The sequence below is a fragment of the Pseudomonas sp. ANT_J28 genome, assembly GCF_008370005.1.
Classification (GTDB): Bacteria; Pseudomonadota; Gammaproteobacteria; order Pseudomonadales; family Pseudomonadaceae; genus Aquipseudomonas; species Aquipseudomonas frigoris.
The window spans coordinates 57,672-113,905 of the sequence record NZ_VOBM01000010.1 but is presented as its reverse complement, the minus strand read 5'-3'; the positions used below and the strand labels follow the sequence as shown (position 1 = coordinate 113,905).

Below are 56,234 nucleotides of genomic sequence, written 5' to 3'. Positions count from 1 at the left end.
CCCGAAATGCGTTAAAACACCTGAACTTATCAGAGGTTTCCTGCTCTCATGCCGGTAGCCATTGGTCGTGGCCGCCTGATAAGCTCGCGGCTTTATTCGATTGCCCTTTAGGCGCATGAACAAGGAAATAGCATGAAACAGCATCGGTTGGCGGCGGCGGTGGCCCTGGTTAGCCTGGTACTTGCGGGTTGTGATTCGCAGACCAGCGTAGAGCTGAAAACCCCGGCGCAAAAAGCTTCCTACGGGATTGGCCTGAACATGGGCAAGAGCCTGGCTCAGGAAGGCATGGATGATCTGGACTCCAAAGCCGTAGCCCAAGGCATCGAAGATGCCGTCGGCAAGAAAGAACAGAAGCTGAAGGATGACGAACTGGTCGAAGCCTTCGCAGCACTGCAAAAGCGTGCTGAAGAGCGTATGGCCAAAATGAGCGAAGAGTCGGCAACCGCCGGCAAAAAATTCCTCGAAGACAACGCCAAGAAAGCCGGTGTAACCACCACCGCTTCGGGCCTGCAGTATGAAGTGGTCAAGAAAGCCGATGGCGCACAGCCTAAGCCGACCGACGTAGTGACCGTTCACTACACCGGCACCCTGACCAACGGCACCGTTTTCGACAGTTCCGTCGAGCGTGGTAGCCCGATCGATCTGCCGGTCAGCGGTGTGATTCCGGGTTGGGTCGAAGGTCTGCAACTGATGCACGTTGGCGAGAAGTACAAACTGTACATCCCTAGCGAACTGGCTTACGGGGCCCAAAGCCCGAGCCCGGCGATTCCAGCCAACTCGGTGCTGGTATTCGACCTGGAACTGCTGGCAATCAAGGATCCAGCAAAACAAGACGCCGCTACCAAGTAATCAGCGTCTGCTCTAAAAACAACGCCCCGCTTGTGCGGGGCGTTGTTGCATCTGGCGTTCAGCGAAGGTAAACAAAGCGAACGGATGCTGTAGGCTGGAGTCATAGCCATTGAGGGCGCCCGCACTAGCCGCGCCAGAGCGCCAAGTCAATGAAATCTTGGGTTTTTTTATGTGAGTAAAAAACGCCCGATCTGAGTTAAGCCCTTATGAAACGGGGCTTTCAGCCGTGAAAAGCAGCTCTGTTCACAAGGTTATCCACAATTTGTGTGGATAACATTTCAGTGGGAGGAAATGATGAAAACACCCTGGAGTTTCGCTCGTTTCCTGCCTCTGGCCGGACGCCTGCTGGCGCGTGGACGTTTGCCGACCTTACTCTTCGCGGTGGCCAGCAAAGGAGCCAGCCAGGGTAACCGGCTGGGCAAGCTCAAGGATGATCTGCGTCTGTTGCAGGCACTCTGTCTGGCGTATTGGCGCGGTGAGTATCGGGCCATCAGCCCCAAAGCGCTGATATCGGTGGTGGCAGGCCTGATGTACTTCCTCAGTCCGGTGGATGCCATTCCTGACTTCATTCCAGTGTTCGGCATGCTCGATGACATCGCGGTGCTGGCCTGGCTGATGAAAGTCCTCGACGATGAACTCAACGCCTTCCGCGCCTGGCGCAAGCGTCAGTTGCCAGAAAAGCTTGCAGTGGTCGAACGCCTGCCCGATACCCCGGAACTACTTCAACTTCAGGGTCCGAAAAAAAACTGAACTGATTCAGTCTCATCCATAGATTGATACCCCCGCGACCTTGGCCGCTGTTAGGATTACACTTCTAGGGAAAAGTGCCGACTCGCTAAGTGTTGTTGTCCTACGGGGTAGTCATGGATATTCAGATAATTACACGCGAAGGAGAGCCCGAGTATGCAGTTCTGCCATGGGCTCAGTATCAGGCTCTACTAAAAGCAGCAGGCATCAATGAACAACCGCCGCGGGTCGCCCCAGAGCGTCACGCAGCAACACCAGACCAGATTCTTCCGGGTCTGGATCAACTACGCAGTTTGCGCGAAGGGAAGGGCATCGCCATTGAGGCGTTGGCCCGCACGGTAGGCATCAGCCCGTCTTATCTGGCCTTGATCGAAAGTGGCGAGCGTCAACCCGACGCTGCGATTCGCCGCAGCCTGGCCTGGGAATTGACGGTGCCTGGGTGGAGGGATGAATCGTGAGCGTACGCATCAGTCGTCAACATTGGGACGGGTTGCTGGGTGAACTGGATCAGGCGCGCCGTCAGCGACATCTTTTGACATACCGGGCGTTGCTCGAACGTTTGCAACTTCCCACACCGGCCATGCTAACCCTGACGGCGGCCCTGGAGCATCTGGCCGCGCTGGACGCCAAGGCCGAGCAGCCGCTGCGCAGCTCACTGGTGATCAGCCAGGGCGCCAGTCGCCTGCCGCGTACTGGGTTCTTTGAATGTGTCGAGCGTCTGGGACGTTTCTCCGGGCCGTCCGATGGTGTTGCCGCAGCGTCCTGGCATGCCTCGGAAGTGGTACGGGTGTTCGAATACGAGTACCCGGAATCGGCGGAGGCCTGAGTGTTTTTAAGAATCAATGCACGGGCCAGCTACTGGCTGGCTCGCCGCTTGTTTCACTGGTCATGGTTTGTGCGCCAACCGCGTGGCTGGAGCTGGCTCGAAGGCCAGTTCGCACGCATGGCTAACCTGGGTGATGTTGGCGCCCAGAGCTTCTACGGCCACATCCTGACCTTTCGCGGCGTCGGCCTTGGAGCTCGCGAAGAGGGAGTGCGGTTGCTGCGTCTGGCGGCGTTGGCGGGGGATGGCAAGGCGGCGTATCAAGTTGGCGTGATCAGTATCGCCGGAACACCGAGCAAGGCGCCGGATGCGGTTGAAGCTGCGCGGTTTTGGGAGATTGCTGCGAAGGCTGGGCATCCGCTGGCCGAGCTTAAACTGAAAGAGTTGGCGTCTCGCGGTTCCGAGGCACCGCCCTCAATCTGAGTTGGCAGAACCGGCGTCATCGCGAGCAGGCTCGCTCACACACTGGATCTGTTGCGGGCACACAATTGGCGTGACTCAACGTAACCCCCTGTGGGAGCGAGCCTGCTCGCGATAGCGTCAGTTCTATCAACGATGCCCTATGAACAACTCCTCGTGCTGCCCCGGCACCGCCAGACTATCGATCACATGCACGCTATACCCCGGCACATTCTTCGCGTGATGCTTGGCCTGCGATGCCATCTCCGCCAACTGGCTTGCATCGAGTTGTCCACAGGCCTGTGGATGTAAATGCACCACGCCGATCGACAGTGACAGCAATGCAAACTCCTGGCGCACACCCTGGCGGTTTGGGGCGATGAAGCAGCCGGCTTCCAGGTGTTCGCTGCGATAAAAGCGTCGGCATTGGCTCTGGAAGTCATCCAGCAGCTGGTTCAAGCGTTTGCGCCAGTCTTCCGGGCTGAGTACCAGCAGGAAGTCATCGCCGCCGATATGGCCGACAAAGTCGCGGGAAGGGTCGACGCGATCATTCAGGCATTGCGCCAGGCACAGCAGGACTTCGTCCCCACGGCCGTAGCCGTAGATGTCGTTGAAGGGTTTGAAACTGTCAATGTCGACGTAGCAGATCACCGACTCCCGTTGCTGTTGCAGTAGCCGCGTTAGGCATTGCTGGATCGGCACGTTGCCCGGCAGCAGGGTCAGCGGGTTGGCGTAACGGGCTTGCTGGATCTTCAGTTCGGTAATCAGTTTGAGTACGTCGATCACTCGGCCCAGTCCCAGGTAACCGCTGTTGAGGGTGATGATGAAGTCTTCTTCGATGCGCTGCCGCGCGCGGCTGGTGATCAGGCGACTCACTTGTTGCAACGACTGGCTCATCTCAACGGCGAGGAAGTCATCACTCATTAAACGGCTGATCGGCTTGCGGGCGAACAGGTCGGTGGCAAAAGGCTTGAGCAGTGCATCGGAGAGCGAATGCCGGTGGACGATGCCGCAGGGCTGACCTTGCCCGTCGAGCACCGCCAGGGAGTTCAGGTTGGCCTGGCGGCGAAAGGCTTCCAGGACGGTGGCGGTCGGGGTATCGCGACCCACTGCCGGTTGTTCGTTGAGCAAAGCGCTAAGGTCGCTGACTTCATCATTTAACGCCACCGCTGTGCTTTCCCGTTTGGGCATCAGGGCTCGGGCATCACGAGGTGGATGTTCCTGGGGGCGGCAGAGCAGATAACCCTGAACCAGATCCACGCCCATCTCGGTCAGCACCGCGAGTTCTTCCGGCAGCTCGATACCTTCAGCGATCACTTGCGCCCGTGAGGCTTTGGCAATTTGCAGGATCGAGCCGACGAATTCGCGCTTGAGGGCGTCCTGGTGAATGCCGTCGATGAAGTGCCGATCAATCTTCACGTAGTCCGGACGCAATTCAGACCATAGCCGCAAACTCGAATAGCCTGCGCCCAGATCATCCAGAGCAATGGAAAATCCCATCGCTCGATAGTGATGCAGCGCGGCTTGCAGCAGCTCGAAATCGTCGGTCGGGGTCTGTTCAGTCAGTTCGATCACCACCTGACTCGGCGGTATGCCGAAATCCTGCAGCAGTTGCAGGGTGCGCCCGGGTTGGTGGGCGGCTTCGAGCAGGGATTCAGGGGAAACGTTGAGGAACAGCTTGCCGGGGAGTTGCTGATCATTGAAGCGTCGGCAGGCGCTTTGACGGCAAGCGATTTCCAGCTCGCTCAGGCGGCCGGCCTGACGGGCGACGGCGAACAGTGCGAGGGGGGAGTGCAGCGGACTGTTGGAGGGGCCCCGACTGAGGGCTTCGTAACCGAGAATGCGTCGCTCAGAGAGGGAAATGATCGGCTGGAACAAACTGTGCAAACCGCTTTGAGCCAGTATGGAACTCAAGGCACTCAGCTGTTCTATGGTGGTCATGGCTTTCTCTGGCGATAAAAAAGGACTGGGAGCACTCTCTTGGATAAAGAGGGCTCCCAGTCCTTTATTTCACGACAGAATGATGACTGTTTGATGACGCCCCGGAGAGCGTCAGCATTAAATTGCCATCATCTTGCCTGTAACAACTTAGTGCTTGGCTACCGCGGTATTGAGTTTCAGGTAATCCAACAGAATCCGCCCGGTCTCGCTCAGGTAGGCATCGTCTTCTGGTTTGGTCTTGTCTGGCTCGGCCGCGATCGCGTCTTCGTCTTCTTTCTTCAGCTCTTTGAGCGGCTCTTCGCCCTTGGCCTTGCGACGGATGTTTTCCATGGCAAGTTGCTTGGCTTCGATGTCGGTATGTTGCTTGCGACGATCGGCTTCGTTGAGGCTGACGGTTTTTTCTTCCATGAGCTTCTGGGCCAGGGCTAACTTGTCGCGGATAAACACGAACTCGGCGTCTTTGGCCGAGCGCACGTCATGCTCGGACTTGAGCTGCGCGATGTACGGTTTGAACGGGTCGACCGCAGGCTTGATGGCCGCACGGATGGTGTCCCACGGCATGGCTTCCGGCAAGGCGCTTTCGCCGATTTCCTTGGTGTCGATGATCGACGGGTAATCAATGTCCGGCAGTACGCCCTGATGCTGGGTGCTCTGGCCGGAAACCCGGTAGAACTTGGCCAGGGTCAGTTTCAGTTCGCCATGGTTCAGCGGCTGAATGGTCTGCACGGTGCCTTTACCGAAGGTCTGTCCGCCGATGATCAACGCGCGGTGATAGTCCTGCATGGCGCCGGCAAAAATCTCCGAAGCCGAGGCAGACAAGCGGTTGACCAGCAACGCCATCGGCCCTTTGTAGAAGGCCCCCGGGTTCTCATCTTCCAGCACATCGACCCGGCCATCGGCATTACGCACGAGAACGGTCGGACCTTTGTCGATGAACAGACTGGTCAGCTCGGTGGCTTCCTGCAGGGAACCGCCGCCGTTGTTGCGCAGGTCGATGACCACGCCGTCGACCTTGTCTTTCTGCAACTCGGTCAGCAGTTTCTTGACGTCGCGAGTGGTGCTCTTGTAGTTCGGATCGCCAGCACGGAAAGCCTTGAAGTCCAGGTAGAAGGCCGGGATCTCGATGACGCCGAGCTTGTAGTCCTTGCCGTCCTGTTTCAGGTTGAGGACCGACTTCTTCACCGCCTGGTCTTCAAGCTTCACCGCTTCGCGGGTGATCGGGACGATCTTGCTGGTCTGGTCATTCGGCGCATTGCTGGCCGGGATCACTTCCAGGCGCACCACGGTGCCTTTCGGCCCACGGATCAACTTGACCACTTCGTCCAGGCGCCAGCCGACCACGTCGACCATTTCTTTATTGCCCTGGGCAACGCCGATGATCTTGTCGGCCGGTGCGACTTGTTTGGTCTTGTCGGCCGGGCCGGCAGGCACCAGACGCACGACTTTCACCTGGTCGTTGTCGCTCTGCAACACGGCGCCAATGCCCTCGAGGGACAGGCTCATGTTGATGTCGAAGTTTTCCGCGTTATCCGGCGACAGATAGTTGGTGTGCGGGTCGTAGGACATGGCGAAGGTATTGATGTACGCCTGGAAGATGTCTTCCGGGCGGGTCTGGTCCAGGCGCGCCATTTGATTCTTGTAACGCTTGGTCAGGGTTTCCTGAATCTGCTTGGAGTCCTTGCCCGCGATCTTCTGACGCAGCACTTCGTCCTTGACGCGTTTGCGCCACAAGTCGTCGAGTTCTGCGGTGGACTTGAGCCAAGGGGCGTCCTTGCGATCGATCAGCAAGGTTTCCTTGGCGGTGAAGTCGATCTTGTCGACGCCTTTGTTCAACTCGGCAAGGGCGAAGTCCAGACGCGCTTTGACGCGGTCCAGGTAGCGCTTGTAGATGGTAAACCCGGCATTCAGGTCGCCGCTTTTGAGGAAGTCGTCAAACTGGGTTTTCCACTTGTCGAATTCGGCAATGTCGCTGGCCATGAAGTAGCTGCGCGACGGGTCCAGCAGCTTGAGATAGCTGTCATAGATGATCACGGAGCGCGCGTCATCGAGCGGCGGCTTGCTGTAGTGATGGCGCTTGAGCAACTCGACGACGTTCAGGCTGGCGATCACTTCGTCACGATCAGGCTGAAGCTTGTCCCAGCTATTGGCTGCAAACGAATTGGTCGACATCGGCAACAGGCCGATACCAATGAATAGGGCTAGGGCGGTGCTGGGGAAAAAATGCTTCATGCTGATTCGACGCGGGGACAATTGATCACGCATATTAGGCCGTCTTTGAAGTCGCCGGTTCCACAAAGGGCCGGTCAAAAAATGCAAGAAAGCCCGGCGCTACAGCAACGGGCTCAGTCCAGACTCACTATGGAGGCACTGTGAAAGCATTGCAAGGCGTTGAAGGTCAAGTGGAGTGGGTGGAAGAGCCCAGTCCTACATGTGATGTAGGACAAGTTCGGATTCGAGTGGCGGCTGCGGGTCTCAATCGCGCCGATTTGTTACAGAAGGCGGGTCTTTATCCGCCACCGCCGGGAGCCAGTCAGGTACTGGGTCTTGAGTGTTCGGGGGTGATCAGCGAGGTGGGGCCGGGCTCGTCCTGGCAAGTCGGGGATCGAGTCTGCGCCTTGCTGGCCGGGGGCGGGATGGCCGAGGAGGTAGTTGTCGACGGACGGCATGTGTTGCCGGTTCCCGAAGGTTTGTCCCTGGCAGAGGCGGCAGCGCTGCCAGAAGTGTATGCGACCGTTTGGCTGAATTTGTTTCAACTGGCTGCGCTCAAGCCGGGTGAGAAAGTTCTTCTGCACGCCGGAGCAAGTGGAATCGGTTCAGCTGCCATTCAGCTGTGCAAGGCGTTTGGTAACCCGTGTTGGGTCAGCGTCGGCTCCGCCGAGCGTCTGGCTTACTGCGAAGCGCTGGGGGCGCAAGGCGGGGTCGTGCGCAACGGGGATCTGGACAGCTTGAGCGACCTGGGGCCGTTCGATGTGATTCTCGACCCGGTGGGTGGCAACTACGCCGCGTTGAATCTGAAACTGCTGGCGCGCGATGGTCGTTGGGTGCTGATCGGCCTGATGGGCGGTCGTGAGGCGCAGCTGGATCTGGCGCAGGTACTGGCCAAGCGCGTGCAACTGCTGGGTTCAACCTTGCGCAGTCGCGACGAACAGTTCAAGGCGGATCTGTTCAGCGATCTCAGCCAACATGTCTGGCCGCTGTTTGCCGAAGGGCGTTTGAGCCCGCAATTGGCCAAGACCTTCCCGATCAAGGATGCCGAAGCGGCGTTTGCGGAGTTGGCGACTAATAAGGTGTCGGGGAAGTTGGTGTTGCTGATCAACGAAAGCCTGATGTAAATCACTGTGGGAGCGAGCAAGCTCGCTCCCACAGGGGGATGGGCTACTTCCAGATATGGATCGGCCAGCCGGCTTTTTCTGCGTGCTCAAGCAGCACCGGATCCGGGTTTACCACGTGTGGGAAATCTACTTTCAGCAGCAACGGCAAATCATTACGTGAGTCGGAGTAGAAACTCGCGCCTTCCAGGTTTTCCTCTTCCGCATCCAGCCACTCCAGCAAACGAGTGATCTTGCCTTCGCGGTAGGTCAGCGTGCCAACAGTGTTGCCGCTATACACCCCATGTGCCACTTCCAGCTCGATGCCGAGAATCTCGTCAATGCCCAAACGATCGGCAATCGGTCTGACCAGGTGCGTGCCCGATGCCGAAATCACCAAAATCCGGTCGCCGGCCTTGCGATGGCCGGCAATCGCTTTGGTGGCGTCACTGAAAATGATCGGCTCGATGAAGTCTTCCACCCAAGGCCCTACCAAATCATCGACCTCTTCCGGTGTGCGCCCGATCATCGGCTCCAGACTGAAGGCCATGTACTCCTCCATGCGCAGTTTGCCGTGGCTGTAGGCGTCCATCAGTTCGTTGTTCTGACGCATGAACGACTCGGGATCGACCCAACCCAGGCGGCCCATTTGCTCGCTCCAGAGGGTGGCGCAGTCGCCGTGGATCAAGGTTTCGTCCAGATCAAAAATTGCCAGGGCCATCAGTGCGATTCTCTCTTCAACATCAGCAAAGTCATCAGGCTACCTCACACAGGGCCGTCGGATCGATGGAAAGCGCCAGACGCTGACCATCGGGATGCAGATCGGCCGCCGAGCGGTTCAGCACATCCACCACCAACTCCACGCCCCGGGCTTCGACCCGGTAGCGAATCACGTTGCCCAACAGGCTGTGGCTGCGGATTTGCGCGTCGAGTTCGCCGTTGAGGCTCAGCTCGATGGCTTCCGGGCGAATCGCGACCCGGTGGGTAATCGGTCGCTGCAGCAGTTTTGTGGCGCTGTCGGCGTCCAGCAAGTTGTAGTTGCCGATGAAACCTGCGGCAAAGAAGTCGATAGGGGCAGTGTAAAGGGTCTGGGCGTCACCGCTTTGTACGATCTTTCCCTGATTCATCAAGAAAATCCGGTCGGACATGGTCAGGGCTTCTTCCTGATCGTGAGTGACGAAGATCGTGGTCAAGCCGAGTTCACGCTGGATCTGACGGATCTGTTCGCGCAAGTGCTTGCGAATCCGCGCATCGAGGGCCGACAGCGGTTCATCCAGCAACAACAGGCGTGGCCGTGTCACCAACGAGCGGGCGAGGGCGACTCGCTGGCATTGGCCGCCGGACAGTTGATGCGGATAACGCGCGGCGAAGTCGGTGAGTTCCACCAGTTTCAGTACTTCGGCAACACGCTTATGGCTGTCGTCGGCGTTGACCTTTTGCATGCGCAAACCAAAGGCGACGTTCTGCTCCACGGTCATGTTGGGGAACAGCGCGTAACTCTGGAACACCATGCCGATCCCGCGCTTTTGCGGGCTCAACGGCACGAGGTCCTGGCCATCAAGCAGGATTTTGCCGCCATCCACCGAGGTCAGCCCGGCGATGCAGCGTAGCAGTGTGGACTTGCCGCAACCGGACGGGCCGAGGAGGGTGACGAACTCACCCTTCTGGATTTCACAGTTGATGTCGCTGAACACTGCCGTGCCCGCGTAGCTTTTCTGTAGGTGTTGGACGCTGACGAAGCTCATTGGCTTTTGTCCTTGTTCAAAATATTGGCAGCCCAGGTCAGAACCAGCACAAAGAAGAAATAGGAAATCACCAGCGCACTGGTGAAGTGGCCGCTGCTGTTGCGCATGTTGTTGAGGTAGACCTGCAGGGTTTCGTAGCGGGTCCCGACGAGGATGTTGGCGAACACGAACTCACCGAACAGGAACGAAAACGACAGCAGCAACGCCACCATCAAACCTTTGCGCAGGTTTGGCAGCACCACCAGGAACGCCGCTTGCCAGGTGCTGGCACCGAGCAGTTGGGCGGAGTCCATCAGGTCGCGCAGGTTGATCGCTTGCAGGTTGTTGGTGATCGCCCGGTACATGAACGGCAGCGCCACGGTGAAGTAGCAACCGACGAGAATCCACGGCGTCCCGACCATCGCGAACGGCCCGGAGCCGTAAAGCTGCAACAGCCCCACCGACGACACCACCGGCGGCACCGCGAAGGGCAGCAGGATCAGGATGTTCATCAGCGCATCGAGTTTCGGGAAGTGGTAATGCACCACAAACAGCAACGGCAGAATCAGCACCACCGACAGAATCAGCGAGCCGACGCAGACCAGCAGCGATTGGCCGAACGAATGGAGAAACCGCGGATCGCTCCACAGCTCCACGTACCATTTAACGGTGAAGCCGCTGGGCAGAATGGTCGCCGACCAACTGCTGGCGATCGAGTAGATCAGCGTCCCGAGCAACGGCAGCAACAGTATGGCGAACAGTAAATACACCACCACCCGGTGGTAGATGCCGACGGGGCCCAGTTCAGCGCGAGACATGGTAGCTCCTCTTCAACAGCAACTGATGCACGATGGTCACCAGGGTCATCAACGCCACCAGCACTACAGCCAAGGCACTGGCCAGGTTCGGGTCCAGGGAAATGTCGCCGGAAACCATCGCCGCGATGCGGATTGTCAGCACGTTGAAGTTGCCGGTGGTCAGGGCGTACACCGTGGCGTAGGCGCCCAGGGCGTTGGCCAGCAGGATCACGAAGGTGCCGAGCAGCGCCGGGGTCAGCACTGGCAAACCGATGTACCGCCAGAACTGCCAGCCATTGGCGCCGAGCAGCGCGGCGGATTCACGCCAGTCTTCGCGCAGGGCATCAAAGGCCGGGTAGAGCAGCAGTACGCCCAGCGGAATCTGAAAGTAGGTGTAGAGAATGATCAGCCCGGTTTTCGAATACAGGTTGAAGTCCTGAATGATCCCGGCCTGCTTGAGCATGATGGTGAAGCTGCCGTTGAAGCCCAGCAGGATGATGAACGCGAAGGCCAAAGGCACGCCGGCAAAGTTGCTGGTCATGTTGGCGAAGGCGTTGACGAAGTTGCGCAGTTTCGAGTCGACCCGGCGCAGGGAGTAGGCGCCGAGCACCGCGATGATGATCCCGAACACGCTGGACCAGAAACTGATCTCGAGGCTGAACTGGATCGCCTGCAGATAGAATTTCGAATTGAAGATCCTGGTGAAGTTGGCGATGCCCCAGCCGAACTCTTCCGATTGCAGGCTGTTGATCATCACCCAGGACAGCGGGGCGATCTGGAACACGATAAAGAACAATGCGAAAGGCACCAGGCACAAGGCTGCCAGCCATTTGCTGCGCGTCATGGTGTTCACTTGAGCAGCTCCCGGCACACAGGTTTGTCGTGGGCCACACCCAGCAGTTCGCAGACGGTGCCGCAGATTTCAGTCTGTTTCGGTGCGGCGTTGGCATTGAAGCTGAAGGCATCGCCGAGGACAAACAGCGGCACCTCGCGTTCTTCCGGCAGCAGGCCGTTGTGGGAGCGGTCGTTGTTCATGCCATGGTCGGCGGTCACCAGCACCTGATACCCGGCGTCGAGCCAGGTTTGCAGATAGTCGGCCAGAATAATGTCGGCTGAGCGGGCGCTGTTGCGGTATTGCGGGGTGTCGAGACCGTGCTTGTGTCCGGCGTCGTCAATGTTCATGGGGTGGACCAGTAAAAAGTTCGGCGCATGACGCAGGCGCAGGTTTTCGGCGTCGGCGAACAGGTGCGAGTCCGGGTAGTGATCGCTCCAGTAGAAATGACCGTGCTGGATTGGCAGGTCCGGGTCGTCGGTGTGACGATCCCGCGCGGCAATAAACGGCGAACGGTTATACAGCTCGCTGACCCAGTGATAGGCCGCGGCGGCGGTTACAAGGCCGGCATCGCGGGCGTAGTGATAGATGCTGCGCTGGTTGGACAGGCGCGAGACGTTGTTGTGGACGATGCCACTGTCGATCGGCGTGACGCCGGTCAGGATGCACTCGTAAAGCGGTCGGGACAGCGCCGGCAGTTCGCACTCCAGTTTGTAGAGCGCCGCGCGTCCTGCGCCAACGTAAGCCTGCAGGTGCCCCATGGCGTGACGGGCGACCTCGTAATTGAGGCCGTCGAGCACGACAAGGATGACGTTGTGCTTCATAAGGGCTGGAACTCCGAAAAGCGAAACTGGATCTGATCGTCGTAGGAGCTGGCGGAGCCTGCGATCTTTTTGCTTTCACTTGAGTGTTGAGTGAAAGATCAAAAGATCGCAGCCTGCGGCAGCTCCTACGGATACATCATTGCTTCATATTGACGATGACTTCTTCCTGCCACTTCTGCGGAAGGGCTTTGGAGGTCTTTTCCCATGCGTCTGCGTCTTTGATCGGCGTGACCTTTTTGTACTGCTCGTTAGGCAGCAACTGGGCCTGAACCTCGGGCGGCAGAGTCAGATGCTCGGCGCGGATCGGACGGGCGTTACCGCGTGCCAGATTGGTTTGGCCGGCGTCGCTGAAGATGTATTCGCGGGCCAGTTTGGCGGCATTCGGGTGCTTGGCGTATTTGTTGATGATGGTGGTGTAACCGGAGATCACCGAGCCATCGGATGGAATCAGCACGGTGTAATCATCCGGGTTGACCATTTTGGCCTTGTAGCTCAGGCCGTTGAAATCCCAGACCACGCCGACTTCGATTTCACCCTTTTCCATGGTGGCAATTGTCGGGTTGGCCATCGACAGGCGGCCTTGCTTGGCGATCTCGGAAAACAGATCCAGCGCCGGCTGGAGGTTTTTCTCATTGCCGCCGTTGGCAAGCGCGGCAGCCAGAACGCCGTTGGCCGCTTGGGCCGCGGTGCTCACATCACCGATGGAAACTTTGTATTTGCCGTCCTTGAGGTCAGCCCATTTGGTCGGAGCGTCGGAGCCGTGCAGCAACTTTTTGTTGACGATGAACGCGATGGTGCCGGTGTAGGCGAGCGCCCAGTTGCCGTCCTTATCCTTTGCCCAGCTCGGGATCTGATCCCAGGTGCTTGGCTTGTAAGGTTGTACAACGCCTTGCTTCACCGAGATCGGACCGAACGCTGCACCGACATCACCGATATCGGCAGTGGCGTTGTCTTTTTCAGCGGCGAACTTGGCGATTTCCTGGGCCGAGCTCATGTCGGTGTCGATGTGTTTCAGGCCATAGTTCTTGGCCAGGTCATCCCAGGTGCCTTTCCAGTTGGCCCAGTTGTCGGGCATGCCGACACTATTGACCTCACCTTCCGCTTTCGCCGCGGCTTCCAGGGTTTTCAAATCGCTATCAGCCGCCATCGCGGCGGTGCACATGGCAATGGTCGAGCCTAACAGTGATGCCAGGAAAAGCTGTTTCATCCGAAGCTCCTTTGGGCGTTTTCAACGCTGCGATTGCGGTTGTGTTGGTCTAGGTCAGCAATACCTGAGCCAATTTAGGCGCCTTTGATGACATTTTCATGTCGACGACTGGTCGGCCTATATTTTTTGGGCTGCAATGCTCAGGCTTCGGAGTAAGCGTAGACCATGGCTAATAGGCTGATATAAAAGGACTTGGCCGTGAAATTGCAGGTGTCTGGATCAACCGTTCGGCGGCTTTGTCATCTGTCAGTCATGTGCAGTGCCTAGGCTTGTCGGGAGTTGAGGGAGCCGATTTGAATCGCGGTTCCGCCCCGAAACAGTGCTGGTCTAGTCCAGATAGGTAACGTTGATGCGCATCGAGACAACCAAAGCGGTGACAGCCATCGGACAGGTTCTGCAGGAACAGCTCGACCATGGCCTGTTGGCGCCCGGGAGCAAACTGCCGGCCGAGCGCAAGCTTAGTGAGTTGTTCGGGACCACGCGGATCACCGTGCGTGAAGCGTTGTTGCAACTGGAAGCCCAGGGGCAGATTTATCGGGAGGAGCGCCGTGGCTGGTTCGTGTCGCCACCGCGCCTGGCCTACAACCTGATGCAGCGCAGTCACTTTCACGCGATGGTCATTGCACAGGGGCGGGTGCCGTCCACCGAGGTGATTTCGGCGCGGTTGCAGCCGGCGTCGGTGGCGGTCTGTGCCTGGTTGCAGTTGCCGGCGTTGTCGAGCGTGATTCAGATTTGCCGGGCACGGCGGATTGATGAACGGCTGGTGTTATATGTGGAGCACTATTTGAATCCGCAGTTTTTTCCGGGGATTCTGGATTTCGATTTGAATCAGTCGATTACCGAGTTGTACGCGCGGCATTACGATTTGCACTACGGGCGGGTGCGTTTCGAGATTGTGCCGACGGCGTTGTCGGTGGATGCGGCGGCGGCTTTACGGGTGTCGGTGGGGAGCCCGGGGTTGCGCATCGCTCGGGTCAATTACGATCAGCATGAGCGGTTGATCGATTGTGATCTGGAGTTTTGGCGGCACGATGCGATTCATGTCGGGGTTGATGTGGTCTGAGCCTGGCCGCCACAAACTGTGAGCTCTTTGCGTTATCCGAAGCGATAAATGTCCATGCCCAAGGCCCCCATGGTGAAGCCCTTGTGCGTCACGCTGAAGTTGCCTCCGGCACCGCGGGCAAAATACAAAGGCAACAAATGTTCATCACTTGGATGGTTGCGCACGGCATTCGGTGCTTGATGACGGTAATCGTGCAACGCGGTTTCGTCGTTGGCAGCGAGTTTTTCGATCATCCAGTCACGAAATGCCTGGGCCCAAGGTTCGACGCTTTCTGTGCCGGCGTGCCAGTCCAGTTCGCGCAGGTTGTGGGTGATACTCCCGGAACCGATCAGCAGCACGCCGTGTTCGCGCAGACTGGACAGGGCATGACCGACGCGGGTCTGCAGGGCCGGGCCGCCGCGGGTGGGCAGCGAGACTTGCACCACCGGGATATCGGCTTGTGGGTACATCAATGACAAGGGCACCCACACACCATGGTCGAACGGCCGTTCGGCGTCGATGCGTGCGGGCAGGCCATCGCTCTTCAGCAGATCGACAACCTCTGCGGCCAATTGTGGATTGCCGGGCGCCGGGTATTGCACGTCGAACAACGCCTGCGGAAACCCGCCGAAGTCATGCCAGGTTTCAGGCTGGGGATTGCCGCTGACCAGCAACTCATTGCTTTCCCAGTGCGCAGAAACAATTACGATTGCTTTGGGTTTCGGCAATTCTGCGGCCAGGCGAGCGAGGGCGGGCCCGCTGGCGCCCGGTTCCAATGCCAACATGGGCGAACCATGGGATATGTACAGGCTGGGGAACATGAATGAGCTCCTGAGGGGTAAGATGGCATCATCTTCAGTCAGATCATTGATCTAAATCTAATATAAGTTTTAGGGTCTTTTGATCGAATTTTCGGGATTAATTATGCAGCCGGAGTTTTGGCACAAGCGGTGGACGTCGAATCAGATCGGCTTTCACCTGCCGGAAGTAAATCCATATCTGCAACGGTACTGGCCGCAGCTGGGCCTGGAAGAGGGCGCGCGCGTACTGGTGCCACTATGTGGGAAAAGCCTGGATCTGCTGTGGCTGGCGAAATGCGGCCATGAGGTGCTGGGCGTCGAGTTGTCGGAAAAAGCGGTGGAAGACTTTTTCCACGAGCATCAATTTGATCCGGACGTCAGCGACCAAGGCCCCTTCACTGTCTATCGGGCGGGCTCCATCGAGATCTGGTGTGGTGATTTCTTCGCGTTGACGGCCGGCGATGTCGCCGATTGCAGTGCGTTGTACGACCGCGCTGCGTTGATCGCCTTGCCACCGAAGATGCGGGCGGAATACGCCGAGCATCTGAAGCGGATTGTGCCGAAGGATTCGCTGGGGCTGCTGATTACCCTGGATTACGACCAGGCACAAATGGACGGTCCGCCGTTCGCGGTACTGGATGACGAAGTGCAACGGTTGTTCGGTGCTTCGTGGGAGTTGAAGATTCTGGAAGACCAGGACGTTCTGGGCGAGAGCTGGAAGTTCCTGGAAAGCGGTGTTACGCGGCTTGAAGAGCGGATTTATCGCTTGATGAGTTGATGGAACAGCAAGGTACAAAAAAGGGGCGATCAGATGATCGCCCCTTTTCTATAACCGCAGAGCTATCAGCCCCGACGACGCAAAGCGTCGATGCGCTCTTCCAGCGGGGGGTGGCTCATGAACATGCGGGCGAACCCCTGTTTGATGCCACCGTTGATGCCGAAAGCCGTCAGGGTGTCCGGCATGTGCACCGGCAGCCCCTGTTCCGCACGCAGGCGTTGCAGGGCGCCGATCATTGCGGCGGTACCGGCCAGACGTGCACCGGCTTCGTCTGCACGGAATTCGCGTTTACGCGAGAACCACATGACGATGGCGCTGGCCAGAATGCCCAGAACCAGTTCGGCGAAGATGGTCGCCACGTAGTAGGCGATGCCCTGGCCTTCTTCGTTCTTGAAGATCACCTTGTCGACAAAGTTGCCGATGATCCGTGCGAAGAACATCACGAAGGTGTTCACCACGCCCTGGACCAATGCCAGGGTGACCATGTCGCCATTGGCTACGTGGCCGATTTCGTGGGCCAGAACGGCCTTCACTTCATCTGGCGAGAAACGCTCGAGCAGCCCTTGGCTGACCGCGACTAACGCGTCGTTCTTGTTCCAGCCAGTGGCAAAGGCATTCGCCTCGTAGGCCGGGAAAATACCGACTTCGGGCATCTTGATCCCGGCTTCCCGGGACAATTGCTCGACGGTTTGCAGCAGCCATTGCTCGTGACGTGTGCGCGGCTGGCTGATGATTTGGGTGCTGGTGCTCATCTTCGCCATCCACTTGGAGATGAACAGCGAGAACAGCGAACCGGCGAAACCAAAGACCGCACAGAAAACCAGCAGCTGATTGAGGTTGAGATCAACCCCGTTGGCCGCCATGAACCCGTTGAAGCCGAAAAGGCTCAGGGTGATGCTGGCAATCAGCACGACCGCCAGGTTAGTGGCCAAAAACAGCAGGATGCGCATCATGGTTGTAGAAATCTCCTCATGCTAAAGATGTAGCGTACTGCGGGGTATATAAGGTGCTGACCCGGGCTATTCAACCGGGTGACTATTTCAAACTGTGTCCTACGGCAACAGTCTAGCTGCTTGAAGGGCATTTCCGACGTCGATGCGGGAAGCGTTTGTCAGCCAATTAACGTCGTAAGCCCCGCCGTTGTTAGGCGCGAGCACACAACGAGTCATCAGTCAGCGATTGAAGAAGTGATGTTCCGCAGGGCACAAAGAAATGTTGCTGAATCAATCACCGTGCGACTTGCGCGAGCGTCGCACGGTGACAGGCAGGTTACTGGCGATAGGACTTGAGGAAGTTGCCGATACGTCCAATGGCCATGTCCAGGTCGTCCACGCGCGGCAGGGTCACCACACGGAAGTGGTCCGGCCATGGCCAGTTGAAGGCGGTGCCTTGAACCACCAGCAGCTTCTCCGACAGTAGCAGGTCGAGCACGAATTTCTCGTCGTTATGGATCGGGCAGACTTTCGGGTCGATCCGTGGGAACGCATACAGTGCCCCCATTGGCTTGACGCAGCTCACGCCAGGAATGTCGTTAAGCAGTTCCCAGGTACGGTTGCGCTGTTCCAGCAGGCGACCTTGCGGCAGCACCAGATCATTGATGCTCTGATAGCCACCGAGCGCGGTCTGGATCGCATGTTGGCTCGGCACGTTGGCACACAGGCGCATGTTGGCCAGCATGTCGATGCCTTCGATGTAGCTCTGGGCGTGGTGTTTAGGGCCTGAAATGGCGATCCAGCCGGAACGGAAACCCGCCACGCGATAGGACTTGGACAGACCATTGAACGTCAGGCACAGCAGGTCTGGCGCCAGGGAAGCCGTGCAGATGTGCACGGCATCGTCGTACAGAATCTTGTCGTAGATCTCGTCGGAAAAAACCACCAGGTTGTGCTGACGGGCCAGTTCCAGCATGCCCAACAGGACTTCTTTCGAATACACCGCGCCGGTCGGGTTGTTCGGGTTGATGATCACCAGCGCTTTGGTGTTCGGGGTGATCTTGGCCTTGATGTCGGCCAGATCCGGCCACCAGTTGGCTTGCTCGTCGCACAGGTAATGCACCGGGTTGCCGCCCGACAGGCTCACCGCGGCCGTCCACAGCGGGTAGTCCGGGGCCGGTACCAGCACTTCGTCGCCGTTGTTGAGCAGGGCCTGCATCGACATCACGATCAGCTCGGAAACGCCGTTGCCCAAATAGATGTCTTCAATGCCGACGCCTTCCACCTGCTTCTGCTGGTAGTACTGCATCACGGCCTTGCGAGCACTGAACAGACCTTTGGAATCGCTGTAGCCTTGAGCAGTCGGCAGGTTACGGATGACGTCCTGGAGGATTTCATCCGGCGCTTCGAAACCAAAAGGCGCCGGGTTGCCGATGTTCAGCTTGAGGATGCGATGACCTTCCTCTTCCAGGCGTTTGGCGTGCTTGAGCACTGGGCCGCGAATGTCGTAGCAGACGTTGGCGAGCTTGTTCGATTTGCTGACCTGCATGGCGATGTGTTCCCGAAAATGAACGATCCAGGCGGCGTATGAACGACCGGGCTGGGAATCCTGCGTATTCACACAGGCCTGACGCCTTGAGAGGCAGCACCCATAAATCCGTTTGAATGCGCGTGGTCTGGCTGCCAGACTGGCGTTTGACGAGGCGCAATCATACGTGCCGCCCGATCCGTGGAAAAGGTACAGATCGGGCTTTTTCAGCTACTGAGGTGTGATGATGGAAAAGTTGGAAAAAACCCTGGAAGAATGGCGGGCGATGCTCGATCCGGAGCAATACAACGTTTGCCGCCTCAAAGGCACCGAACGGCCGTTCTCCGGCAAATATAACGACAGCAAGATCGATGGTGTTTACCACTGCATCTGCTGCAACGAGCCGCTATTCGACTCCAAAACCAAATTCGACTCCGGCTGCGGCTGGCCGAGCTTCTACGCCCCGATCGGCGACAGCGCCATGGTCGAGATCCGTGACGTCAGTCATGGCATGATCCGCACCGAAGTGGTCTGCGCCAAATGCGATGCGCACCTGGGGCACGTGTTCCCGGACGGCCCGCCGCCGACCGGCCTGCGTTACTGCATCAACTCGGTGTGCCTGGATTTGGTGCCCCGCGGGTAGGAAGCCGGGAGCGATCCATTGATCGCTCATCGGATTATTAAATTGCACGCAATTCAATTGCTCGCTATGTTTGTCTCATCTTCCCTCATTTAGAATCCGAACCATGAGCGACAACCTGCTGAGTATCCCGTGCACCACCATCAAGGGTGAGCAAAAGACCCTGGCGGATTTCGCCGGCAAGGCCGTGTTGGTGGTCAATACCGCGAGCAAATGCGGCTTCACCCCGCAGTACAAAGGCCTTGAAGAGTTGTGGCAGACCTACAAGGATCAAGGGCTGGTGGTGCTGGGTTTTCCGTGTAACCAGTTCGGCAAGCAAGAGCCAGGCAACGAAGGGGCGATTTCCGAGTTCTGTGAGTTGAACTTCGGCGTCAGTTTTCCGCTGTTCAAAAAGATTGAAGTCAATGGCGCCGGCGCCCATCCGCTGTTCGTTCAACTGAAAAAACGCGCGCCGGGTGTGCTGGGTTCTCAGGGCATCAAGTGGAACTTCACCAAGTTTCTGATCGGCAAGGATGGCCAACTGGTCAAGCGCTTCGCCCCCGCGACCAAGCCACAGGACATGACCCGCGAGATCGAAGCCCTGCTCAAATGAACACCTTGTCAGTCGATTCCCTGAAGCTTGACAGTCAACTGTGCTTCAAGCTGTACGCCGCTTCCCGGGCGGTGATCCGCGCCTACAAGCCGATGCTCGATCAGCTCGGCCTGACCTACCCGCAATACCTGGCGATGCTGGTGTTGTGGGAATGGCAGGAGGCCGCCCCAGAGCAGCCGACGGTCAAGGCGTTGGGCGAACGCCTGGCGCTGGATTCCGGCACGCTGACGCCGTTGCTCAAGCGTCTTGAGCAACTGCAACTGGTTCAGCGTCAGCGCTCGGCGCGGGACGAACGTGAAGTGCACTTGAGCCTGTCGCCCACCGGCAAGGCCTTGCGCGATCAGGTCGGGCCGCTCAAGTCCCGTCTGTTGTGCGACAGCGGTGTGGATCTGGATCGCCTGAATGATTTGCGCGATGGTCTTGATCACCTTTTGGGGCAAATCAAAGCACTGTCGTAGTAGGGACCCACAGGTCCAGCAGGGCCGCCAACTCTTCCCGGCGGAAGGGTTTTGCCAGGTAATCGCTCATGCCTGCCGCACGACAGCGTTCGCGCTCTTCGGACATGGCGTTAGCGGTCAGGGCGACGATGGGCAGCTGTGGCCAGCGTCCGCTGCGGCGGATTTGCCGACTGGCCTCGTAGCCGTCCATCACCGGCATGTTGCAGTCCATCAGCACCAGATCGAATTCGCTCTGCTCCAGCTGATCCAGCGCCTCACCACCGTGACCTGCGACAATCACCTCGCAACCGAGCTTTCCGAGCATTCCCTTGGCCACTAATTGGTTGACCGGATTGTCCTCCACCAGCAGTACGCGTCCGCGTCGTTGTGGGGAGAGGGCGTCGAGCCGGGCACCGTTGATCGTGTTGAGTTCCGGCTGCAGGGTTCGCCGCAGTGTCTGGTACAGCGCGTTGCGTGCCAGAGGCCGTGCCTGTTGTTGTAAGGGGGCGAGGGCGAGTGCTTCTTCGCTGGGCATGAAACTGCCGTAAGCGGTGACCAGCAGAATGGGCGCTGTACACGAAGGGCGCAGACCAAACAGGCATTCGGGGCAATCGGTAATCAGTACATCCGAGTTCAGGCCCAGCAACGAGTCATCGAGGGAACGGTGCTCATAGTCGAGCCCCCAGCCGGGCAACACACTGTTCAACAGTTCTGCCAGGCCACTGCTGGCGGCGGTGATTGCGATGACCTTGCCCTGTAAAGAGGCGGGGGGAAGGGCGCGGGTGTGGCAGGGCAGCGGCAGATCCGCACAGAACTGGCTGCCGAAGCCTGCTTCCGAGCTGATGGTGAGGCGCCCTTGCATGACTTCGCAGAGGCTGTAGGTCAGTGCCAGGCCCAACCCGGTCCCGCCGAATTGCCGGGTAATGCCGGCACCCGCTTGCGTGAAGGGCTGGAAGATCTTGACCTGGGCGTCCTGGGCGATACCGATGCCGGTGTCGCAGACTTCGATTCTGACGCCGTCCTCGAATGTCGACAGGCGCACATCGACCCGACCGAAGCGGGTGAACTTGAGGGCGTTGGACAAGAGGTTGCTGACGATCTGTCGGACCCGGGTCGGATCCCCGAGCACCAGGGCCGGAAAGTGCGGGTCGATCAGGCAGCTCAGCTCGACACTCGGCGCGGCGTTTTGCGATAGCAGGTTGGCGGTGTCCTCGATCAGCGAGCCGAGGTCGAACGGAATATGTTCGAGCTCAAGTTGGCCGGCATCGAACTTCGACAGATCGAGAATATCGTTGAGCAGTTCCACCAGTACTTTGCCCGAGTCATGGGCGATGGACAGCTGTTGCTGTTGCTCGGCATTGAGCGGGCCGTCCAGGGAAAGCGCGATCATCCCCAGCAGGCCGTTGAGCGGCGTGCGGATCTCGTGGCTCATGTTGGCCAGGAACACCGAGCGCGCTTCGGCCATGTCCAGGGCGGTGCTGCGGGCGACTTCCAGCTCCTGATTGGATTGGCTGAGCCGGGAGTTGATCGCCTTGAGTTCCGCTGTGCGGGCCGAGACGATGTTCTCCAGTTGCCCGAGGTAGTCGGTCAGGCGGTTTTCCGCGTTGCGTCGCTGCTGGATTTCGGTGGCGATGTTTTCGAATTGTTGATTGGCAACCTTGACCAGTACACCGATTTCATCGTTTTCATGGTCCGTCGGACACTCCAGCGACGTCGACTCCGTGCTGCGCGGGTCGCGACTGCTGAGTTCACGGATGACCCGCACCAACGGCTTGGTCAGCATCACGTAGAACAGCGCCAGCAGGATGCCAGTCAGCAGCAGGCTGCGAGCGAAGCCATTGAGCAGGGTCACCTCGGCCCGACGCAGAAACCGGTTGCCGAATGAATAGGTGTCGACGTCCAGGCTCAGGGTGCCGAGGGATTCGGTCGGCAAGTGATCCAGGTAGAGACGGTCTTCGAACTGCCGGTTGGCGCCGAACAGGAAGTCGCTGATCACCCGATAGCCGCTTTGCACGCCCGGGCGTTTGACGTTGGCCAGCACGGTATTGTTGTTGTCGGTCAATTGCGCGCCGATGATCGCCGGCGAGCGCAACAGGCCCAGGGTCAGTTCCTGAGCGAGTTCGGCGTCGATGTTGTAGGCAATGCGGGACGCGGGGTTGTGGCTGATTTCCAGCAAAGACAGGATTTCGCGGTTGATGGAGGCGTCTTCACTGGCATAATCGATGCCTATTTGCAGCAGACTGAGCAGCGTGCCCAGAATGAAACCGACCAGCACGGTAAGCCTGGCTTGCTTGTAGGACAGCCGGTTGGTGAACTTGATATCCATGGGGTGTTGAACCACTTCCGTTTCCCTTCGCTGCTCAAGCATAGTCGATCATGCATGGATACCGATGTTCTCGCGAGCCCTTGTGCAAAGGGATGAACCGGACACCGAAGCTGTGTTTCGTCGCTGTGTCGCCATCATTACTGTGAACGTGCCCGAGGAGAAGACGTGGATTCCCGATTAAATGCTTTTCTTGAACGCGCCGATGCCGTTTTGGCCCGTATCGAACCACTGCTGCCCGCCCCTCGGCAAGCTATCGACTGGAATCATTGCCTTGCCGCGCGCTGGCAGCGCGAGGGTCGCAGCGGATTTCTGTTGCCGCTGGAAGTCAGCCTCGACATGCGTTTGTCCGACCTGATCGGTGTCGACCGGCAACTGGAGCAACTGGGGCGAAATACCCAGCAGTTCCTCGATGGCATGCCGGCCAACCACGCATTGCTCTGGGGCGCGCGCGGCACCGGTAAATCGTCGCTGGTTCGCGCCTTGCTGGCGGAACACGCCAAGGCCGGTCTGCGGCTGATCGAGATCGAGCGCGATCACCTGGCGGACTTGCCGCGTGTGGTAGAACAGATCGCCAAGCTGCCCCAGCGTTTTGTGCTGTTCTGCGATGACCTGTCATTCGAGTCGGGCGAAGGCGATTACCGGGTGCTCAAGAGCGTGCTCGACGGCTCTCTCGAACAGGCCCCGGATAACGTTTTGCTGTACGCCACGTCCAACCGTCGCCACTTGGTGCCGGAAAAGGAAAGCGATAACGAAAACTGGAAACGCGTTGACGGCGAACTCCATCCCAGCGAGGCGGTGGAAGACAAGATTGCGCTGTCGGACCGTTTCGGATTGTGGCTGTCGTTCTATCCGTTTACTCAGGAGCACTTCCTCAACGTCGTCGAACACTGGATCGGTCAACTGGCCGACAAGTCGGGCCTCAAGTGGCAGCGAGACGAAGCACTGGACATCCTCGCGGTGCGCTGGGCTACGGGCCGGGGCAATCGCAACGGACGTTGCGCGTATCAATTTGCCCGCTATTGGGTCGGGCTGAAGCTGTTGGAGCACAAGGCATGATCGATTTACAAAAGAGCGGCCAGGGCCTCGAAGGTTACGGCATGCTGTGGGCGCAATTGGAGTCATTGCTGGCGGACGAGCGGGATTTCATTGCCAACGCCGCGCAGTTCTCGGCGTTCCTTTATAACCAGCTCGATGACCTGAACTGGGCCGGTTTCTACCTCAATCGCAACGAGGAGCTGGTGCTTGGCCCGTTTCAGGGACAAATCGCCTGCGTGCGGATTCCGTTCGGCCGGGGCGTGTGCGGCGCGGCGGCGGCCACCTTGCAGACCCAGTTGGTCGAGGACGTGCACGCATTCCCCGGGCACATCGCTTGCGACAGCGCGTCGAACAGCGAGCTGGTCGTGCCACTGGTCAAAGACGGCCGCCTGGTCGGCGTACTGGACCTCGATAGCCCGAAACTGGCGCGTTTTACCGCTGAAGATCAGGCCGGTATCGAGCAGTTGGCGGCGATTTTCCTGCGCCTGACCGACTGCTGATCATGCCCTCAAGCCTGCCTTGACCAGCAGGCTTGTCGGATCAACCGCATCGATCTGTTGGGGATTGAGGAATCGATCGGCGTACTGCAAGTAGATTTGCGCGTTGATGAACAGCCCGAACAACTCAGGATCGATGTGGGCATCCCGGCACATCGTGGCCATGATGCCCAGCGCTTCGCTCAAGGACTTGGCTTTCTTATAGGGGCGATCGGCGGCGGTCAGCGCTTCGAAAATATCGGCAATCGCCATCATCCGCGCCGGCAGGCTCATTTCTTCGCGCTTCAACTGTTTGGGATACCCGGTGCCGTCCATTTTCTCGTGGTGGCCGCCGGCGATCTCCGCGACGTTGGTGAGGTGGCCGGGGAAGGGCAGGTGGCTGAGCATCAGAATCGTCTGCACCATGTGGTGATTGATGATGTAACGCTCCTCGCGGGTCAGGGTGCCTCGGGCAACGCTCAGGTTGTAGAGCTCGCCCCGGTTGTACTTGTAGCGCGGCACATCGAGCTTGAACCCCCACGGATTATCCTCCGGAATCAGTTCGGCTTCGGGCCGTTCGAACAGGTGCTCGGGTTTGTCCGCCAGCAATGGCTCGCTGACCGGCAGTGTCGGTGCCGGGGTCCGCGCCTGACGCCGGTTCTCCTCCCAGGAAACGCCCAGCCGGTCATCCAGGGTTCGGGTCCAGGTGCGTTGGGCGATGCTGCGCAGGCGTTGCTGGTCGGATTCGGCCATCGCCTCGCCACCCAGGTTGCATCGGGCAATGAACGCGAAATCATCGTCCAGCCCTGCCAGCGTGGCGTTGCGCAGTTCGGCCATGTGCTGCTCGTTACCGCCCAGGGCCATGGCTTGCCAATAGCTGATCCAGGCATCGCGCTTGAGCACTTCGAAGCGGGTGCGGATTTCGTGGATGCGGTCGTTAAGGGTTTCCAGTTTCGTGGCTTTATCGACCACGTATTCCGGAGTGGTGACCTTGCCGCAGTCGTGCAGCCAGGCGGCGATGTGCAGCGCTTCCCATTCATCTTCGGTGGGTTTATAGCCACTGAAGGCCGGGTCCTGGCTGGCAGCGGCGGCTTGAGCGAGCATCAGGGTCAGCGCCGGCACTCGCTGGCAGTGACCGCCGGTATAGGGGCTTTTGGCGTCAATCGCACCCGCCAGCAGTTGAATGAAGGAATCCAGCAGTTGTTTTTGTTTGGCTTGCAGCCGCTGGCTTTCAATACTCACGGCGGCCGCGCCGGACACAGCCTGGAGAAACGCGATGCGGTCCGGACGAAGTTTCTCCAGATCGCTGTGGTTGCCGGTATCGGCCAGCAGCAGGATCAGCAGGCCCACGGTTTCGTTATGACGATTGTGCAGCCGAATGCCGATCAGATGAACGCGGGGACACTCCAGCGCATGCAACACCTTCTGCAAATCCCCGGCCTCTTCGAAACCAAGCGTGGTGACGATGTTGTCGGCATTCGACAGCTGCTGTAGCCATGCAGGGCTTTGCGGAGCCTGGAGTTCGTGTCCTCGAAGATCAAATGACGGCAATGCCCGTGAGGTGCCGTTGACGACCAGACCATGGGGCTCCATTCGATCGCCATCACTTTCGCGCAGGTAGATCAGACCGGCCTGGGCCTGGCCGATTTTCACGGTTTCAAACAACACCCGTTCCAGCAAGGGGGCGAAGCGAGTCTCGGCGCTCAGGCTGTCGGTGATCTGGAAAAAACTCGCCAGGGTCTCTTTCATGCGCGTCATCGACACGCTCAGTTGGTCGACTTCGAGCACAGGAGAGCGACGTGAGGCCGGAAAGTTGAAGTCGAAACTGCGAACCGCATCGGCCTCCCTTACCAGCGCGCGCAGGGGTTTAACCAGAATCCGCGAGGTCAGCCAGCCCAGCGGCAGGCACAGCAACAGCGTGGCCAGGGTAATCAGCGCGCCTTGCCAACGCATGCGGTAGGCATCGACGAGTAACTCATCTTCCGGTACCAGCAGCGCCAGTTGCAGTCCCTGGGGGCCGCCTTCCTGCATGCGACTGCGGGCAACGATCCATTGACGACCGGCGACATCCAGGCGGTTACCTGCGGGGGGATTGTTGAGCAATGCGTCGAGGCTGGGGCTGAGGTCAGCGGCTTTGATCAGGCGGGCAGTCTGATCGTCGATGATCAGTTTGCTGCTGTCGGGATAGGCGATGGCATTCCCTTCAGCATCGAACAGCACGATTTCGGTATTGGGGGTCACAACATGTTTGGCCAGGGTTGCGGAGAGTTCCGCCAGGGTCAGATCGGCACCCATGACCGCCTGTTCGCCACTGCGCCGGGCCAGGGTAGTGCCGACATTGTGGGTGGAGAAAAAGATGTAGGGTTCGGTAGTGATCTGACCGCTGTCGCTATGGGCGTTGGCATACCAGGCGCGGGTTCGCGGATCGTAGGTTTCGTCGGGGTTGTCCTGGCGGCTGATGAGGGCCAGATATTGATCGAAAAACAATGATTGGGAGCGGACCTGACCGCTGTTGCCGGTTCGCTCAATGCTCCACACCTGATAAGCCGCAGTATCCGGTGCCTTGAGGAGCGTTTTCAGGTCGGAGGTTCGCAAGGGCCGAACCATGAAGAAATCACCGTTGCCATAGCCCAGATACAACGAGGCCAGGTCGGGGTTGTCCTTGAGCGACTGGCTGAAGGGTTTGAGCAGTGCCAGGCGCTGCTCCAGGTCAGGTGCCTGGGTCGCCGGGTATTCCGCCAGCAGGGTCAGAAGATGGCGAATCGGCTCATAGGTGGCGTGCAGGTCGAGACGGACGTCCTGCTCGATGCGGTTGAAGAGCTTTTCACTGCTGGAAAGAATGATCTGCGTGGTTTGTCGGTAGTTGAAAAGGCCCAGCACCACGCCAGTCAGCAACAGCAGGAAAGTGAACATCACGCTGATATGGACGTGCAGGGGAAACCGACGTTGATCCGGGCGCAGTGGGCTGGGCATTGCAGGTCTCTCCATGATGGTTAACGCACTGCTCAGCGTCCAAGCATAGTTAAGGCTCTGTCATTCTGCTTTTGTCGTTTTGGCCGATCTGTTGCTGCAATGCTTGCTCCAATTCGAGCATGGCGCGCTCTATAGCCTTGCTGCAATCGGCCACTTCGTTACGATGGAATGCCTCATGGCAGGCCTTTTCCAGCGCCTCGCAGCTGTCGATCACCCGGGACGCCTGGACGATTCGGGCGGCGCCCTTGATTTTGTGGGCGACGTCGAGAAATGGCTGAGGTTCTTTGGAGGGGGACAGCGCCAGCAGTTCTTGTCGGTCCAGACGGTTGCTGTTCAACAGTTCGGTCAACAGTCGCTGGTCCAATACCGGATCTCCGCCGGTCAAAAGACGCAGGCCTTGCAGGCTGAACGCGGGATCGCGGACGGTTGGCCTGATACCTTCAAACCACTGACTCAAGGCTGTCAGGGTCAGGGGCTTGAACAGGCAGTCGTCCATCCCGGCTTGTTTGCAGCGTTGTATTTCTTCCGGTTGTGCGTTGGCGGTAAAACCCAGCACGGTACAGGGCGGGCGGTGCGTTTCTTGTTCATGTCGGCGAATGGCGCGGGCCAGCTCGTATCCGTTCATGATCGGCATGTTGCAATCGACAATCACCAGATCGAACGGCTCGGCTTCCCATGCCTGAAATCCCGCCTGGCCATCCGGCGCGACGCTGAATCGGTGGCCCAGAAACTCCAGTTGCTGGCACATGAGCAAGCGATTGGCGGGGTGATCGTCGACCACCAGAATGTTCAAGGAGATAGTCGTGGTGGAGATGTTGGCTTCAGCGCTCTCTGCCACCCGTTCGAGTGGCAGTGTTGCCAGGTGCAACGACACCTCGACTTGAGTGCCGACACCCGGCTGGCTGCTCAATTGCAGGCTGCCACCCATCATTTCGCACAGGCTGCGGCTGATCACCAGCCCAAGCCCCGCACCGCCTCTGGCGGACTGCCCGGAGTGATCGGCCTGAGCAAAAGGTTCGAACAACTGTCGCTGATCCTGTTCACTGATCCCTATGCCGCTGTCGTGAACCTGCAACTGCATCCGGACCCGTTCAGGTTCGGCGGTCGGGTGCAGATCGACGATGATCCTGATTTGGCCGCACTCCGTAAACTTTATGGCGTTGCTCACCAGGTTGGACAGCACCTGTTTGAAGCGCATCGGATCCAACAGGACATCAAACCCCGGATTGGCAGGGCGGAATTCCAGCAGCAGCCGGAGACTTTTCTGGCGCGCCAGTCCATCGAAGACCCGCACCACCGAGGCCACGATTTCACTTGGATTGACCCGTTCAGGGCTCAGGCTCAGCCGTCCGGATTCAATCCGGGCAATGTCGAGAATGTCCCCGATCAGCTCCAGCAGGTCCTTCGCCGAGTTGTATGCCACATTGATCGCCGGGCGATCCGGGTGCTTATGATCGATGCGCTTGAGCGTCAGTTCGAGCATGCCGATGACCGCATTCATCGGGGTGCGGATCTCATGGCTCATGGTCGCCAGAAAAGTGGTTTTGGCTCGGTTGGCTTCATCGGCACGCTCTTTGGCATAGCGCAGATCATCGAACAGTTGCCGCCGTTCGCTGATGTCGATCCAGCCGCCGATGATGCCTTGCACTTCACCGCTCGAATCACGGTAGGGAAGAATCCAGTGGTAAATCGTCAGCCTGCGGTCGCCGATGTGCAGCGCGCGATCGAGAATCAGCGGTATACCCTCGGCTACGACGCGCTGGTAATCGGCCTGATATTCCCGGGCTTCGAACGCATTGCTCATGTTGGCTTGCATGACGCCTTTGCCGATGACGTCTTCACGTCTCGCGCAGAAGGCTTCCAGGTAACTGTCGTTGCAGCTTTGCAGCAGTCCCTGGCGATCGCGGACGTAGATGGGATGAGGTGTCCCGTTGACCAGTGATCGCATGAATTCGAGTTGATCGTTCAATGCACGCTCGGCTGCCTGACGCTGCTTTATCTGGCGACGCATGTAAGCGTTCCAGGCAACGGAAATCAGCAGCAGCACCCCGGCACCGATAACGATTTGGTAGAACAGTCGGTGATAGTTGCGCCAGGTACTTTGCGAGGACGCTGAATAGCCGCGCCAGCGGCTGTTGATGATGCCCAGTTCTTCCGGCGCAATGCTCAACAGTGCCTTGTTGAGGATGGCGTTCAGTTCTTTGGCATCCCGGCCTGTGGCCAGGGAGAACGCGGCCTGTTGGGTACCGATGGTGGTACTGATTTGAAGGGTGTGCTCGAAGAGCTGCGATGAGATGAAGTAGTTGGCAATCACCAGTGAATTCACCGCACCTTCTGCCTTGCCCTCGGCCAGCAACTCCACGGCGCTGAACGTGTCCGGGGTTTCAATCAGCCTGATCCGCGGGAACTCGCTGCGCAGGTAATCCACCAGGGGATTGCCTTGGGCGATTGCCAGGCGTTTGTCCTGCAACTGCGCAAGGCTTGTCGGGCTGTCGGCGGCTTTGCGAGTCAACAGGACAAAGGAGTTTTGCAGATAGGGGCGGGTGAAGTTCAGCGTCATTTCACGTTGGGCGCTGGGGAGCAGGGCGGCGATCAAGTCGGCCTTGTTGTCCCTGATCTGCTCGATCATCTCGTCATCACTGCGGCTGCGACGGACGTCGAAGCGCAAACCGGTGCGCAATCTGATCAGCTCGAGCAAGTCCGCGGTAACCCCACGAAAGTTGCCATCACTGTCGAAAAATGTCAGCGGCGCAAAAGCCTCATTGACTACCACACGCACTACCGGATGTTGCGCCAGCCAGCGCTCCTCGTTGTCGGTGAACTGCAGTTTTTGATCGGTGAGCAGCATGTCACTGCCGGCACTCCAGCGCTTGGCAATGTTGTCTCGTTCGCTGGAGGGGATGGCCATGAGCATTGCGTTGATGATCCCGAGCAGTTGCGGGTTGTCCTTGTGCACGGCAAAGCTGAAACCGTGTGCTTCGTGTTTGCCGAAGTTGGCCATGCGGATGTTGTTCAGATACCCCTTGTTGATCATGTAATGGGTAGAAATGGTGTCACCCAGAAAAACGTCAGCCTGGTCGAAGGCAACGGCATTGATCGCATTCTGGTAGGACGGAAAGGACGTGATGATCGCCCCCGGATACATTGCCTTGACCTCCTCCAGCGGCAAATAGTGATACACCATGCTCAGCCGCAGACCGGCCAGGCCATCGGTCAAGGATCTGGTTTCACCTTCGCGTGTCACCAGAACCGGCTGGTCTACGGCGTAAGGGGTGGAAAGTACGATGTCAGCGTTGTGAGCTTCGAATCCATTGGCGGTACCCAGCAAATCGATCTCGCCGCTTTCGAGTGCCTCGATCGCGGCCTCCCGGGACGCAAAGCGCAGAACCTTGATTGGCAAACCGGTGGTTTTGCCAAGGATACCTGCGTAATCGGCGGTAAAACCTTCGTAGTCGTGACCACTGATGGTCAGGTCGAAAGGGGGGTAGTCCGGGGCGGACGTGCCAAGGATCAGTTCGCGTTTATTCTCAATCCATTGTCGTTGCGATTTATCCAGTTGGACTTCCTGGTGTCCGGCCATCGAGCGACTCATCAGGGTGTAGTTCTCGCTGACGGTCTGCGCAGCGGCCACTGAGGCGATCAGGCATAAACCTGCGGCCATGAGTGTCAGATAATCCTTTATACGACTGGGCATCCTGTTTCTCACACTAACGCGTTACGTTTTGCCATATCGATGAGTTCAACCAGGGATTTGGCTTTGAGTTTCTGCATGAGGCGTTTTTTATAAGTGCTGACAGTCTTGTTGCTCAGAAACATACCTTTGGCAATTTCCTTGTTGGTGCGGCCTTGGGCAAAGAGTTGCAATACCATCAGTTCCCGGTCATTGACCGACTTGAACAGTTCCAGGTCGGCGAATCGCTCGTCATCACAGCGAACAGGATTCAAGGCCTGACTTGGGAAATAGTTGTAACCTGACAATACGGCCTTTATAGCGCTGACCAGTTCACTCAGATCTTCCTGTTTACACACATATCCCGATGCGCCGGATTGCATGCAGCGAATACCGAAAAGTGTCGGGCACTGTGCTGTTAACACTAATGTTTTCAGGCGGGTACTCATTGCGTTGAAACGGGCGAGAACTTCCAGCCCATCCAGTTTGGGAATGCTGATGTCGAGAATGACCAGATCAGGCATGCATTCGCGAACCATCTGCATGGCGTCGACCCCATTATCAGTTTCGCCGACGACTTTGTAACCTTCATGTTCAAGCAACATTCTGACGGCAAGGCGGATAACCGGATGAAAGTCGACAATAAAAACGGAGTTCATAATCAAATCCCATACGCGCTCAAATAAAGCGCGCACCTTAGCTCAGATAGTTGAGGTGACGCATGAGCTGACGGACCTGCAGCGGCAATATAGGAACAATCCTACAGCTGAAGAAGAATGGGACTACGTATCAACTAGGTTTTTTATGAAGAAGGGTAAAGGCTGTTGATAGTTAGTCGAGAGGCTGGAAGTATTTAATTGTAAGTTTTGAGTTGTGTTCGGGCTAAATTTTTAGTGTGTTTGTTATTCGGTTTTTTACAATGAGGCCAAGGTCAACAAGTTTCTAAATTCGGATTGTTTCAGCGGTTTGATCAAGTATCCCAATAATGGCAGTCCGTGTTCGTTGGCCTTTTTTTCAAGTTCATCCAGTTCAGCGGATGTCAGGCTGCTTAACAGTATTGCTTGTCTAATCATCCCCCGGTGGCTGGCGAATTCGACCAGATCAAGCCCGCAGAGGTCGGGCAGACATTGATCGCACAAAAGAATATCAAATGGTTGCACAGCCTTTAGCATTTGTTTCAAGGCGCCATCGGCACTGTCTGTTGTGGTCAGTTGGGTGAAACCGTAACTCTCAAGCAGGTATTGAGTCGCCCGGAGTTGGAAGGGATGATCTTCCACCAGCAAGATGCGCAGATCGTCTTTGAACATAGGAGTATTCACGCTTCTTCTGTCGAACTGAAGGAAGCGAGATTATTTCGCGAGGTTACCGAATAATCGATCAGTTAGCTCAGCGCATGTTGTAGGGGGATTCGGTGAACGTTGAGTGCACTTGGGGTTTGAGAGGTCAATCAACCATTGCAGGCGGCGTAATGGCTGATCACCCCAGGTCTCATCAGTGGCTCGAACGACCGGTCATCTCCAGCGCCATTTCGCTTGCATAGCTGTCGGTCATGCCGGCGATGAAGTCAATCATCCGTAGAAACGAGGCGTGCAATGACCCGTGAGGATCGGGCGCATTGTTGCCCAACAGGTCGAGGACTCGGCGACTCTTGAAGGACGGCGTTCGACCGTTGTGCTGTTCCAGTGCCGCGCCGCAGAAGGCGTTGAGCAGGATTTCCAGCGTGGTGTACGCGCCGATTTCATGCAGGGTCTTGCGCTTGTCCTGGAAGATTTTTTTCCGCGCCATGTCCTTGGCATTCAATACGCAACGCTTTGCAGGGCCGTGCATGTGCTCCACCAGATCACCGGGCAGCGTGCCGGCCAGCAACGCGTCCTGTTGCTCGACAAAGGCCCGGGCTGCGGCGTTGGTCAGGTGTTCAATGGCTTTGCCTCGCAGGATAGCCAGTTTGCGCCGGCGCGAATCCAGTGGACCGAGCTGGCGATAGGTTTCCGGCAGATCGTCACCCACAAGGTCCAGCAACAGGGACTCGACTTCGGCGTAATCCAGCAACTCCATTTCCAGACCGTCTTCCAGATCGATCAGCGCGTAACAGATGTCATCGGCAGCCTCCATCAGATACACCAGCGGATGGCGCGCCCAACGCTGTTCCTCGAGTTGCGGCAGGCCGAGTTTATGGGCGATTTGTTCCAGAAGCGGCAATTCGCTCTGATAGCAGCCGAACTTGTGTTTTTTGTAGCCCAGAGAATCCGCGTGTTTTGCCGTCCATGGGTACTTCAGATAAGTACCCAGCGTGGCGTAGGTGAGCCGGGTGCCGCCGTCGAACTGGTGATACTCCAGCTGGGTGAGTACGCGGAAGCCTTGGGCATTGCCTTCGAAATTGAGGAAGTCATTGCGTTCGACTTCGCTCATTGCATCCAGCCAGCCACGGCCGGCGGCTTGCTGGAACCAGTGGCGAATCGCGTCTTCGCCGGAGTGGCCGAAGGGCGGATTGCCGATGTCATGGGCCAGGCAAGCCGATTGCACCACCATCCCCAGGTCGCTGGGCTCGCACCAGTCAGGCAGGGCGCTGCGGATGGTTTCGCCGACGCGCATGCCCAGCGAACGGCCGACGCAGCTGACTTCCAGCGAGTGGGTCAGGCGCGTGTGGATATGATCGTTGCTGGTGACCGGATGGACCTGGGTCTTGCGACCGAGGCGGCGAAACGCTCCCGAGAAAATGATCCGGTCGTGGTCTTTATGAAAAGGGCTGCGGCCGAGTTCTTCCGGGCTGTGCAGAGGCTTTCCGAGGCGTTCGCGGGTAAGCAGGGTTTGCCAATCCAAGGCGGGTTCTCTCCGTCAGGTGTTTGATTGCTTAAGCTTCCGGGTTCGCGTCCGGACCTGCAAGCGGAACTACAGCCCGGCGGCGTCGATATCGATGAGCAGCAGTCGCTCGCCATGGTCGAAAAATTGCCCGGCGGTGAGGCAGTACTGGTTGCTGGTGGCATCGCGGTAAGTATTGGAGAGCGTCAACCTGCGCTCATCCCAACCCTCTGCCAGCAGGTGATAGAAGTAGGGGCGCCATGACCAGTTGTGGCCCAGGTAGCGATTGTCGGCTTCCCAGCCGTTGTTGCGCCATTCAAGGTTGGGCGTCAGCTGCGTGCCGTGACGGTCGCATTGGTAGAAGCGCAGCAGCCAGGGAAATGCATCCAGTTGTGGCAAGGCGCTGAGCGGCGCGCGGGCCTGAGCCCATGCTTGCAGGATCGTCATCAGCTCGCTGAGTTGCTGGCGCATGATCATCAGGCGACCGCGCTCCTCCAGCTTCTGCTGAACATAGCGCTGACGCAGTTGCGCGAAGCGTCCGACGAAGGCGTCCGTGGCAAAGAAATCGACTTGGGCCCGGGCGAACAGAAAGCCCTGAACGTAGCGCGAACCACACTCCAGGGCAAAATTCAGTTGAGCTTCGGTTTCCACCCCTTCGGCGATGATCCAGCAACCGGTTTTCTCCGCCATTTGCGCCAGAGCCTTGACCACGTCGCTACTCGGTCCACCCAACGCAGCGGCCTGGAACAGGCGCATATCGAGTTTGAGAATGTCCGGTTGCAGCGCAAGCACGCGATCAAGCTGAGAATATCCGGCACCGAAATCATCGATGGCGATCCGCGCTCCGGCCTGTCGGTAGCGCGCCACGACTTCAGTCAGGCGCTGAATATCGCCTCCCAATTCGGTGATCTCGAAGACAATGCGTTGCGGGTCGACGTTGTGCCTGATCAATTGCTTGAGGCTCGGTAGAGCCTGGCCCGGCCGCAAGCGGTTGATCCAGCGTGGCGATATGTTCAGGCTCAGAAACCAGTCCGAGGGCGCTTCATGTAGACGGCTCAGCGCGTTATCGCGGATCTGGCGATCCAGATGACGCAGCGCGATGGCGGGCGTTCGCGGGTCCGCGAACAGCGGCCCCACCGAGGTCAGTTGACCGTCGGCCTGGCGCAATCTTCCCAGTGCTTCGACGCCAGCGATACGGCCGGTGGCGGTATCGATGAATGGTTGAAAACAGGCGAGCGGTTGCCCGTCGATCACGAGGCCTCCTTGGTCAGGTCTTGTTATTGGATAAAACCTGTTCACCGGGTAGGCACGCAGGATTGAACCTCTCGATAAAGAGGTTCAATCCCGATGTTGCAAGAATGCAGCCAGATAACGGCCTTAGTGATTACGTGAAGAGCCTTGCATGACCAGCTTGATCAATGGCCCCAGCGTGGCGCCCAGACGAACCAGTCGAGTCAGGCTGCTGACGCCACCGCTCTTGGCGCCCTTACCGGTCAGAAAACCCAGCAAGGTGACGGCTGCCACGCCCCAGAGTGGGGCGTGCTTGATGCCGAAGCCATCCTGCAGGTTTTGCGTCATCCCGCGCACACGCTGCAAGGGCTGCAACAGTTGCGCGGATTCGTGGCGGATTTCCTGACGATGCATTTCCATGCGCAGGCGGATCAGTGCTTTGCGCATTTCTGTGCGCGAGCTGTTGTGAGGCAGTTCAGGCAGGCTCATGGCAGCAGGCGCTCCCGGTCGTTGGCCAACTCTTCCAGGGTGCCGTGGAAGGGCGAGGACTCATCGAAAATCGCCGCTCTCAAGCGCATCGCACAGAAAATGGCCGCAAGTGTGTAGAAAACACAGAGCCCGATGATGGCCGCCAGGCGATAGGTGTCCCAAAACAGGATCAACACCAGCGTCGACAACCCCACCAGTAACAGCAAGGCAAACACCAGCGCCAGGCCTGCGAACAACAACAGGCTTACCGTGCGGGCTTTTTGTTCCTGCAATTCGATGCCGAACAGTTCGACATGGCTGTGCAACAGTCCAAGAAACGCAGCGCCCAGGCGCCGCGGTGAGGAGCTTGGGCCCGTCGCGGACGAGCCGGATTCGCCGATCGCCATATCAGCGCCGAGTGGCCAGCAAGCCAATAAGGAAACCCACGCCGGCCGCGATCCCGACCGATTGCCATGGGTTGGCCTGGACATAGTCTTCGGTGGCGGTAACGGCGGCCTTGCTGCGTTCGCGCAGGGAGTCTTCGGTCAATTTCAAGGTTTCGCGCGCACGCAGCAGACTGTCGTGAATTTGCTCGCGCAACTCATCAGCCTGATCGCCGGCCAACGTTGCGGTGTGTTCCAGCAAGCGTTCGGTGTCGCTGACCAGGGTCTGAAAATCGTTCATCAGGATTTCTTGAGCAGTCTTTGCCTTGATACTGGCCATGGGTGGATCTCCGTAAGTGGCTTCTGAATCGTTCGAGTATGAGCCTTGCGCGAAGGTTCAGTACAAATGACTGGTACAACTTTTGCTACGTCGTGGTGCGTCTGTCTGCGACCGTTGCGCTGTTGCTGGGCAGGATTCGAGCAAAACCTTATCTCAAATAATGAAAACTCGCGCAAAGGTTCCAACCTTGTGCGCCAAAGCGGCTCATCGAGATCAATCTGCTGATCCCGGCAAGTCGCAAATTGGTGCATGAATTGTCTGCGCGAACTGCTTTGGTGCTTTTTTAGCCTTCAGGTCTGCCAACCCCATGGAAAATCTGCAAAGCGCTGTGGACAGTCTGGTCCATAGCTCCAATACGTTGTTCATTCTGATCGGCGCGGTCATGGTGCTGGCGATGCACGCCGGTTTCGCCTTTCTTGAAGTCGGCACGGTTCGACAAAAGAACCAGGTCAATGCCTTGTCGAAGATCCTCAGCGACTTCGCCATTTCGACCCTGGCCTACTTCTTTATAGGCTATTGGATTTCCTATGGAGTGACTTTCATGCAACCGGCGGCTGTGATCAATGCTGATCATGGCTATGGGCTGGTGAAGTTTTTCTTCCTGCTGACGTTTGCTGCGGCGATACCCGCGATCATTTCCGGCGGCATCGCCGAGCGTGCCCGGTTTGTCCCGCAGTTGTGCGCGACGGCGCTGATCGTGGCGTTCATCTATCCGTTCTTCGAGGGCATGATCTGGAACGGCAACTTTGGCCTGCAAGCGTGGTTGCTGGAGCACTTTGGCGCCAGCTTCCATGATTTCGCCGGCTCGGTGGTGGTCCACGCCATGGGTGGTTGGCTGGCTCTGGCGGCGGTGTTGTTGCTCGGGCCGCGCAATGGTCGTTATCGCGAAGGGCGACTGGTGGCGTTCGCGCCCTCGAGCATTCCCTTTCTGGCGTTGGGGTCGTGGATCCTGATCGTTGGCTGGTTCGGTTTCAACGTGATGAGCGCGCAAACCCTGCAAGGTGTCAGCGGACTGGTGGCGGTGAACTCGCTGATGGCCATGGTCGGCGGTACCGTGGCGGCGCTGATCGTCGGGCGCAATGACCCGGGCTTTCTGCATAACGGCCCGCTGGCCGGGCTGGTGGCGATCTGCGCCGGTTCCGATCTGATGCATCCGGTGGGCGCGCTGATCACTGGCGTCATCGCCGGCGCACTGTTTGTCTGGTGCTTCACCGCGGCTCAAGTCAAATGGCGCATCGACGATGTGTTGGGGGTTTGGCCGTTGCATGGTTTGTGTGGCGTCTGGGGCGGAATCGCCTGCGGCATTTTCGGCCAAAGCGCGTTGGGTGGGCTGGGCGGCGTAAGTCTGATCAGCCAGTTGATCGGCACTGCGTTGGGGGTGGTTGTGGCGCTGGCTGGTGGCTTTGCCGTGTATGGCGCGATCAAGGCGTTCCATGGCTTGCGCCTGAGTCAGGAAGAAGAGTATTACGGCGCTGACTTGTCGGTGCACAAGATTGGCGCTGTGAGCCAGGACTAGTTCTCTTCGTCGTCAGCGCCAGGATAGAAACCGTGCAGCAGACGATAGCGGTCGTGCCGAATCTGGTCGGCCCGCTCCTGTACCTGATGCGCGGGTAATCCCAGCATGATCAGCGCGTGGGAGGCGAGCATCAGGCTCGACTCCAGCAGTTCGGGCACGACTTCGCTGGCGCCGGCTGCCTTCAACTCGGCCAGCTGGCTGTCGTCGCGTGTGCGCACCAGAATAGGCACTGTCGCGTTGAGTCGCCGCGCTTCCTTGAGGATCAGCAAAGCGATGTCGGTCTGATCCACGGCGATCACCAGCAGCCTGGCGCGCTCCAGCCCTATCGCGACCAGCAGTTCACCGCGGCGTGAGTCGCCATAATGCACACAGGTTTCACCAACGGCGGCTTCGTGGACACGCACCGGATCAGTATCCAGTGCGATATAGGGTTGCTGCGCATTGCGTAGTGCGCGTCCGATTGACTGACCTACACGACCATAGCCACAGATCACTACATGGTTATGCAAGTCGGCGTTGAGTGCGCTGATTTCCTCGAGTTTCGCTTCTTCATTGGGCTTGCGGTGCAGACGCGTGGCGACGTGGGGCGCGGCGCGCAGCAGCAACGGCGTGGCCAGCATCGAACAGAAGGTCGCCGCCAGCATCAGACCGCCAAAGTCCGCGGGCATCAGTTTGTTCTGCTGCATCTGTGCCATCAGCGCAAAGCAGAACTCGCCGCCCTGGGCCAATGCCAGGCCGCTGCGCCAGGCGGTTTCGCCATCGCTGCCACGCCATTTGACCAGCAGCGCAACGACACTGCCCTTGAGCAGCAACAACCCCAGGGTCAGGCCGAGAATCAGCAGGCCGTGGCTGGCGAACAACTGCAAGTCGATCAGCATGCCGATACTGACGAAGAACAGCCCGAGCAGGATGTCGCGGAACGGGCGGATGTCGGCCTCGATCTGGTGCCGGTAATGGCTTTCCCCCAGCAGCATGCCGGCGAGAAACGCACCCAGGGCAGGGGAGAGACCGAGCAGGTGCGTCAGCCACGCCGTCAGCAGAACAATGACTAGCGCCAGTAGCACGAACAGTTCCGGGGAACGGGCAGCCGCCACTTCATGGAACAGCCGCGGCAGCAACCAGCGACTGGCCAGCAGCAGGCCGACGAACAATACGACGGTTTTACCCAGCGTCAGTGGCAGCGCCCAATACCAGGCCTGGTCGCTGCTGCCAGCGAACACCGGCACCAGGGTCAGCAGCAATACCGCCACGACGTCCTGGAACAGCAACACGGCAATGGCATTCCGGCCGTGACTGCTGAAAATCTCGCCGAGACTGCTCAGCTCTTTACTGACAATGGCCGTGGAAGACAGCGACAGGCCGGCGCCGAGTAACAGCGCGGGCGTGATCGGCATGCCGAGCAGCATCAGCAACCCACCTAGCAGCATCCCGGAACACAGCACCTGCAGACTGCCAAGCCCGAACACCACTCGGCGCAACACGAGCATTTTCGACAGGGAGAACTCCAGCCCGAGGGAGAACAACAGGAACACCACGCCCAACTCGGCGAGGTCCGGCAGCTCTGCGCTTTCATTCACCCAGTTGAATGCTGTCGGCCCGATCATCAGTCCCACGCACAGGTAACCCAGCACCGGTGGCAATCGCAGGCGCTGGAACAGCGCAATCACCAACAGGGAGGAGGCGAAGATGATCAACAGGTTGGCGAACACGAAAAACTCCGGTGATGAGCGCTAACAATTCAAGCGTAGAGGCAAATAATCCGTGAGCATCGCGCAATGGGTATTGAAGACGCCTGATGTGCGTCAGCGTCTTGCCGTGATCTGTTGCCGTTATGGCCCAAGGGTAGAGCATTCAATGGCTCGACGGCTTTTCGGGGCTGGCCTAGAATGATGACTTAATTTTTTCGGTTGAGCGCTCATGCTTCCTGAATGTCAGCTGTTCGGCACCCTTGGGTGTCATCTCTGTGAAGTGGCCGAAGCCATGCTGATGGAATTTGTCGAGCGCGGTCTGCTGGTGGAACTGGTGGATATCGCGGACGACGAAACATGGTTCGAAGCTTACAGTCTGCGTATTCCGGTATTACGACGGGTCGATACGGGTGCTGAGCTGGGCTGGCCGTTCAGTGCCGATCAGGTAGTGGCGTTCCTGGGTTAAGCGGTTGTTGCGGTGGCGGTGTTCCCGCCTGTCGAACTTTGCGATGGATCCCCTTGGCTTTACCGGTACTGATCGGATACTGTATGCGTATACAGTTATTCGTGATACCTGCCTTGCACCCCTGGTTTTCGGGTTTGGGCAGGCGGTCCGGGCGTGAGAGGGATGAATTGTGGTCAATGTCGAACAATTGAAGAACAGCGTGAACCGGATGTCGGCGGACGTGGTGCGCGAGGCTGTCCTCGAATTGCGTCTGGATGGCCTGGTGACAGAAGGGAAAACCCCCTTCAATAAACTGCACTTCAATACCTGTTTCGCCGAAATCGAAGCCTTGTTCCAGCGCGCGGGCTATCACAGGCAGTTGGATGTCGTGGGCTATCAGGGTTTGTTGTATGCGCTTTATGACCCTGGTCGATGGGAGGCGGTTGATGTGCTGCGCTGGCTCAAGGAGTTCACCGAAGCGGCAGCGCGCAAGCAGATACCGGCTTGAGGATTCTCTTCTAGGTTCGTTCCCACCGCTGCTGGATAATGCCGCCCTGTATTGAGGGTTAGAACTTTCGTATGTCCACTTCATCTTTTTCTGCTGCACACAACCAGGCCAGCACGCTCTACTTGCCGCCTGGTCCGTGGCAGACCGTGCTTGATTGTCTGTGCGAACACTTCAGCGCCATCGGTCGTGAGCAATGGCTGGACAGAATCGCTCGCGGTCGTGTCCTCGACGGTCACGGCATGCCGATCGCCCTTGATCTGCCTTACAAGGAAGGCTTGCGGATTCATTATTTCCGTGAGGTGCCGGACGAAAAGCCGATCCCGGTGGTCGAGTCGATTCTGTACGCGGATGAGCATCTGGTCGTGGCGGACAAGCCACATTTTCTGCCAGTGACTCCCGCGGGTGAATACGTGGAGCAGACCCTGTTGCGACGGCTTATCCGTCGACTCGATAACCCGCATCTGGTGCCTTTGCATCGCATTGACCGGCACACAGCGGGGCTGGTGCTGTTTTCCGCCAACCCTCAGAGCCGTTCTGCCTATCAGTCGTTGTTTCCTACACGGCAGATCGAAAAGCGCTACGAGGCAATAGCGCGAGCGTTGCCTGAACGCTCTTTTCCATTGGTCCATAAGAGTCGGCTCATCGATGGTGAGCCTTTCTTCCGCATGCAGGAAGGTCCGGGCGTCAGCAATACCGAGACGGCTGTCGAAGTCAGGGAGAAGAACGGTGATCTCTGGCGTTATGCGCTTTACCCGGTGACGGGCAAGAAGCATCAGTTGCGGGTGCACATGACAGCCTTGGGCGCCAGCATCTGCAACGACCCGTTTTATCCGCAGGTACTCAAGGATGTTGAGGATGACTATGCCAATCCTTTGAAACTGCTCGCTCAGGGGCTGCGGTTTGTGGACCCGGTAACCGGCCAGGAGAGAACATTCGAAAGCAACATCACCCTGCAGTGGTAATCACGAGGTTCAGCGAATTTGCTGATCTTCAGCCACGAAAAAGCCCGCATAAAGCGGGCTTTTCCATATCCGGTTATCACCGCAAAAATTACAGCTCTTTAACGGTACGAACCTGATCCTTGTTGATGCGGGTCTGCTTGCCATCCAGTTGTTCGAATTCGTAGAAACCGGAATCCTTATCGAACTTTGGCGCGTCGACAGCCTGGATTTCTCGACCGTCATTCAAGGTGATCACTGTTGGCGATGCGCAACCGGCGAGGGTAGCGAGGCCCAGTGCGAGCATGAAAGTGGCGAGGGTCCGTTGAGTCATGAGTGTGTCTCCGAATATGAATTCTTTTGGTTACTGAGCTTGAGACGTGTACAGCGCGTGCAAGTTCCTTCTCCTGTCAGTCTGACACAGAGTTGTGGGCACTTAACAGTTCGGGTGTGTTGAGGTTGGCCAGGCGTGGATCATTGTCGGGGCATTGCAGGGCCGTAGCGCCCAGTTTGCGCATGAGGCGACCCGGGCTGCGTTCACCGTCGTTCCAGGCGCTTTCGATATCGGCCGAGAGCGCCACGGGGATGATGCACAGCAGAGGTTCCCAGTGTTCGCCATGGCGAAGCATCAGCGGTTGGTCCGGGTGCTGGCTGGCGGAGTCGCGCATGCTATTGAGCAGCGCGGCGTCTATACGTGGTACGTCACAAGGCAGCACCAGCAAATGCGCATGGCGGGCGGCCTTCAGGCCTGCGCGAATACCGGCCAGGGGGCCAGGAAAGTCGCCTTCATCATCATGAACCAGCTGGTCGGCGTAGGGCGCGTACTTTTCCAGGTTTCTGTTGCAGGAGATGATCAGGTCATCGCTCAGTGAACGGGTCTTGCGGTGCAAGTGGGCAATCAATGGCTCGCCGTGCCATTCCAGCAGCCCTTTGTCCTGACCGCCCATGCGTTGGCCACGACCACCTGCCAGGAGCAGAATGGAACAGGGCGGCAAATGTGTATTCGAGGTCATGGCAGGTCTCCATGGGGGCGGCGAAAAAATGAGGCGCTGTGATATAACACCGGGCTGTTTCTCCTACAACTGGATGAGCCTATGAAAGCCAAGGCTGATGTACCTTTCGCACCGCTCAACATCGCGGTGCTGACGGTCAGCGATACCCGTACCCTGGAAACCGATACCTCAGGCCAGGTCTTCGTCGACCGTTTGAGCGCTGCCGGTCATAACCTGGCGGCCCGGGTTCTACTCAAAGATGATCTCTACAAAATTCGCGCGCAAGTCGCCAACTGGATTGCCGACGATGTCGTGCAGGTGGTGCTGATCACTGGCGGTACCGGTTTCACGGGACGCGACAGCACTCCGGAAGCGGTGAGTTGCCTGCTGGATAAGCAGGTCGACGGTTTTGGTGAGCTGTTCAGGCAGATATCGGTGGCAGATATTGGCACCTCTACTGTTCAGTCCCGTGCCCTGGCAGGCTTGTCCAATAGCACGCTGGTCTGCTGTTTACCGGGTTCGACCAATGCCGTGCGCACCGGTTGGGATGGCATTCTTGCCGAGCAGCTGGATTCGCGGCACCGCCCGTGTAACTTCGTCGCTCATCTCAAACAGGCGGCACCCTGTGAATCCCGCGGGTAAGCCAGGCAAGACTGGCAGTCTGATGGCTGTCGAGGTGGCACTGGCACGCTTGCTGGCAATGGCCGAAGCCTCACCGATCCGTGAGCGTGAACGCTTGCCGTTGGCGCAGGTTCAGGGCCGGGTGCTGGCCGATGACCTGATCTCGACGCTGGATCTGCCACCTTGGCCCAACAGTGCCATGGACGGCTATGCCTTGCGCGTGGCCGACTGGACTGGAGAGCCACTGGTGGTCAGCCAGAAGATTTTTGCAGGTCAGGCCCCGGAACCCTTGAAGCCTGGCACCTGTGCACGAATCTTCACCGGTGCGCCAGTGCCCGCTGGTGCAGATTGCGTCGAGATGCAGGAAAACACCGAGGTTCAGGCGGATGAGCGAGTACGTTTCACCGAAACCATGGCTCCAGGACAAAACATTCGTCCTCAAGGCCAGGAAGCTACTGTTGGTGAATTGATTCTGCCAGCCGGCACGCGCCTCGGGCCGATCGAACAGGGGTTGGCTGCATCGCTGGGATGCGCAGAGCTGGACGTGATTCGCAAGGTTCGCGTTGCTGTTCTGTCCACCGGGGATGAACTGATTGAACCGGGTCAAGCGCTGGGGCCGGGACAGATCTACAACAGCAATCGAGTGTTGCTGTGCAGTTGGTTGCTGCCCCTGGGCTGTGAGGTGATCGATGCCGGAATTCTTCCGGATGATTTAGCGACCACCCGCACTCAACTGGGTGAATTGAAAGATGTCGATCTGATCCTTTCCACCGGTGGTGTCTCGGTGGGAGAGGCTGACTTTCTAGGCATTGCCTTGCGTGAAGAGGGCGAGTTGACGTTGTGGAAACTCGCCATCAAACCCGGCAAACCGCTGACATTCGGGCATTTTCGCGGCGTGCCTGTGATTGGTTTGCCTGGCAATCCGGCTTCAACGCTGGTGACCTTTGCTTTGTTGGCAAGGCCCTATCTCTTGCGCCGACAGGGTGTAAAAGAGGTTGAGCCCCTGAAGTTTCAGGTGCCTGCGGGGTTTGCATGGCCAAAAGCAGGCAATCGACGCGAGTACTTGCGCGGACGTCTGGAGAATGGCCGGGCAACTATCTACAGGAATCAGAGTTCTGGTGTACTGCGTAGCGCTGCCTGGGCTGATGGTCTGGTTGAGGTGCTGGAGGATCGCACGCTGATCGAAGGTGACTACGTGGGCTTCATCCCGCTGAGCGAAGTCCTGAGCTGACTCCTGCCGCTGGCTTACTGCGCAAACCCGGTTGATCGAACCGGGTTTTGCGTTCATGGCTTACCCTGGGTGAGCCAGGAGTGTCACGACCTGGTCGAAACGGCTATTGGCGATCCAGGCCAAGACCCCGATGGCGACGGCTGTTCCAATAGCCGAATAGGCAAGCCTGTGTTTTATGGATTTGACGTCACTACGGACTTCATCCATGTCTCGTCGGATGTATTTGAGGTGCGTCTCCAATTCAACGACGCGAGATTCCATAGCAGCTTCTCCAATGGACTTTGCGCTGTTTTTGAATTCAGCTTGATGATCGGCGCGTTTTTCTGCGAACGGTGCAACCGGAATGACCGGTGACCTGATCTCTTGGCTTTGCATGGCACGTCCCTGTGTAGTTCCTGCTGATATTTGATAACTGCAGGCGCCAAGGTGTACCAATCGCATTGGTTGGTCAATTGAGCCGATTCCTCACGTCTTGTAAGAAAAAATCCCGCCTTGTAGGACGCCATAGGTCTCGACTTCAAATAATTCAAATTTTTGCGACTTTTATGCGGTAAGACGAGGTCAACATCTCCCATACGGAACTCAATCATGGGAGTGACAACTAATGAACGAACGCAAGGCGCTGTTGATTCTGCATGGCAAGCAAGCGCTCAACGAGGCGGTTCGCTCTGCCGTTGTGGACAAGCGCAAACAGGGTTGGGAGCTGGCCGTTCGAGTGACTTGGGAAGCGGGCGACGCACAGCGTCTGGTAGATGAAGCGCTGGCGGCAGGCTACACGCAGATCATCGCAGGTGGCGGTGACGGCACCTTGCGTGATATTGCCGAAGCCTTGGCGGCGCATTCGACGCAGGCCAGTCTGGTACTGATGCCCTTGGGGACCGCCAATGATTTTGCGCGTGCCGCCGGCGTGCCTCTGGAACCCGCGCAGGCGCTGGAACTTCTCGACATTGCACCGAGCGCCATTGATCTGGGGGAGGTCGGCGGCCAAGTGTTTCTTAATATGGCCACGGGCGGTTTTGGCAGTCAGGTCACTGCAAACACCTCGGAGGACTTGAAAAAAATCCTCGGGGGCGCGGCTTACCTGTTCACCGGTTTATCGCGCTTCAGTGAGTTGCACGCAGCCTATGGCGAGTTGCAGGGGCCTGATTTTCAGTGGAGTGGCGAGCTGTTGGCATTGGGCATCGGCAATGGCCGGCAGGCCGGCGGTGGACATGTGTTGTGTCCAGACGCGCTGGCTGACGACGGTCTGCTGGACATCAGTATTCTGCCTGCGCCGCAGGAAGTCGTCGGCATCTTGAAAACCCTGCTGGCCGATGGCTTCGGCATCGACAACATGTTTGTGCGAGTCCGGCTGCCATGGGTCGAAATCAAGGTCTCGGAAGGCCTCTACATCAACCTCGATGGCGAACCGCTGGAAGGCGACAACTTGCGTTTCTCGGCACGTCCAGCGGCACTGCGCGTGCATTTGCCTAAACACTCGCCGCTGCTGGGGTCATCGCAATCGATCAATCATCCAGGCTGATGATCTGCTCGCGAACGGCGAACAGCACCAGACCCGCCACATCGTAGATCTGCAAGCGCTTCATGATCTGCGAGCGGTGGGTTTCAACGGTCTTGATGCTAAGGCCCAGGCCATTGGCGATTTCCCGGGTAGATTTTCCGCGAACGATCAGCCTAAGGATTTCCAGCTGACGCGCCGTCAGGTTGTGCGAGTCTGCAGGTTCCGGCTGGTTTTTCTGAGATCGGGTCAGCGCCTGGTTGATGACGGTGTGGGCGATGGCCGGGCTCAGGTAGCGTTCGTTGTTACGCAAGGCATCCAGGGCATGTTCGAGCTCGGTAGCCGTGGTGTCCTTGAGCAGGTAGCCATGTGCACCGGATTCCAGTGCCTGCATGATGAGTGCAGGATCGGTGTGCATCGACAGGATCAGCACCTTGCTCTGCGGGCGTACTCGCTTGAGTCGCTGCAATGCGTCAAGGCCACTGGTTTCCTTCATGGAAATATCCAGCAGGATGATGTCGGGGGACAGCTGTTCGACCATCTCGAGCAACTGCGAGCCGTCATTGGCCTCGCCGATTACCGCGTAGCCGGGAATATCCAGCACCAGAGCGCGCACGCCTGCCCTGATAAGCGAGTGGTCATCCACCAGAAGTAAGTTACAAGTCAAGGCATAACCTTATTCGTACTGGCCCGTTCGAGCGCGCGGGGCGCCCAGGGGAAGAGTGCTTCGATTTGAGTGCCTTTGCCCGGCTCGCTGGTCACGTTCAGAGTGCCTCCCAGCTGATTGATCCGTTCCGACATCCCTGCCATTCCACGTTGCCCCTCTCGACCTGGATCGGTCGCTGGCGCGAATCCCAGGCCATCGTCACTGATCAACAGTGTCAGGCCCTGAGGCAGACGTTGCAGGCGGACCAACAGATTTTTCGCTTCGGCATGGCGCAATATATTGGTCACCGCTTCCTGGGTGATTCGAAAGGCAGCCAGCGTCATTTCCTCCGGTATACCGGCCAAACGCTGATGGCATTCCAGGCTCCAGTGCACCGGCGTGTTGGCCAGCGTCTTGAGTAAATGCGCCCGCAGACTGGCTTCCAGCCCGAGACTGGTCAGTTGCCTCGGATTGAGAACGGCCGATACGTCTCGCACTTTGGTCAGGGTTTCTTCCAGCGTGTCACAGAGCACCGAACACTGTCCCTGTAGTGCTTCGGGCATTCGGCGCTTGAGCCAGTCGCTTTGAAGTTTTGCCGCGGTCAGCAATTGGCCGATGTCATCATGCAGTTCCCGACTGAGCCGGTGACGTTCGTTTTCCTGAACCTCCAACAGTCGGTCAGCCAACTCCTGGGGTTGAAACTTTATCGACTTGCGCGAAAGACAAAACTGCACCCAGACGCAGGCCAATGCGGCGATATTGAGTACCAGCAGACTCAGCGGCAGGCGAGTGGACAGGCTATAAATCAGCAGGCTGCCAAGCGCCGAGCAGGTACACAACACAAGCGTGACCAAGCGCGCGTTTTTTGGGGAGGGTGGCCTTAGGCGGATTGACTTGAGGCTGGCGTACATAGCGGATGGAGCCAATGGATGTTCGCTGCGGGAAGACCGGTCATCGTGGATGACGGGTCTCTGTCTGGAGTCACTCTGCCATTATTTGACGTCAACTAATGGGCGGCATAATACCACTTAAGATACCGTTGGTCGCGTTTGGTATATATGTCTGCAGCGTCAGGAAACAAGAGGTTATGGACGGCAGTTCCATAATGGAAAAAGTTGGGTGCAGGAATGGTTTATTGCTTTTTGAGTTGTCGTTAGCAGGTATGAAATATTGAATTGCGACATGACCCCGTTAAATTCAGAGAGGCGGTCATGGCAATAAAAATTCGGAGCGCCGCATAGTGCTCCGATAAGTTCAGGCTTGCCGTCCCGAATAGGAAACGAGTGTGAACGGTTTGGAATTAGCGGGGGGGCTGAAGCTGACCGTGTCCGACCTGAAAGGCGAAGGCCTCGATCAGGGAGGTCTGTTCACTGTCATCAAGGCTGAGTTGGCCGGTCTTCTGATCGATAAGCTCGAGTTGCCAGGCGATCAGCGTCAGGCAGTCTTTCAGTGCACCCAAGGCCTGGTCGTGCAAAACCATGTGGTTCTGGGCGTGGCTCAGCAAGCCATGAATGTGCAACGAAAACTCCGAAACGGCTGCCAGAGCCAGCGCATCAGCCTTGTTGGCCAGTTTGAGCAGGGTGCTAAGCATGCAGTCGATGGCGTCCTTGTCATTGCTGATCAGTTGCAAATGACTCAGGCATTCCTCGGTTTTAACCAGGAGTGTTTCAGCTTCAACGAGAAATTCCGGGAGCCGTTGAGTCCACTCTTTACGATCGTTCGGCATGCTTATCTCCACAACGTCATGTCAAATGAGGGAATGTCGTGTGTGTCGACGAGGACGATCAGAGTCCCGGCATTGCCATGCCGTCGTGAGATCGCGCGCCGGCCAGTCTGGCTGCAGGCTGGGGAACTCGATAGGGTGGATGGCCACTTACCTGCGATCGCACACAAAAGCCTGACTCCGTTCATGCAATGAGAATGGCGTCACATTAATGGCTATTGGATATTGCGAATATCAGGTTGGACCTGATTGCTACTAGGGGAATCCCTTACACGGGGGAACCAACCGAACGAAACGAGGTCTCGCGGCAGGCAATGAGGCAGATGAAGTCACTTGGCTAGTAAAGCATGATGTTAATGTGACATCAATGTTTGATCGTGGCATTTTACAGGGGGTCAAGATCCGGCAAAAACAGCCGATAACCCCCTTTAGTGAATTCATCAGAACAAGCCCAGGAGTCATTGATGGCCGGCATTCTCGACACGGTAGACCAACGCACGCAACTGGTGGGTGAGAATCGCCTGGAAATTCTCATGTTCCGGCTGGCCGGACGGCAATTGTTCGCGATCAACGTGTTCAAAGTGCAGGAAGTGCTGCAACTGCCGAAGCTGACCCTGATGCCCCAGCGTCATCCGTATGTCTGCGGTGTGGTTAATTTGCGTGGCCAGACCCTGCCGGTGATCGACCTGTCCCAGGCCATTGGTATGCGTCCGCTGGTGCCAAGCCCGACCAGTACAATCATCGTCACCGAGTACAACCGTTCGGTGCAGGCGTTCCTGGTCGGTGGCGTGGACCGTATCGTCAACATGAACTGGGAAGCCATTCTGCCGCCGCCGGCCAGCGCCGGTCGTCAGCATTACCTGACGGCCATCAGCAAGGTCGACGACCAGTTGGTGGAAATCATCGACGTCGAAAAAGTCCTCGCGGAAATCGTCCCGTACAACGCCAAGGTCTCGCGCGACAAACTCGACGATCCGGTTCTGGAACGTGCCCGTGGCCGTGAAGTGCTGCTGGTGGACGACTCGAACGTGGCGCTGTCGCAATTGCGTGACACCCTGGGTCAGTTGGGCGTGAAGATGCACATTGCCAGCGATGGCTTGAAGGCACTGAACATGCTCAAGGCCTGGGCCGATACCGGTGTGAACATGACCGACAAACTGCTGATGGTCTTCACAGACGCGGAAATGCCGGAAATGGACGGCTATCGCCTGACCACGGAAATCCGCAACGACCCGCGTCTGCGTGGCCTTTATGTGGTTCTGCATACCTCGTTGTCCGGCAGCTTCAACGACTCGATGGTGAAAAAGGTTGGCTGCGACAACTTCCTCTCCAAATTCCAGCCGGACAAACTCGTCGATGTGGTGCGCCAGCGTCTGATGCTTGATGAAGTACCTGCCTGACACCACCCGCAAAGGCTGACTTGACGTCAGCCTTTGATTCGGCGATCAAGCTCGTATAGGGTGGCGTTTTTTGCCCACCAAGGAGCTGGCCATGTTGCGTCTGAGCGCGCTGTATCGTTATCCGTTGAAATCCGGCAAGGGTGAGATCCTGCAGCAGGTCAGCCTCGACAAGCTGGGCCTGGACGGTGATCGACGCTGGATGCTGGTGGACGAGGCCAGCGGGCGCTTTCTGACTCAACGTGCAGTGGCGCAGATGAGTCAGCTGTCGGCGTTGTGGAATGCCGACGGTGGCGTGACCCTCAGTGCGCCGGGCCGCTCACCGATCGATATCGCCTTGCCCGCCAGTGACGCGGAACTGCGTGGCGTGACCATTTGGCGCGATACGTTGCGTGTGCCGGATGCCGGTGACGAGGCGGGTGCCTGGGTCAGCGAATTCATTGGTAAACCGACTCGCCTTGTCCAAGTGCCCCTTGATCGTGCACGCACCACCCAGGCCGGCTACGGCAAGGACGATGATCAGGTGGCCTTCGCCGATGGCTTTCCGCTGTTGCTGATCGGACAGGCCTCGTTGGAGGATTTGTCGCAAAAGGTCGGCCGCCCGCTGGAAATGCTGCGCTTTCGGCCCAACCTGGTGATCGAGGGCAGCGAGGCGTATGCCGAAGATGGCTGGAAGCGCATCCGCATCGGCGATGTCGAGTTCCGCGTGGTCAAGTCGTGTTCACGTTGCATTCTGACCACCATCGACCCGCAAACCGGCGAGCGTAGCGAAGATCGCGAACCACTGGCGACGTTGCAGAAATACCGTGCCGAGGCCGATGGTGCGATGTTCGGACAGAACCTGGTCAACGACAGCAATGGCCAACTTGAAGTCGGTATGCCGGTGACGGTTCTGGAATAAGACAATCTGAATGACTGCCGTTCAACAAAAAATGCCCGTGTCCAAGGACACGGGCATTTTTTTTCGCTGTGAAAACCCAGGGGTTTAGCCGCGGTATTCGCACAGGTAAGCGGTGTCGACGGCCACTTTCAGCTGGAACTTGCTGTTGGCGGGCACGTTGAACTGGCTGCCGGCGGCGAAGGTTTCCCAGTCGCTGCTGTCCGGCAGTTTGACGGTCAGGGCGCCGGACACCACGTGCATGATTTCACGCTGGCTGGTGCCGAATTCGTATTCGCCCGCTGCCATGACGCCGATGGTCGCAGGACCTTCAGCGGTGCCAAAGGCGATCGACTTGACGGTGCCGTCGAAGTACTCGTTGACTTTAAACATGGGCGATTCCTCGAAAAGGGCTGAAAAGGGCTGGCCAGTATGCACAAGGCCTATGCCGGCGTCACCTCTCTAAGACGGAAGAACCAGTGGCAATAATCGTGCGGTATTACGCGCATCTTCCAGCGCCCGATGTTGTTGGCCGCTGAACTGCATGCCTGCCAGTTGCAGCGCGCCGTTGAGCCCCAGCGGGCGTTCCAGCCGGCGAGCCTTGGCAAAGCGCTGTTTGAGGTTCATGTGCGGCACCCGGCTCAGGGCGCTGTCGAGTTGCAGGCGCTCCCACTCCTGAACCAACTGTTTGCGATCGTAATCGCCCCAACTGACCCAGCCTTCGAGGCGCGAGTGATGCTGGCCGAGCCAGTGCTCGAAAGACGCCCAGACCTCACTCAGAGGCTGCGCGGCGTCGATGTTGGCCTGGGTGATGCGGGTCAGTTGCCGGCAAAACGGTGTCAGCAAGGGCCGACGCAGCGGCCGGACGAAACGCTGGAAAGCATCCAGTTCGCGCCCCTTGCGGTCCACCAGCGTGGCGCCGATTTCGATGATTTCCATTTCTGTTACTGGCCAACCACCCTCATCGGTGGTGGCTTCGAGATCAATGACCAGCCAGTGAGGCATCGCAGGGTTCCTGGTATCCGCGTCCTGATAGGGCTTGAGCGTAGCCAAACCCGGCGGATCCGCCTAGCGGCTTATTCGACCTCCAACAAAATCTGACGATTTTTCACCTGGTCACCGACCCTGACCTGCAAGCGTTTGAGCACGCCGTCGATACCAGACTTGAGCGGATGCTCCATTTTCATGGCCTCCAGCACGATCAACAGCTGGCCTTTACTGACCGAGCTGCCCTCAGTCACCAGTACGTCGACGATTGCCCCGTCCATCGGAGCCTTGAGGGTGCCGGTGCTGACGCTGGCCTGGCTGCTGACCAAGGCCTGCGTCCGGTCCACCAGCCGCAGGCTGCCGGGACGGGTGAACAGCCAGAGTTGTCCTGCCTCGAGACGGTAAGCATGGCGTCGCCGGATGCCGTTGATTTCCAGGCTGGCCCAGCGTCCGTCGCACTGGATGACCTTCAATTCAAAGGGCGTTGTGGCCACTTGAATCCGATACGGTTCATCCGGCACCGCGTTCAATTGCACTGACCAATCCTGATCCTCAAGACCGATTCGATAGTGCAACGGCACGCTGGCGTTATTGCGCCAACCGGTCAGTGGCGCGTGATGAGCCTGCGCCGAGGCCTGATAGAACAACGCAGTAGCGATGGCCAGTTCTTCGGCGCTCGGCACATGCGCATGCAGGCAGGGATGCTCGGCAAAGTGACACTGGATGAACCCGGTACTGAACTCGCCACTCATAAATTGCGGGTGTTCGAGCAGGCTGGCGAGCAAGCGCTGATTGCTTTGCACGCCGAGCAGCACGCTGTCCTGCACCGCCCGCAGCAACTTACGCCGGGCTTCTTCGCGGGTGGCACCGTGGGCGATGATCTTGCCCAGCATCGGGTCATAAAACGGGCTGACTGTCTGGCCTTCGATCAAGCCATGATCGATCCGCACGCCGCGCTGCAACGCAGGCTCCCACGCGGTGATACGGCCGGTTTGTGGGAGAAAACCGTGTGCCGGATCTTCGGCGTACATACGGACTTCCATGGCATGGCCGCTGAGCTGAACCTGCTCCTGTCGCAAGGGCAGCGGCAGTCCTTCGGCGACGTGCAACTGCCAGGCCACCAGATCGAGGCCGGTGATCAATTCGGTCACCGGGTGCTCCACCTGGAGTCGGGTGTTCATCTCCAGAAAATAAAACTGCCCACGCGCATCCAGCAGGAACTCGACAGTGCCAGCGCCGACGTAATTCACTGCGCGACCCGCCTTTAGCGCCGCTTCACCCATGGCCTGACGCAACTCGGCGGTGATTACCGGGCAGGGCGCTTCTTCGATGACTTTCTGGTGGCGACGCTGGATCGAACAGTCGCGCTCGCCAAGGTAGATCAGGTTGCCGTGCTGGTCGCCGAACAGTTGAACTTCGACGTGACGCGGGTCAATCAGCGCTTGCTCGAGAATCAGTTCGTCGCTGCCAAACCCATGCAGCGCTTCGGAGCGGGCGGTGCGCAGTTGCTCCAGCAAATCACTGGCCTCGTGCACCAGGCGCATGCCCCGCCCGCCACCGCCGGCACTGGCCTTGATCATCAGCGGATAGCCGATGCGTGCGGCTTCGCGGCTCAGGGTCGCGTCGTCCTGTTCTTCGCCCTGATAACCCTTTATGCACGGCACACCGGCATCGAGCATGGCGAGTTTCGACAGGCGTTTGCTGCCCATCAGTTCGATGGCTTCGGGGCTGGGACCGATGAACGTGATGCCGGCATCCAGGCAGGCGCGGGCGAAGCCGGCGTTTTCCGAGAGGAAGCCGTAGCCCGGATGGATCGCGTCAGCGCCCGTGCGTCGGGCGGCGTCGAGGATTGCCGGGATATTCAGATAGGACTGCTGCACCGGGGCCGGGCCGACGTTAACGGCTTCGTCGGCCATCTGCACATGCAGCGCATCGGCGTCGGCATCGCTGAACACCGCGACCGTGCGATAGCCCAGGGCCTGGGCGGTGCGCTGGATGCGGCAGGCGATTTCACCGCGGTTGGCGATCAGGATTTTGCTGAATCCGGGCATGGGGGTTTCCCTTTTGTTTTGCGGTGGATGGGATGCCCTCTTCGCGAGCAAGCCCGCTCCCACAGGGGAATGCATTTCAAATGTGGGAGCGGGCTTGCTCCGGGCGGCGTTCCGACAAAGCTTTTAAGGCGCCCACCCGGGTTTGCGTTTCTGCACGAAGGCCATGGTCCCCTCAATACCCTCAGCCCCGGTCACCGCCTCGCTGAACCAATCGGCCGCTTCATCCAGCAACGCATTCGATGGCTGTCCGGCACTCGCGAGCAAGAGTTTTTTGGTCGTCGCATTGGCTTCCGGCGCGCAGCACAACACATGGGCCAGAATTTCATCGAGACGCTCGGCCAACGCTTGCGCGTCATGCTCGACAAAATGCACCAACCCCATGCGTCGTGCCTGTGTGCCGTCGAAACGTGCAGCGGTCAGCGCCAGTCGGCGAGTCTGAGTCAGACCGATGCGCTGCACCACGAACGGCGCGATCTGCGCAGGCAGAAGGCCGAGGCTGGTTTCCGGCAGACCGAATTGCGCCTGATGATCGGCCAAGGCGACGTCGCTGACGCAGGCCAGACCAAAACCACCGCCGAGGACCGCGCCTTGCAGCACCGTGATCACCACTTGCGGCGCGTGTTGCACCTCTTGCAGCAGCGCACCGAACGCGCGATTCAAGTCGCGATAGGCGCTCGGGCCTTGAGCGCGAGCGTTGGCCATGTCCTTGATGTCGCCACCGGCGCAAAAATGCCCGCCGGCACCACCGATCACCAAGGCCCGAATCTCACGGTCATCGTGCACGGCCAACAGCACGGCACGCAGTTCCGCGACCATCAACAGGCTCATGGCGTTGCGGCTTTCGGGGCGGTTGAGGGTGATGTGCAGGACACCGCTATGCGGCTCGAGCAGCAAGGTCTGGCAAACGGGCAAAGTGCTCATTTCTTTTTCCCCGGCAGGATGCCCATGAGTTTGCAGATGATCCCCAGCATGATTTCGTCGGCACCGCCGCCGATCGACACCAGCCGCACGTCACGGTAAGCGCGGGCCACCGGGTTGTCCCACATGAAGCCCATGCCGCCCCAGTATTGCAGGCAGCTGTCGCTGACTTCCCGGCCCAGACGCCCGGCCTTGAGTTTGGCCATCGACGCCAGACGGGTGACGTCCTGGCCTTTGATGTACTGCTCGGTGGCCTGATAGACCAATGCCCGCAGGCATTCGATTTCGGTTTGCAGTTCGGCGAGGCGGAAGTGGATGACCTGATTGTCGATCAGCGCATTGCCGAAGGTTTTGCGCTCCTTGCAATACTCGATGGTGCTGTCGACGCAGTACTCCAGGCCCTTGATCATGTTCGCCGCGCCGAACAGGCGTTCCTCCTGGAACTGCAACATCTGCATCATGAACCCCGCGCCTTCATGGCCGATGCGATTGCGTTGCGGCACGCGCACGTTGTCGAAAAACACCTGGGCGGTTTCCGAGCTGCGCATGCCGAGCTTGTCCAGGTGCGAACTGAGGCTGATGCCCGGCGTGTTCATCGGCACCATGATCAGCGACTTGTTGATGTGCGGTTTGTCGTCCGAGGTGTTGGCCAGCAGGCAGATGAAATCGGCGCTCGGCGAGTTGGTGATCCACATCTTGCTGCCGTTGATCACGTAGTCATCGCCGTCCTTGCGGGCGGTGGTTTTCAAACCGGCCACGTCGGAACCGGCGCCGACTTCGGAAACACCGATGCAGCCGACTTGCTCGCCAGTGATGGCTGGACGGAGAAACTCTTCACGTAGTTCATCAGAGCCGAAACGCGCCAGCGCCGGGGTGCACATGTCGGTCTGCACGCCAATGGACATCGGAATGCCGCCGCAATGAATGGTGCCGAACTCTTCAGCCGCGACGATCGAATAGCTGTAATCGAGCCCCATGCCCCCGAATTTTTCCGGTTTGGAAATCCCCAGCAGGCCGAGGTCGCCGGCCTTGCGGAAGATCTCGTGGATAGGAAAGCGCCCAGCCTTTTCCCATGCCTCGACGTGCGGATTGATTTCGTGCTCGACGAATTGGCGGACGGTGCGGCGCAGTGCTTCGTGTTCCTGGGTGAAGATCATTTTTATTGTCTCCTGAGCGCCCTTAGAAACGGGCTACGCCAAAACTGTTGGATTGCAGCGGCCGCACTTCAGCCTCATGACAGATCTCCAGCAAGTACCCGAGCAAGGTTCGGGTATCGCGCGGGTCAATCAGCCCGTCGTCCCACAGATTGGCGCTTCCATAAAGTGAGGTGGACTGGCTGTCGAGTTTCTGCGCGGTGACCTGTTCCAGCATGTCGAGCATTTTCGGGTCGGGCACCAGGCCGTCCTTGGCCTGTTTGGCCTCGGTGACGATCCGCAGCACTTTGCCGGCCTGGGCGCCGCCCATCACCGCCGTGCGGCTGTTGGGCCAGGCGAAAATGAAGCGCGGGTCGAGGCCGCGGCCGCACATTGCGTAGTTGCCGGCGCCATAGGAGCCGCCGACAACGATGGTCAGTTTAGGCACCCGGGCATTGGCCACCGCTTGAATCATTTTCGCGCCGTGTTTGATCACGCCTTGCTGCTCCGACTCGGTGCCGACCATGAATCCTGTGGTGTTGTGGAAGAACAGCAACGGGGTCTTGCTCTGGTCACAGAGCTGAATGAACTGCGCCGCCTTGCTCGCACCCTTGGGCGTGATCGGTCCATTGTTGCCAATGAACCCGCAGGCGCGACCTTGAATCTGCAAATGGCCGCAGACGGTTTGCTGATCGAACTCACCCTTGAATTCGAGAAAGTTCGAGCCGTCGGCAATCCGCGCGATGATCTCGCGCACGTCGTAAGGTTTTTTCGTGTCGTCAGGAATCAGCCCGAGCAACTCGTCGATGGGGTAGAGCGGTTCTTCCCACCGACGTTCGGGTACCCAGGGCAACTGATCATTCCACGGTAACAGGCTGACAATCTCGCGCACCTGCCGCACGCCATCGGCATCGTTCTCGGCCAGGTATTCAGCGGTGCCGGCGATTTGCGCATGCATCTCCGCGCCGCCCAGTGCTTCATCGGTGGCGACTTCGCCGGTGGCAGCCTTGAGCAGCGGCGGGCCGGCCAGAAACAGCTTGGCCTTGCCACGCACCACCACCACGTAATCCGACAGCCCCGGCTGATAGGCACCGCCCGCCGTGGCCGAGCCATGGACCACGGTGATTTGCGGCAGGCCCATGGCCGACATCCGCGCCTGATTGGC

Annotated in this window: 55 protein-coding genes and 1 pseudogene (1 of these 56 only partly in view); 22 read left to right on the top strand and 34 right to left on the bottom strand. The window is 58.4% G+C overall.

Annotated features, from left to right (window positions below; translation table 11 throughout):
• The first annotated feature begins 132 nt into the window (after positions 1 to 132).
• From FQ187_RS09545 to FQ187_RS09525, 5 genes are all read left to right on the top strand, one after another.
• Positions 133 to 849 carry an FKBP-type peptidyl-prolyl cis-trans isomerase gene (locus tag FQ187_RS09545; RefSeq protein WP_149629270.1) on the top strand — a complete coding sequence of 239 codons (717 nt, stop codon included), beginning with the start codon at positions 133 to 135 and terminating at the stop codon, positions 847 to 849.
• A 294-nt stretch (positions 850 to 1,143) separates the two neighbouring features.
• The gene (locus tag FQ187_RS09540; protein WP_149629269.1) at positions 1,144 to 1,599 is read left to right on the top strand and encodes a YkvA family protein; all 456 of its coding nucleotides are present in this window, start codon (positions 1,144 to 1,146) and stop codon (positions 1,597 to 1,599) included.
• 113 nt (positions 1,600 to 1,712) lie between these two features.
• The gene (locus FQ187_RS09535) at positions 1,713 to 2,054 is read left to right on the top strand and encodes a helix-turn-helix domain-containing protein (RefSeq protein ID WP_149629268.1); all 342 of its coding nucleotides are present in this window, start codon (positions 1,713 to 1,715) and stop codon (positions 2,052 to 2,054) included.
• Entirely contained in the window at positions 2,051 to 2,422 is a 372-nt protein-coding gene (locus FQ187_RS09530; protein WP_046049139.1) for a hypothetical protein, read from the top strand. The genes FQ187_RS09535 and FQ187_RS09530 overlap by 4 nt, the downstream gene beginning before the upstream one ends.
• Positions 2,423 to 2,842: a sel1 repeat family protein gene (locus FQ187_RS09525; RefSeq protein WP_149629267.1), complete on the top strand. Its 420-nt coding sequence runs from the start codon at positions 2,423 to 2,425 to the stop codon at positions 2,840 to 2,842. It begins immediately after the preceding gene.
• Positions 2,843 to 2,968: 126 nt separating this feature from the next.
• Here FQ187_RS09525 and FQ187_RS09520 read toward each other — a convergent pair whose 3' ends face one another.
• Both FQ187_RS09520 and FQ187_RS09515 read right to left on the bottom strand, forming a co-directional pair.
• Positions 2,969 to 4,759, bottom strand: a complete 1,791-nt coding sequence (locus tag FQ187_RS09520; RefSeq protein ID WP_149629266.1) for a bifunctional diguanylate cyclase/phosphodiesterase — start codon at positions 4,757 to 4,759, stop codon at positions 2,969 to 2,971.
• 147 nt (positions 4,760 to 4,906) lie between these two features.
• Complete coding sequence (locus tag FQ187_RS09515) at positions 4,907 to 6,988, bottom strand: carboxy terminal-processing peptidase (protein WP_178122694.1); 2,082 nt, start codon at positions 6,986 to 6,988, stop codon at positions 4,907 to 4,909.
• A gap of 140 nt (positions 6,989 to 7,128) precedes the next feature.
• Between FQ187_RS09515 and FQ187_RS09510 the strand changes: the two genes are divergently transcribed.
• Complete coding sequence (locus FQ187_RS09510) at positions 7,129 to 8,091, top strand: zinc-binding dehydrogenase (protein ID WP_149629264.1); 963 nt, start codon at positions 7,129 to 7,131, stop codon at positions 8,089 to 8,091.
• Positions 8,092 to 8,134: 43 nt separating this feature from the next.
• Here FQ187_RS09510 and FQ187_RS09505 read toward each other — a convergent pair whose 3' ends face one another.
• The 6 genes from FQ187_RS09505 to FQ187_RS09480 all read right to left on the bottom strand — a co-directional run bounded on the left by FQ187_RS09505 (position 8,135) and on the right by FQ187_RS09480 (position 13,451).
• Positions 8,135 to 8,788 (bottom strand): HAD family phosphatase, encoded by a 654-nt coding sequence (locus tag FQ187_RS09505; protein ID WP_149629263.1) that lies wholly within the window; start codon positions 8,786 to 8,788, stop codon positions 8,135 to 8,137.
• 34 nt (positions 8,789 to 8,822) lie between these two features.
• A complete protein-coding gene (locus FQ187_RS09500; protein ID WP_149629262.1) occupies positions 8,823 to 9,812 on the bottom strand; it encodes an ABC transporter ATP-binding protein in 990 nt (329 codons plus the stop codon).
• Positions 9,809 to 10,609, bottom strand: coding sequence for an ABC transporter permease (locus FQ187_RS09495; RefSeq protein ID WP_129437349.1), 801 nt, complete (start codon positions 10,607 to 10,609; stop codon positions 9,809 to 9,811). The genes FQ187_RS09500 and FQ187_RS09495 overlap by 4 nt, the downstream gene beginning before the upstream one ends.
• Positions 10,596 to 11,432: an ABC transporter permease subunit gene (locus tag FQ187_RS09490; protein ID WP_178122698.1), complete on the bottom strand. Its 837-nt coding sequence runs from the start codon at positions 11,430 to 11,432 to the stop codon at positions 10,596 to 10,598. Before FQ187_RS09490 ends, FQ187_RS09495 begins: the two co-directional genes overlap by 14 nt.
• A 5-nt stretch (positions 11,433 to 11,437) precedes the next feature.
• Complete coding sequence (locus FQ187_RS09485) at positions 11,438 to 12,244, bottom strand: alkaline phosphatase family protein (RefSeq protein ID WP_149629260.1); 807 nt, start codon at positions 12,242 to 12,244, stop codon at positions 11,438 to 11,440.
• Between the two features lie 136 nt (positions 12,245 to 12,380).
• Positions 12,381 to 13,451, bottom strand: a complete 1,071-nt coding sequence (locus tag FQ187_RS09480; protein WP_129437345.1) for an ABC transporter substrate-binding protein — start codon at positions 13,449 to 13,451, stop codon at positions 12,381 to 12,383.
• Positions 13,452 to 13,800: 349 nt separating this feature from the next.
• Here FQ187_RS09480 and FQ187_RS09475 point away from each other — a divergent pair, with 349 nt between their 5' ends.
• Entirely contained in the window at positions 13,801 to 14,514 is a 714-nt protein-coding gene (locus FQ187_RS09475; RefSeq protein WP_134419128.1) for a UTRA domain-containing protein, read from the top strand.
• A 32-nt stretch (positions 14,515 to 14,546) separates the two neighbouring features.
• On the opposite strand, the gene FQ187_RS09470 is transcribed toward FQ187_RS09475, so the two are convergent.
• Positions 14,547 to 15,314: a class III extradiol ring-cleavage dioxygenase gene (locus tag FQ187_RS09470; RefSeq protein ID WP_149629259.1), complete on the bottom strand. Its 768-nt coding sequence runs from the start codon at positions 15,312 to 15,314 to the stop codon at positions 14,547 to 14,549.
• Between the two features lie 103 nt (positions 15,315 to 15,417).
• Between FQ187_RS09470 and FQ187_RS09465 the strand changes: the two genes are divergently transcribed.
• Positions 15,418 to 16,071: a thiopurine S-methyltransferase gene (locus tag FQ187_RS09465; protein WP_149629258.1), complete on the top strand. Its 654-nt coding sequence runs from the start codon at positions 15,418 to 15,420 to the stop codon at positions 16,069 to 16,071.
• A 65-nt stretch (positions 16,072 to 16,136) separates the two neighbouring features.
• On the opposite strand, the gene htpX is transcribed toward FQ187_RS09465, so the two are convergent.
• Together htpX and FQ187_RS09455 are read right to left on the bottom strand one after the other, a co-directional pair.
• Positions 16,137 to 17,024 carry a protease HtpX gene (gene htpX / locus FQ187_RS09460; protein ID WP_149629257.1) on the bottom strand — a complete coding sequence of 296 codons (888 nt, stop codon included), beginning with the start codon at positions 17,022 to 17,024 and terminating at the stop codon, positions 16,137 to 16,139.
• A gap of 316 nt (positions 17,025 to 17,340) precedes the next feature.
• Positions 17,341 to 18,552, bottom strand: coding sequence for a pyridoxal phosphate-dependent aminotransferase (locus FQ187_RS09455; protein ID WP_008030363.1), 1,212 nt, complete (start codon positions 18,550 to 18,552; stop codon positions 17,341 to 17,343).
• A 226-nt stretch (positions 18,553 to 18,778) separates the two neighbouring features.
• Here FQ187_RS09455 and msrB point away from each other — a divergent pair, with 226 nt between their 5' ends.
• The 3 genes from msrB (at position 18,779) to FQ187_RS09440 (ending at position 20,221) form a co-directional block, all read left to right on the top strand.
• Positions 18,779 to 19,174, top strand: a complete 396-nt coding sequence (gene msrB / locus FQ187_RS09450) for a peptide-methionine (R)-S-oxide reductase MsrB (RefSeq protein ID WP_149629256.1) — start codon at positions 18,779 to 18,781, stop codon at positions 19,172 to 19,174.
• A gap of 103 nt (positions 19,175 to 19,277) precedes the next feature.
• Positions 19,278 to 19,763, top strand: a complete 486-nt coding sequence (locus FQ187_RS09445) for a glutathione peroxidase (RefSeq protein WP_149629255.1) — start codon at positions 19,278 to 19,280, stop codon at positions 19,761 to 19,763.
• The gene (locus FQ187_RS09440) at positions 19,760 to 20,221 is read left to right on the top strand and encodes a MarR family winged helix-turn-helix transcriptional regulator (RefSeq protein WP_149629254.1); all 462 of its coding nucleotides are present in this window, start codon (positions 19,760 to 19,762) and stop codon (positions 20,219 to 20,221) included. The genes FQ187_RS09445 and FQ187_RS09440 overlap by 4 nt, the downstream gene beginning before the upstream one ends.
• Here FQ187_RS09440 and FQ187_RS09435 read toward each other — a convergent pair.
• The gene (locus tag FQ187_RS09435; protein WP_149629253.1) at positions 20,205 to 22,526 is read right to left on the bottom strand and encodes a response regulator; all 2,322 of its coding nucleotides are present in this window, start codon (positions 22,524 to 22,526) and stop codon (positions 20,205 to 20,207) included. The two genes, FQ187_RS09440 and FQ187_RS09435, sit on opposite strands and share 17 nt — an antisense overlap.
• A 165-nt stretch (positions 22,527 to 22,691) precedes the next feature.
• Between FQ187_RS09435 and FQ187_RS09430 the strand changes: the two genes are divergently transcribed.
• Together FQ187_RS09430 and FQ187_RS09425 are read left to right on the top strand one after the other, a co-directional pair.
• Positions 22,692 to 23,582, top strand: a complete 891-nt coding sequence (locus FQ187_RS09430; protein ID WP_149629252.1) for an ATP-binding protein — start codon at positions 22,692 to 22,694, stop codon at positions 23,580 to 23,582.
• Positions 23,579 to 24,061: a GAF domain-containing protein gene (locus FQ187_RS09425; RefSeq protein WP_149629251.1), complete on the top strand. Its 483-nt coding sequence runs from the start codon at positions 23,579 to 23,581 to the stop codon at positions 24,059 to 24,061. The genes FQ187_RS09430 and FQ187_RS09425 overlap by 4 nt, the downstream gene beginning before the upstream one ends.
• Here the strand turns inward: FQ187_RS09425 and FQ187_RS09420 are convergent, their stop codons facing one another.
• From FQ187_RS09420 to FQ187_RS09380, 9 genes are all read right to left on the bottom strand, one after another.
• Entirely contained in the window at positions 24,062 to 27,010 is a 2,949-nt protein-coding gene (locus tag FQ187_RS09420) for an HD domain-containing phosphohydrolase (protein ID WP_149629250.1), read from the bottom strand.
• Positions 27,011 to 27,059: 49 nt separating this feature from the next.
• Entirely contained in the window at positions 27,060 to 30,704 is a 3,645-nt protein-coding gene (locus tag FQ187_RS09415) for a transporter substrate-binding domain-containing protein (protein ID WP_149629249.1), read from the bottom strand.
• Positions 30,705 to 30,712: 8 nt separating this feature from the next.
• Entirely contained in the window at positions 30,713 to 31,339 is a 627-nt protein-coding gene (locus FQ187_RS09410) for a response regulator transcription factor (protein WP_149629248.1), read from the bottom strand.
• 255 nt (positions 31,340 to 31,594) lie between these two features.
• Positions 31,595 to 31,987 carry a response regulator gene (locus FQ187_RS09405; protein WP_149629247.1) on the bottom strand — a complete coding sequence of 131 codons (393 nt, stop codon included), beginning with the start codon at positions 31,985 to 31,987 and terminating at the stop codon, positions 31,595 to 31,597.
• 184 nt (positions 31,988 to 32,171) lie between these two features.
• Positions 32,172 to 33,500, bottom strand: a complete 1,329-nt coding sequence (locus tag FQ187_RS09400) for a deoxyguanosinetriphosphate triphosphohydrolase (protein WP_149629246.1) — start codon at positions 33,498 to 33,500, stop codon at positions 32,172 to 32,174.
• 69 nt (positions 33,501 to 33,569) lie between these two features.
• The gene (locus FQ187_RS09395) at positions 33,570 to 34,733 is read right to left on the bottom strand and encodes an EAL domain-containing protein (RefSeq protein ID WP_149629245.1); all 1,164 of its coding nucleotides are present in this window, start codon (positions 34,731 to 34,733) and stop codon (positions 33,570 to 33,572) included.
• Between the two features lie 123 nt (positions 34,734 to 34,856).
• Entirely contained in the window at positions 34,857 to 35,198 is a 342-nt protein-coding gene (locus FQ187_RS09390; protein ID WP_046054409.1) for a hypothetical protein, read from the bottom strand.
• On the bottom strand, positions 35,195 to 35,584 hold the full coding sequence (locus FQ187_RS09385; RefSeq protein ID WP_008145878.1) for a phage holin family protein: 390 nt from the start codon (positions 35,582 to 35,584) through the stop codon (positions 35,195 to 35,197). Before FQ187_RS09385 ends, FQ187_RS09390 begins: the two co-directional genes overlap by 4 nt.
• 1 nt (position 35,585) lies before the next feature.
• Positions 35,586 to 35,900, bottom strand: coding sequence for a YqjD family protein (locus FQ187_RS09380; protein ID WP_017340000.1), 315 nt, complete (start codon positions 35,898 to 35,900; stop codon positions 35,586 to 35,588).
• Positions 35,901 to 36,207: 307 nt separating this feature from the next.
• Here FQ187_RS09380 and FQ187_RS09375 point away from each other — a divergent pair, with 307 nt between their 5' ends.
• Positions 36,208 to 37,416, top strand: coding sequence for an ammonium transporter (locus FQ187_RS09375; protein WP_134419154.1), 1,209 nt, complete (start codon positions 36,208 to 36,210; stop codon positions 37,414 to 37,416).
• On the opposite strand, the gene FQ187_RS09370 is transcribed toward FQ187_RS09375, so the two are convergent.
• Positions 37,413 to 39,125: a monovalent cation:proton antiporter-2 (CPA2) family protein gene (locus tag FQ187_RS09370; RefSeq protein WP_149629244.1), complete on the bottom strand. Its 1,713-nt coding sequence runs from the start codon at positions 39,123 to 39,125 to the stop codon at positions 37,413 to 37,415. The two genes, FQ187_RS09375 and FQ187_RS09370, sit on opposite strands and share 4 nt — an antisense overlap.
• A 208-nt stretch (positions 39,126 to 39,333) precedes the next feature.
• On the opposite strand from FQ187_RS09370, the gene FQ187_RS09365 reads away from it, so the two are divergent.
• From FQ187_RS09365 to FQ187_RS09355, 3 genes are all read left to right on the top strand, one after another.
• A complete protein-coding gene (locus FQ187_RS09365) occupies positions 39,334 to 39,570 on the top strand; it encodes a glutaredoxin family protein (protein ID WP_149629243.1) in 237 nt (78 codons plus the stop codon).
• Positions 39,571 to 39,739: 169 nt separating this feature from the next.
• A complete protein-coding gene (locus FQ187_RS09360; RefSeq protein WP_149629242.1) occupies positions 39,740 to 40,057 on the top strand; it encodes a transcriptional regulator in 318 nt (105 codons plus the stop codon).
• Between the two features lie 71 nt (positions 40,058 to 40,128).
• Positions 40,129 to 41,019: a pseudouridine synthase gene (locus FQ187_RS09355; protein ID WP_149629241.1), complete on the top strand. Its 891-nt coding sequence runs from the start codon at positions 40,129 to 40,131 to the stop codon at positions 41,017 to 41,019.
• An 88-nt stretch (positions 41,020 to 41,107) separates the two neighbouring features.
• Here the strand turns inward: FQ187_RS09355 and FQ187_RS09350 are convergent, their stop codons facing one another.
• A complete protein-coding gene (locus FQ187_RS09350; RefSeq protein ID WP_033059146.1) occupies positions 41,108 to 41,329 on the bottom strand; it encodes a YgdI/YgdR family lipoprotein in 222 nt (73 codons plus the stop codon).
• A gap of 76 nt (positions 41,330 to 41,405) precedes the next feature.
• Positions 41,406 to 42,008, bottom strand: a complete 603-nt coding sequence (gene mobA, locus FQ187_RS09345; protein ID WP_149629240.1) for a molybdenum cofactor guanylyltransferase MobA — start codon at positions 42,006 to 42,008, stop codon at positions 41,406 to 41,408.
• Positions 42,009 to 42,089: 81 nt separating this feature from the next.
• Between mobA and moaB the strand changes: the two genes are divergently transcribed.
• Positions 42,090 to 42,629 (top strand): molybdenum cofactor biosynthesis protein B, encoded by a 540-nt coding sequence (moaB, locus tag FQ187_RS09340; RefSeq protein WP_149629239.1) that lies wholly within the window; start codon positions 42,090 to 42,092, stop codon positions 42,627 to 42,629.
• Entirely contained in the window at positions 42,613 to 43,839 is a 1,227-nt protein-coding gene (glp, locus tag FQ187_RS09335; protein ID WP_149629238.1) for a gephyrin-like molybdotransferase Glp, read from the top strand. Before moaB ends, glp begins: the two co-directional genes overlap by 17 nt.
• 60 nt (positions 43,840 to 43,899) lie before the next feature.
• On the opposite strand, the gene FQ187_RS09330 is transcribed toward glp, so the two are convergent.
• Positions 43,900 to 44,214, bottom strand: coding sequence for a hypothetical protein (locus FQ187_RS09330; RefSeq protein WP_149629237.1), 315 nt, complete (start codon positions 44,212 to 44,214; stop codon positions 43,900 to 43,902).
• A 229-nt stretch (positions 44,215 to 44,443) separates the two neighbouring features.
• Here FQ187_RS09330 and yegS point away from each other — a divergent pair, with 229 nt between their 5' ends.
• A complete protein-coding gene (yegS, locus tag FQ187_RS09325) occupies positions 44,444 to 45,361 on the top strand; it encodes a lipid kinase YegS (RefSeq protein WP_149629236.1) in 918 nt (305 codons plus the stop codon).
• Here yegS and FQ187_RS09320 read toward each other — a convergent pair.
• The 3 genes and pseudogenes from FQ187_RS09320 to FQ187_RS09310 all read right to left on the bottom strand — a co-directional run bounded on the left by FQ187_RS09320 (position 45,345) and on the right by FQ187_RS09310 (position 47,709).
• A complete protein-coding gene (locus FQ187_RS09320) occupies positions 45,345 to 46,004 on the bottom strand; it encodes a response regulator transcription factor (protein ID WP_149629235.1) in 660 nt (219 codons plus the stop codon). The two genes, yegS and FQ187_RS09320, sit on opposite strands and share 17 nt — an antisense overlap.
• Positions 46,001 to 46,894: a sensor histidine kinase gene (locus FQ187_RS09315; protein WP_149629311.1), complete on the bottom strand. Its 894-nt coding sequence runs from the start codon at positions 46,892 to 46,894 to the stop codon at positions 46,001 to 46,003. The genes FQ187_RS09320 and FQ187_RS09315 overlap by 4 nt, the downstream gene beginning before the upstream one ends.
• Positions 46,895 to 47,237: 343 nt before the next feature.
• A pseudogene (locus FQ187_RS09310) lies at positions 47,238 to 47,709 on the bottom strand (hypothetical protein).
• Between the two features lie 461 nt (positions 47,710 to 48,170).
• Here FQ187_RS09310 and FQ187_RS09305 point away from each other — a divergent pair.
• Both FQ187_RS09305 and FQ187_RS09300 read left to right on the top strand, forming a co-directional pair.
• Positions 48,171 to 49,106 carry a chemotaxis protein CheV gene (locus FQ187_RS09305; protein ID WP_149629234.1) on the top strand — a complete coding sequence of 312 codons (936 nt, stop codon included), beginning with the start codon at positions 48,171 to 48,173 and terminating at the stop codon, positions 49,104 to 49,106.
• Between the two features lie 91 nt (positions 49,107 to 49,197).
• Positions 49,198 to 50,004: an MOSC domain-containing protein gene (locus FQ187_RS09300; RefSeq protein WP_149629233.1), complete on the top strand. Its 807-nt coding sequence runs from the start codon at positions 49,198 to 49,200 to the stop codon at positions 50,002 to 50,004.
• Between the two features lie 84 nt (positions 50,005 to 50,088).
• On the opposite strand, the gene FQ187_RS09295 is transcribed toward FQ187_RS09300, so the two are convergent.
• The 6 genes from FQ187_RS09295 to atuC all read right to left on the bottom strand — a co-directional run.
• The gene (locus FQ187_RS09295; protein ID WP_011335266.1) at positions 50,089 to 50,373 is read right to left on the bottom strand and encodes a pyrimidine/purine nucleoside phosphorylase; all 285 of its coding nucleotides are present in this window, start codon (positions 50,371 to 50,373) and stop codon (positions 50,089 to 50,091) included.
• Positions 50,374 to 50,442: 69 nt separating this feature from the next.
• A complete protein-coding gene (locus FQ187_RS09290) occupies positions 50,443 to 50,985 on the bottom strand; it encodes an exonuclease domain-containing protein (protein ID WP_149629232.1) in 543 nt (180 codons plus the stop codon).
• Between the two features lie 71 nt (positions 50,986 to 51,056).
• The gene (locus FQ187_RS09285) at positions 51,057 to 53,018 is read right to left on the bottom strand and encodes an acetyl/propionyl/methylcrotonyl-CoA carboxylase subunit alpha (protein ID WP_149629231.1); all 1,962 of its coding nucleotides are present in this window, start codon (positions 53,016 to 53,018) and stop codon (positions 51,057 to 51,059) included.
• Between the two features lie 123 nt (positions 53,019 to 53,141).
• Positions 53,142 to 53,939, bottom strand: a complete 798-nt coding sequence (locus FQ187_RS09280; RefSeq protein ID WP_149629230.1) for an enoyl-CoA hydratase/isomerase family protein — start codon at positions 53,937 to 53,939, stop codon at positions 53,142 to 53,144.
• A complete protein-coding gene (gene atuD, locus FQ187_RS09275; protein WP_129437289.1) occupies positions 53,936 to 55,093 on the bottom strand; it encodes a citronellyl-CoA dehydrogenase in 1,158 nt (385 codons plus the stop codon). The genes FQ187_RS09280 and atuD overlap by 4 nt, the downstream gene beginning before the upstream one ends.
• A gap of 22 nt (positions 55,094 to 55,115) precedes the next feature.
• A protein-coding gene (gene atuC, locus FQ187_RS09270) for a geranyl-CoA carboxylase subunit beta (protein ID WP_149629229.1) crosses the window boundary here: on the bottom strand, positions 55,116 to 56,234 show its 3' portion. Its footprint extends 498 nt past the window's final position; the window shows 1,119 of its 1,617 coding nt (coding positions 499-1,617); its start codon lies off the right edge, out of view; it ends in the stop codon at positions 55,116 to 55,118.

Bases quoted from the DNA above. Each gene is read 5' to 3' on its own strand.
- FQ187_RS09545 (WP_149629270.1), top strand. From the start codon at position 133: ATGAAACAGCATCGGTTGGCGGCGGCGGTGGCCCTGGTTAGCCTGGTA.
- FQ187_RS09540 (WP_149629269.1), top strand. From the start codon at position 1,144: ATGAAAACACCCTGGAGTTTCGCTCGTTTCCTGCCTCTGGCCGGACGC.
- FQ187_RS09535 (WP_149629268.1), top strand. From the start codon at position 1,713: ATGGATATTCAGATAATTACACGCGAAGGAGAGCCCGAGTATGCAGTT.
- FQ187_RS09520 (WP_149629266.1), bottom strand. From the start codon at position 4,759: ATGACCACCATAGAACAGCTGAGTGCCTTGAGTTCCATACTGGCTCAA.
- FQ187_RS09515 (WP_178122694.1), bottom strand. From the start codon at position 6,988: ATGAAGCATTTTTTCCCCAGCACCGCCCTAGCCCTATTCATTGGTATC.
- FQ187_RS09505 (WP_149629263.1), bottom strand. From the start codon at position 8,788: ATGGCCCTGGCAATTTTTGATCTGGACGAAACCTTGATCCACGGCGAC.
- FQ187_RS09500 (WP_149629262.1), bottom strand. From the start codon at position 9,812: ATGAGCTTCGTCAGCGTCCAACACCTACAGAAAAGCTACGCGGGCACG.
- FQ187_RS09495 (WP_129437349.1), bottom strand. From the start codon at position 10,609: ATGTCTCGCGCTGAACTGGGCCCCGTCGGCATCTACCACCGGGTGGTG.
- FQ187_RS09490 (WP_178122698.1), bottom strand. From the start codon at position 11,432: ATGACGCGCAGCAAATGGCTGGCAGCCTTGTGCCTGGTGCCTTTCGCA.
- FQ187_RS09485 (WP_149629260.1), bottom strand. From the start codon at position 12,244: ATGAAGCACAACGTCATCCTTGTCGTGCTCGACGGCCTCAATTACGAG.
- FQ187_RS09480 (WP_129437345.1), bottom strand. From the start codon at position 13,451: ATGAAACAGCTTTTCCTGGCATCACTGTTAGGCTCGACCATTGCCATG.
- FQ187_RS09475 (WP_134419128.1), top strand. From the start codon at position 13,801: ATGCGCATCGAGACAACCAAAGCGGTGACAGCCATCGGACAGGTTCTG.
- FQ187_RS09470 (WP_149629259.1), bottom strand. From the start codon at position 15,314: ATGTTCCCCAGCCTGTACATATCCCATGGTTCGCCCATGTTGGCATTG.
- FQ187_RS09465 (WP_149629258.1), top strand. From the start codon at position 15,418: ATGCAGCCGGAGTTTTGGCACAAGCGGTGGACGTCGAATCAGATCGGC.
- htpX (WP_149629257.1), bottom strand. From the start codon at position 17,024: ATGATGCGCATCCTGCTGTTTTTGGCCACTAACCTGGCGGTCGTGCTG.
- FQ187_RS09455 (WP_008030363.1), bottom strand. From the start codon at position 18,552: ATGCAGGTCAGCAAATCGAACAAGCTCGCCAACGTCTGCTACGACATT.
- msrB (WP_149629256.1), top strand. From the start codon at position 18,779: ATGGAAAAGTTGGAAAAAACCCTGGAAGAATGGCGGGCGATGCTCGAT.
- FQ187_RS09445 (WP_149629255.1), top strand. From the start codon at position 19,278: ATGAGCGACAACCTGCTGAGTATCCCGTGCACCACCATCAAGGGTGAG.
- FQ187_RS09440 (WP_149629254.1), top strand. From the start codon at position 19,760: ATGAACACCTTGTCAGTCGATTCCCTGAAGCTTGACAGTCAACTGTGC.
- FQ187_RS09435 (WP_149629253.1), bottom strand. From the start codon at position 22,526: ATGGATATCAAGTTCACCAACCGGCTGTCCTACAAGCAAGCCAGGCTT.
- FQ187_RS09425 (WP_149629251.1), top strand. From the start codon at position 23,579: ATGATCGATTTACAAAAGAGCGGCCAGGGCCTCGAAGGTTACGGCATG.
- FQ187_RS09420 (WP_149629250.1), bottom strand. From the start codon at position 27,010: ATGCCCAGCCCACTGCGCCCGGATCAACGTCGGTTTCCCCTGCACGTC.
- FQ187_RS09415 (WP_149629249.1), bottom strand. From the start codon at position 30,704: ATGCCCAGTCGTATAAAGGATTATCTGACACTCATGGCCGCAGGTTTA.
- FQ187_RS09410 (WP_149629248.1), bottom strand. From the start codon at position 31,339: ATGAACTCCGTTTTTATTGTCGACTTTCATCCGGTTATCCGCCTTGCC.
- FQ187_RS09405 (WP_149629247.1), bottom strand. From the start codon at position 31,987: ATGTTCAAAGACGATCTGCGCATCTTGCTGGTGGAAGATCATCCCTTC.
- FQ187_RS09390 (WP_046054409.1), bottom strand. From the start codon at position 35,198: ATGAGCCTGCCTGAACTGCCTCACAACAGCTCGCGCACAGAAATGCGC.
- FQ187_RS09385 (WP_008145878.1), bottom strand. From the start codon at position 35,584: ATGGCGATCGGCGAATCCGGCTCGTCCGCGACGGGCCCAAGCTCCTCA.
- FQ187_RS09380 (WP_017340000.1), bottom strand. From the start codon at position 35,900: ATGGCCAGTATCAAGGCAAAGACTGCTCAAGAAATCCTGATGAACGAT.
- FQ187_RS09375 (WP_134419154.1), top strand. From the start codon at position 36,208: ATGGAAAATCTGCAAAGCGCTGTGGACAGTCTGGTCCATAGCTCCAAT.
- FQ187_RS09365 (WP_149629243.1), top strand. From the start codon at position 39,334: ATGCTTCCTGAATGTCAGCTGTTCGGCACCCTTGGGTGTCATCTCTGT.
- FQ187_RS09355 (WP_149629241.1), top strand. From the start codon at position 40,129: ATGTCCACTTCATCTTTTTCTGCTGCACACAACCAGGCCAGCACGCTC.
- FQ187_RS09350 (WP_033059146.1), bottom strand. From the start codon at position 41,329: ATGACTCAACGGACCCTCGCCACTTTCATGCTCGCACTGGGCCTCGCT.
- mobA (WP_149629240.1), bottom strand. From the start codon at position 42,008: ATGACCTCGAATACACATTTGCCGCCCTGTTCCATTCTGCTCCTGGCA.
- moaB (WP_149629239.1), top strand. From the start codon at position 42,090: ATGAAAGCCAAGGCTGATGTACCTTTCGCACCGCTCAACATCGCGGTG.
- FQ187_RS09330 (WP_149629237.1), bottom strand. From the start codon at position 44,214: ATGCAAAGCCAAGAGATCAGGTCACCGGTCATTCCGGTTGCACCGTTC.
- yegS (WP_149629236.1), top strand. From the start codon at position 44,444: ATGAACGAACGCAAGGCGCTGTTGATTCTGCATGGCAAGCAAGCGCTC.
- FQ187_RS09315 (WP_149629311.1), bottom strand. From the start codon at position 46,894: ATGTACGCCAGCCTCAAGTCAATCCGCCTAAGGCCACCCTCCCCAAAA.
- FQ187_RS09305 (WP_149629234.1), top strand. From the start codon at position 48,171: ATGGCCGGCATTCTCGACACGGTAGACCAACGCACGCAACTGGTGGGT.
- FQ187_RS09300 (WP_149629233.1), top strand. From the start codon at position 49,198: ATGTTGCGTCTGAGCGCGCTGTATCGTTATCCGTTGAAATCCGGCAAG.
- FQ187_RS09295 (WP_011335266.1), bottom strand. From the start codon at position 50,373: ATGTTTAAAGTCAACGAGTACTTCGACGGCACCGTCAAGTCGATCGCC.
- FQ187_RS09290 (WP_149629232.1), bottom strand. From the start codon at position 50,985: ATGCCTCACTGGCTGGTCATTGATCTCGAAGCCACCACCGATGAGGGT.
- FQ187_RS09285 (WP_149629231.1), bottom strand. From the start codon at position 53,018: ATGCCCGGATTCAGCAAAATCCTGATCGCCAACCGCGGTGAAATCGCC.
- FQ187_RS09280 (WP_149629230.1), bottom strand. From the start codon at position 53,939: ATGAGCACTTTGCCCGTTTGCCAGACCTTGCTGCTCGAGCCGCATAGC.
- atuD (WP_129437289.1), bottom strand. From the start codon at position 55,093: ATGATCTTCACCCAGGAACACGAAGCACTGCGCCGCACCGTCCGCCAA.